The sequence below is a fragment of the Microcoleus sp. AT3-D2 genome (genome assembly GCF_036705715.1).
Classification (GTDB): Bacteria; Cyanobacteriota; Cyanobacteriia; order Cyanobacteriales; family Microcoleaceae; genus Microcoleus.
Genome location: NZ_JAUBVE010000047.1, coordinates 1 through 51416, shown reverse-complemented (window position 1 = coordinate 51416; position 51416 = coordinate 1). Strand labels below are relative to the sequence as shown.

23 protein-coding genes and 2 pseudogenes are annotated in these 51416 nt (G+C 45.9%); 16 read left to right on the top strand and 9 right to left on the bottom strand.

Translation table 11 applies throughout. The features are described 5' to 3' along the window. Positions 1–172 precede the first annotated feature (172 nt). The 5 genes from QUB44_RS19190 to QUB44_RS19170 form a co-directional block, all read right to left on the bottom strand. Positions 173–1507, bottom strand: a complete 1335-nt coding sequence (locus tag QUB44_RS19190; RefSeq protein ID WP_333369875.1) for an MFS transporter — start codon at positions 1505–1507, stop codon at positions 173–175. A gap of 282 nt (positions 1508–1789) precedes the next feature. Then, positions 1790–2950, bottom strand: a complete 1161-nt coding sequence (locus QUB44_RS19185) for a PepSY-associated TM helix domain-containing protein (RefSeq protein ID WP_333369874.1) — start codon at positions 2948–2950, stop codon at positions 1790–1792. A gap of 7 nt (positions 2951–2957) precedes the next feature. Further along, positions 2958–5159 carry an acylase gene (locus QUB44_RS19180; protein WP_333369873.1) on the bottom strand — a complete coding sequence of 734 codons (2202 nt, stop codon included), beginning with the start codon at positions 5157–5159 and terminating at the stop codon, positions 2958–2960. 119 nt (positions 5160–5278) lie between these two features. Next, positions 5279–6136, bottom strand: a complete 858-nt coding sequence (locus QUB44_RS19175; protein ID WP_333369872.1) for a TauD/TfdA family dioxygenase — start codon at positions 6134–6136, stop codon at positions 5279–5281. 196 nt (positions 6137–6332) lie between these two features. Beyond that, complete coding sequence (locus QUB44_RS19170) at positions 6333–9293, bottom strand: TonB-dependent receptor domain-containing protein (protein ID WP_333369871.1); 2961 nt, start codon at positions 9291–9293, stop codon at positions 6333–6335. Positions 9294–9889: 596 nt separating this feature from the next. Between QUB44_RS19170 and QUB44_RS19165 the strand changes: the two genes are divergently transcribed. The 16 genes from QUB44_RS19165 to QUB44_RS19090 all read left to right on the top strand — a co-directional run bounded on the left by QUB44_RS19165 (position 9890) and on the right by QUB44_RS19090 (position 48772). Further along, entirely contained in the window at positions 9890–13486 is a 3597-nt protein-coding gene (locus QUB44_RS19165; protein ID WP_333369870.1) for a condensation domain-containing protein, read from the top strand. Beyond that, the gene (locus QUB44_RS19160; protein WP_333369869.1) at positions 13483–14565 is read left to right on the top strand and encodes a TauD/TfdA family dioxygenase; all 1083 of its coding nucleotides are present in this window, start codon (positions 13483–13485) and stop codon (positions 14563–14565) included. The genes QUB44_RS19165 and QUB44_RS19160 overlap by 4 nt, the downstream gene beginning before the upstream one ends. Positions 14566–14731: 166 nt before the next feature. Further along, positions 14732–17971 carry an amino acid adenylation domain-containing protein gene (locus QUB44_RS19155; RefSeq protein ID WP_333369868.1) on the top strand — a complete coding sequence of 1080 codons (3240 nt, stop codon included), beginning with the start codon at positions 14732–14734 and terminating at the stop codon, positions 17969–17971. 156 nt (positions 17972–18127) lie between these two features. Further along, entirely contained in the window at positions 18128–21289 is a 3162-nt protein-coding gene (locus QUB44_RS19150) for a beta-ketoacyl synthase N-terminal-like domain-containing protein (protein ID WP_333369867.1), read from the top strand. Between the two features lie 36 nt (positions 21290–21325). Continuing rightward, positions 21326–22180 carry a 3-hydroxyacyl-CoA dehydrogenase NAD-binding domain-containing protein gene (locus QUB44_RS19145; protein ID WP_333369866.1) on the top strand — a complete coding sequence of 285 codons (855 nt, stop codon included), beginning with the start codon at positions 21326–21328 and terminating at the stop codon, positions 22178–22180. Between the two features lie 10 nt (positions 22181–22190). Continuing rightward, positions 22191–22442 (top strand): acyl carrier protein, encoded by a 252-nt coding sequence (locus QUB44_RS19140; RefSeq protein WP_333235620.1) that lies wholly within the window; start codon positions 22191–22193, stop codon positions 22440–22442. Positions 22443–22455: 13 nt separating this feature from the next. Further along, entirely contained in the window at positions 22456–23640 is a 1185-nt protein-coding gene (locus QUB44_RS19135) for an acyl-CoA dehydrogenase family protein (protein WP_333369865.1), read from the top strand. Between the two features lie 4 nt (positions 23641–23644). After that, positions 23645–24715 (top strand): HAD-IIIC family phosphatase, encoded by a 1071-nt coding sequence (locus QUB44_RS19130; protein WP_333369864.1) that lies wholly within the window; start codon positions 23645–23647, stop codon positions 24713–24715. A gap of 58 nt (positions 24716–24773) precedes the next feature. Next, a complete protein-coding gene (locus QUB44_RS19125; protein ID WP_333369863.1) occupies positions 24774–26351 on the top strand; it encodes a condensation domain-containing protein in 1578 nt (525 codons plus the stop codon). Between the two features lie 11 nt (positions 26352–26362). Continuing rightward, positions 26363–27403, top strand: coding sequence for a TauD/TfdA family dioxygenase (locus tag QUB44_RS19120; protein WP_333369862.1), 1041 nt, complete (start codon positions 26363–26365; stop codon positions 27401–27403). Between the two features lie 32 nt (positions 27404–27435). Further along, positions 27436–30687 (top strand): amino acid adenylation domain-containing protein, encoded by a 3252-nt coding sequence (locus QUB44_RS19115; protein ID WP_333369861.1) that lies wholly within the window; start codon positions 27436–27438, stop codon positions 30685–30687. Between the two features lie 24 nt (positions 30688–30711). Further along, a complete protein-coding gene (locus QUB44_RS19110; protein WP_333369860.1) occupies positions 30712–36732 on the top strand; it encodes an SDR family oxidoreductase in 6021 nt (2006 codons plus the stop codon). Then, positions 36733–42360, top strand: coding sequence for an amino acid adenylation domain-containing protein (locus tag QUB44_RS19105; protein WP_333369859.1), 5628 nt, complete (start codon positions 36733–36735; stop codon positions 42358–42360). It abuts the gene before it with no gap. A 133-nt stretch (positions 42361–42493) separates the two neighbouring features. Beyond that, on the top strand, positions 42494–46900 hold the full coding sequence (locus QUB44_RS19100) for an amino acid adenylation domain-containing protein (protein ID WP_333369858.1): 4407 nt from the start codon (positions 42494–42496) through the stop codon (positions 46898–46900). Between the two features lie 73 nt (positions 46901–46973). After that, the gene (locus QUB44_RS19095) at positions 46974–48110 is read left to right on the top strand and encodes an aldo/keto reductase (protein ID WP_333369857.1); all 1137 of its coding nucleotides are present in this window, start codon (positions 46974–46976) and stop codon (positions 48108–48110) included. Positions 48111–48460: 350 nt separating this feature from the next. Then, positions 48461–48772 (top strand): hypothetical protein, encoded by a 312-nt coding sequence (locus QUB44_RS19090; RefSeq protein WP_333369856.1) that lies wholly within the window; start codon positions 48461–48463, stop codon positions 48770–48772. Between the two features lie 763 nt (positions 48773–49535). On the opposite strand, the gene QUB44_RS19085 is transcribed toward QUB44_RS19090, so the two are convergent. The 4 genes and pseudogenes from QUB44_RS19085 to QUB44_RS19070 form a co-directional block, all read right to left on the bottom strand. After that, positions 49536–49907: a hypothetical protein gene (locus tag QUB44_RS19085; RefSeq protein WP_333369855.1), complete on the bottom strand. Its 372-nt coding sequence runs from the start codon at positions 49905–49907 to the stop codon at positions 49536–49538. 228 nt (positions 49908–50135) lie between these two features. Next, positions 50136–50621: a transposase family protein gene (locus tag QUB44_RS19080; protein ID WP_333369876.1), complete on the bottom strand. Its 486-nt coding sequence runs from the start codon at positions 50619–50621 to the stop codon at positions 50136–50138. Between the two features lie 135 nt (positions 50622–50756). Then, positions 50757–50948, bottom strand: a pseudogene (locus tag QUB44_RS19075) (transposase family protein); the annotation flags it as partial. A gap of 18 nt (positions 50949–50966) precedes the next feature. Beyond that, positions 50967–51338, bottom strand: a pseudogene (locus tag QUB44_RS19070) (IS66 family transposase); the annotation flags it as partial. Positions 51339–51416: the final 78 nt, after the last annotated feature.

Below are 51416 nucleotides of genomic sequence, written 5' to 3'. Positions count from 1 at the left end.
TCTATCAAGACGACTAATTACCGAGAATTAGCAAAAGCGATAGAGTTTGCCTTCAATCAAGTTACATTATCCGATATGAGGAATTGGTTTACTCACTGCTGTTATTGTACCTCATCTTTATGAGAAACGCTATACCACCACGTTGTTATAGCGTGTGCCAGAGTAGCAGGGATCAATCAACCGAACTTGATAAAAAATCGCGATCGCAAACAAGATCCTCCACGTCGCGCAACACCCGGAAGGCATACCCGCCTAAGCCAAGTATGAACATACAGAGTCCGCAGCTAGCGTAAAGCAGCGCGATACCTGCCCCTGTCCCAGTCCCGAATAGCCAACCAAAAATAGGTGCAAGACTGCCTTTTGGCATCATCGCCGGCTCAAAAACACGATCGACCAATGGGCCTGCGATTAAGTAACCAAAAGTTGAAGCAACCAGTAAGCTTACAGAACGAGTGGCAAAAACCCGCCCTTGCACTTCCGGTTTAACCTTAACAAGCCAGATAACGTCAGCAGAACTGCCTAGCAGCGGGAAATTGAGAGACGAACAAAACTGAGCCCCTGTCCAAACTAAAGGCGTTACTCCTAAGCCAAACACCGTTTTGCTCAAGCCGGCACCTGCCATACCGAGCAAAAAGCCGTGTATCCGGCGCTTAGGGCCGCCCCAAGCACTCACAGCTAACGCCCCAACAATACCGCCCAAGCCGGCAGCCGAGATGGCCAGACCCAATATTCTGGCATCGTTACCAGTACGTGCCAAAATCATCGGCGATCGCAGTGTAGCGCTCAAATCGTGAACTAGCCAGAACAGCGATGTTAATATTAACAGCGCCAGCAGACTTGGGTGCGTGGCAATGTAGCGGAAGCCAAAACCGATTTCCTGTTGGATGTTTGTGAAACTAAAAGCCGGCGTTTCTGTGAGGGTGGGTTGCGGAATGTGTGCAAGCAGTAACGTGCCGATCGCGATCGCAAAAGTAGCGATATCGACAATCAAAATCCCTCTCAGACCCATTACATAGTAGAGAGTACCAGCCAGCGCCGGCGCCACAATTTTAGAGGTGTAAATTGCTAGAGAACCCATACTACTAGCGCGACTATACTGGGATTCTGGCACTATCATTGATATCGATGCTTTGTAGGCAAGCTCTTGGAGTTGCTGAAAAATACCGTTGACAGCTACAGCCAGATATAAATGCCATACTTGCAGATTGCTCCCTAGATAAAGCAGTAAGATAGTAATAGTTAATAAACCAGCCACCGTGTCACCAACTGCCATCAATAATTTACGATTCCAGCGATCTACAATTACCCCCATAAAGGGAGCAGTTAATAATTGTGGCATTTGTGCAAAGAAACCAAATAAGGCTAATGCTGTTGCCTGACCCGTGAGTTCCCATACCCAAATAGTGAAAGCGAAGCCGGTCATGCTAGAGCCAATTAGAGAAACTGTTTGACCGCTCCAGATCAGCAGGAAAGTTCGGAGGCTATTTGAAAGTTTTTTTAGGAACATTATTTTTTAGTTATATTGAGGCAAATAATTTTGGTGGTTGGTAATTGGTCATTAATGAAAAAAGTGTTTCTGTTCTGACGTTTTCTTTCACAGAGCCACTATTTATTCGGTATAAAAATAGTAACTGCGAACTGAAAATATGACTTACGCAAGTCTAGGCTAGAAACTGGGGTTTTTCATAGATTTTTAGTTGAGAGACTAACATTTTTTCTAAGAAACTCGGTTTCTTTGCGTAAGTCACGGTAAGATTATACTTTTCAATTTAATCCTCAGAAACTCTTCTCAAAACCAAGGCCATTCTGCAATCGGATAAAATTTTTGAGGTTCAGCTACGATCGCGGTAATTTGTCGGTTTGCTTCCCGCCGCTGAGCTAATCTCCACTGTCGCCTGCGCCAGAGTACGAGACCACTGATTGATAGCAATGTCGGCGTCAATCCGATGAAAACGTAGAGGATGCGTGTTGGCAACCCGCCGAAAGCACCGATATGTACCGGGAACAACAAATTTATAATCTGGGATGCCACAGGTGCTGTAAAACCATTTTCTACCCGTAAAACTTGACCGCTGTACCGATCGAGATAGACGTTGCTGCTACCGTTTGGGTGGATGTCTCCGACCAGTTTTTTACGCACTACGAATGTACCTTGCGGTTTGCTGGGAAAGGTAAGGTAAATGGTTTTTCCTGGTAAAGCCAAGTCCGCTTTTTGTAAAATGATATCTGCTGTAACTGGCGGCAAATTTGCCACCGTAGTTGATGTTAAGTCGGGGGTTTTTGGCGTGCCGGCGAGCGGGTAAATCACGCCCTTAAACTGGGCGGGAAAAATCATGGCTGTGCCGGTGGAGGCGATCGCAATCAGAAATACACAAGATAAAATCCCCCCGACTTTGTGAAGATCGTAGTTAATTAGCTGACGCGCAGAACGCCACCGGATTGCGAAGCCAGCTACCAACTTTTTCCAACCAGGCCACAAAATGATTCCAGTTACACTCAGCAGCAGCAACAGCAGTCCGCAAATACCAACAACTGTTTCGCCGACTTTGCCTCCCAAAAGGCTGACATGGAAGTTATAAATGAAACTCATAACAGTCCGTCCCCACTGCTGAAAACCCAGAACTTCTCCCGTGTAAGGGTTGAGATAGACGTAGGCAAAGTCGCCGCTGTTTAAGAGCATTCTCGCTGTATAGACACTATCTAACGCGCGAGGTAGCTCGAGGAAATTAAGCTGCCAATGGGGATAAGCTGAGCGGATTGTATCGATCGCAAACTGTACAGATACTCGATCGCCCTGTGGGATAACTTGGAACATCTGGGGATTGAGGAAAACGTTGATTTCTTTCCAGAAAACCAATGAACTGCCAGTTAAGCTGACGATCGCTAGCATAATTCCCACCATCGCACCTACATAGCGGTGCAAAACTAATGCGATCTGGCGCAATTTCATAAGTAGCTCACGGTGCATAATTGATACTTTGAACGGCTCGATCCGGCCCAGAAAACACCTCGCGTTTTGCTAAGTGAGATTCAATTTCTGTGCGCGATCGCCAAACCGGTCGCAAACGTTGACTCGCCAATAGCTGCAACTGATTGCCACCTTGCGGTGAACCAAGCATCGTCGAGTTGCCGTAGCTGGTGAGTACCATTGCCCGTACTGGATTGGAAAACTCCACCACCGCCACATAGCTATCCCCTTCAACAGCTCGAAACCGATTATCTTGGGTGGGAGCAAAACTGAGTACCCGAAAAATACCCAAGTTGTTAGGCCCTCCACTTGCCGGCAAATCCGTAGTGCTGTAGCGCAACCGGAAAACATCTCCCCAAGGCACGTCCAGCGCTCCATAAGCAGCTTCTACCTTGGTGGCAGCAGCACCAAGGGCAGTCACAGCAGCAGCGGGATCTGCCAAACCGTCGGGCGTAGTCATTGGCAAGTCTTCATTCCAAGGAACAGCAAACGAGATAGGGGAACCCATCTCTTGAACCCAAGCATAAAAAAGTACCGCGCCGCGACTATCTGCGTCCGCCTTGCGATCCCAGACAGCCAGCACGTCAGCGGCACGGCGGGCTAATTTATTGTCCTGCTGCTGGGTAGCCGCGATCAGATCGTCAAGCAAGCGATCGGCTAATTCCATGTGCGTTGAGTGCTTGTACTCAATCATTTCTTCAAAGGAGATTTTTTCATCTGCCATCAGCATCCTGGCAGAACTCTGAGCTCGAAAAGACATCGGACCGCGAGACGACATATAGGGTGGGTAATCATCGGGTTTGATCGCCTGCGGAAATGTTGTTGTCCAAGGTGGATCGTTCGCATTTTGCAACCAGCCGCTAGGGGGATCGATCGCGCGCGGCAAATCTTTATAGGGATGAATTTTCGTCCACAGCGTACTCGATGTGTCGCCAGGGATCGTGCCCTGCCAGTATTTAAAGTCTCCGCTGGACCGTTTTGGAACTTGACCGTTGAACAGGTGCATAATGTGTCCGTCTCGATCTGCGTACAGCACCGTGAACATGGGAATCTGCAAGGGTGCGATCGCCGCTTCAAATTGAGTTAAATTGTGCGATCGCCCCATATTCCACCACTGCTCAAGTGCTAAGGGTTGATCGAGGCCAACAACGCGCAGCGCCACAGCCTTACCCTCTTTCTGGCCAACAATCGGCCCGTAAATAGAACTTCGCACCGTCAAGGGTTCAGAGCGCCGAGAACCGTCATCCTGCTTGACTTCAACGATTTGTTCTTCTGTTTTAAAGGCTTGGATTTTACCGTCTAAGCGGTAGCCACCACCTGCCAGCGTCAGTTCGTAGGTATCCCAGCCATCATGTCGGTTCACCGTGTGAGTCCAGCCGAGGGAGTCATTGAAGGCAATTGCCAGTACCGGGATGCCAACCAGCGAAGCCCCATAAGCGTTGATGCCTGGTGCTGTTAGCTGTGATTCAAACCAAAGAAATAAGTCCGACCAGGGGAGGTGCGGGTTAGCCAGCAGCATCGCATTGCCAGTGGCAGAATGGGAAGGTGCGATCGCCCAGCCATTAGATCCGAGAACACTATCATTGATATCGTTTTCGGTTGCACCAGAATTATATAGAGGACACGGCAGTGCCGTGTCTCTACCGCGATTAATTGTAGGGATACCGCACTGCTCTGTCCTGGCTGTGGGTAATGTTAATTCCGATGCTAGCAGATTTGATATAACGCCCTTCACTTGCTGAGGATTAACCACAAACGTGAAGTTCAGCACGCGCTGAGTGTGAGCCAGCAAGTCTACCCCATTAATGGGCAGCACGGCTTTAACTTCATCGTCGATCGCATCGCCATGTTCTTCGGCATAACTATTAATTCCAGCAGCAAAAGCATCGAGATAGCTGCGAAAGGTTGGATTTTGTGCATCGTACCAAGAGCGAGCGCGAATAGGAATTCCCATAGTTCGTACCCACCGATCTGATTCTAAATATTTTTCTCCCCAGTATTCTGCTGCTCTTCCTCTCGCCTGTCCGTAGAGGCGCAAAATCAGGTTGCCGTGACTTTGCATCTGTGCCCAACCAAAGGCTCGGAAAAGGCTTTTAGTATCTTTGGCATAAACATGAGGAATTCCATAAGTGTCCCAGAGGATTTCAGCACGAGTCGGAGCCGTGGCAAAACTATATTGGCCTGCGAACAAGACAAGGATCAGGCTAAGAATAAACGGTAAAAGTAGAGACGACCTACTTTTAATAAAAAAAGCTGATTTTGAAACATTGAAAAACATTTTTACCTAGCCATTTTTGAAAAAAGTTAAACTCAAAAATTCAGCATACTGTTGGCAAATAAAATCTTGCGCCGACTGTCGGTAAAAGCCTGTCTGCCGTGCAAAAATCTTGAATTGTCAATCATTACTAAATCACCGGATTGCCACGAGATTGCAACCGTCAGTCTATCCATAACTTCCTTAATTTCATCAATGGCTGCATCGGGAATCGGGGAATCATCTTCAAAAATTACTTTTTTAGTTCTTTGTTCGTTGACAATACCGTTAGCAAAGGAGTCCTCATTCCCATACTTTGTTTTAACGACAGCAGAACAAACATAATCTAGAGTCACAGACTGGTCATCATTGATTGTGTATTTAACACCTTCAAAACTATTCAGCGCTTTTTCGACATCAGCTAGCGTAGCATTTTCTCCTAAAAAATGCTTCCAGTTAGCAACAGGTATATTGTGAATAAACTTGTTTTTTTTATTCAAAAATAGCTGCTTTGATTCTTCACTTAATTCTGACCAGACTTGTACGCCGTCCCAAAATAAAGTTTCACCACCATCGGCGGCCGGCACATCACAGCAAAACCAAACAGCATCGGGTCGTAAAGGAGTAGTAGCGCCTTCAGCATGAGGAGCGATATATCCCATTCCTTCGTCTACAAGATGGATGGCTCCGTCGCTCGAATCTGTCCGAATTTTGACATCATCGCGAACGAATTTAGAGCTAAATTGTTCGGCAAATTTTTTAAACTGTTGCTGGTGAACGGCAAACCCTCGAAAAAGAATTAGACCGCATGATTTAAACAGTTCCATAATTTCTGTTATTGAAAGTTGAAAAATATCTGAGCCTGTGCCGTCACTCTCTACAATTTTTCCTGTATTGCTTCCCAGTGAATCCATTTTAATTAAGCCCTTTTTTTTGAAATTTACTTTCAGTTACTTTAAAGTATTTTCGCAATACCAAAGCAACCTATTTTTTACTGAATCTGTGTGCAATCGTGCGTTTTTTGGCAATACCAAAGAAACCGGGTTTTTTACTAATTTTGCGGGTGGAAAAACGTATTTTGTTCCATTAAACCCGGTTTCTGGACTCCGATTACCAATTGAGAACGTAGCGAAGGCTAAGGCTGCGACCTCTAGCTGCAAATCTTTCGGAATTATCAAAACCGCCGGCACGTTGAAGCTGGACTGGAAAATATTGGGTGTCCAACAAGTTTTCGATGCCAATATTTAACGTCCCTGGTCCAACTTTAACACTGCTGATATAGTCCACCACTAAATAGTTATCGATGCCCACAGGGTCAACTCCTTTATCAAAAGCCCGATCGCGATTCCCGATATAAGCCAGTTGCAATCGGTTGCGCCATCCAGGCGTAGTTTGGTGTTGAATATAACTCGTCAGCTTCAGAGGTGAGATAATACTGCTATTGAGAGGCAAATAGTCTCCATCTTGATTGACATCATTTTCACCTTCTTGCCAAGTTGCAGTGCCGCCGAGTTGCCATCCCCCTCCCGGTCGCCAGTCGAGAGTTCCTTCAACCCCATAGATTCGTTGCGGAGCCCGATTAATTCCGATGGGAAAACCGCGATCGTCTAATTCAAAACTTTCACCCAATTCGGAGGTATTGTAAAAACCCGAAATAGACGCATTTACTTGTTCCCAGTTGCCGCGCACCCCAATTTCGTAGTTGTCAACTCTTACCGCTTCTAATTGTTGAAAATCGCCCCCAATTGAAAATCCTGCAGGCGGACGGCGCAGGAGATTTCCAAAATCTGGTATGCTAAAACCTTGGGCAAAGTTACCAAACACATTAAATGTGTCTGTGATTTTATAGACAGCACCGGCATTAAACACGGTGTTATTAAAGTCCAAATCTCCACCTTCAATTGCTGCATTGCCTGGGAAGGTAGTGTAGTCGTCAACACTGAAACCGACCCGCTGGTGGCGCAATCCGCCAGTGACTAAAAAGTTATCGCTAACATCCCATTGGAATTGAGCAAACAAACCTAGCTGGTTGAGATCGTAACGCGGTATTTCAACGCGCTCGTCAATTTTACGGTAAACTCTACCGCCGCTTTCGTCGAAAGTCGCAGGATCGAAAATATCCTGCACCACTGTGTTGTACTCGCTGTTGTAATCAACTCCCCACACTACTTTAGCTACTGTAAATAGAGGAGTTTCAATCTGCAAGCGACCGCCCCAATTTTGATTTTCTACTTGTCCAAACGTGATATTTTCAAAAAAAGCCTCTCGAAAATCTCCTGGGAAGAAATTTAGAGTGCTGTACCGATAGTAAGCTTGAGCCTGAAGCTGGCTGCCAAAAAGCTGATCGTTAGTGTAGGTGAAGTTAAGGAGAGTAGTTTGATCTCTTGGGGGGGTAGAGTCAATAAATTCCAGTTCTCCTACTCTCAAGGCGCGGGCTTTTTCTGTCCCGGCCGGGCGGGTATTGACGCTCAAATCGTTGATATATTCGTTATCAACTTGGGTAGAACTGTAGCGGTTGAAGGTTAGTTGCAAGCGCTGTTGAGAATCTAGGTTTACTCCTGCCTTAGCTAATATATTGTAGGTATTGCTTTGATCTAAGGGGCGATCGTTAAAAATGCGATCGCCTTCAGCATCATAAAAAGTGCCAGTGCTTTCTCGCGAGAAGGAAAAGACGTAGTTATAAGCGCCCAGTGTACCCGATAGGGCATGCGCGATGTAGTTGCCAACACTGTCGCTTTCTAGGAAGCGTTGGCCGCCGCCAGCAGCAGTCAGACCTACTTCTGACTGTTGAGACAGCGGATTTTCGCTCGGCCTGCGGGTAATAATGTTGATCGTCCCGCCTGTGGCCTGACTTCCGTAGATCGCATTGGGGCCGCGAATAACCTCAATTCGCTCGACCGCATTGGGAGCAATGGTTTGCAGCCCTCGAGGTTGAGTATTTGTGGTCAGGGGTACGCCGTCAATTAAGACGGAAACACTACGACCTCGCAAGTTTTGCCCAAATTGGTTTCTCGATTGAGTTGAAGCCCCTAAGCCTGGAACTTCCCTACCCACAATATCTTGCAGGCTTCGCGACACGGGAGTTTGCTGCTCAACCTCAGCACGGGTAACTACTGTCACCGATCGCGGTATATTTTGTATAACTTCTGCGGTGCGCGTGGCGGTAACGACAATTTCAAGTTGCTCAGAATTTACAGGAGGAGTCACGCTGAGAACTAAACCGCGATCGCTTTCTACTACTTGTGCGGGTGGTGCTGCTTGTTCTCCGGTGACGGTGACTCGGATGCGCGAACCTTCAAGCTGAGTTACTGTCACCTCAGCAATTCCTCGATCGGGATTTTGAACGCGAAATTCCTCACCCGACGGTAAAACTAATTGAGCATTTTCGATGTCAGCGATCGCACTGTTGCCTTCTGTTCTGGTAATAGCTTGCAGCAATTGCCCCGCTTCTGTTTCTAAGATGACTTCCAAACCAGCCGCAGTAGGGTTAAGCTTTACACCTGTTACTTGTACGACTGATTGAGAGATTCGCACCGCATCAGAAATAATAAAACTTTGCCGCGATTGCTCAAGCAATCCCTCAACACTCGTGCTAGGACGATCGATGTCGTTGAGTTTTGGTATGTCTGTTATTGGTTCAATATTAGGATTAGGAAAAGCGCGATCGCTATTACTAGATATCTTCAATACACCTTGTGGAGCAGGCATCCTGCCTGCTTCTGAGGGAGTTTTTTTGATATTTCTTTTGTATTCTGAAGCCACGATCAAGTCAGAATTGAGTTTTTGGACTTGATTTTCTACAGATACCTTGGCTTCTAACTCCTCGCTTTGGGATGAGGGCTTTTCTGCGATCGGTTTTTGGGACGGGATGACAGAAGGGATCGCCCACCATTGAGTACGATCGTTCTCTTTTGAGGGATTTACTGAACTCGGATCGGGCGCGATCGCGGGTGCACCTTCAGCAGAATCGGACTTAGCGTCCTCAGAGAAACTCCTTGGCCCTGCTGCTGCTACTGGCATGATACCAACGCTCAGCAGTGCAACACATAAAAAAGGTACACGCAGTTTCATTTTCATTCACACCACACACTTAAAAACTTGAGCTGCTACACCATCTGTAAGAGTGAATGCACCGATTGAGCTGCACTCCCGACTTGTGCTCTGCTGAAAACCTACCCAAGCAAACACGAAAAAAACTAAGCCTGTCAGTAACAGGCGCAGCTATCTGTGGTCGCAGTTTGAATCCAGTTTTTTGACACGAGCGACGATACACTCGGATCGCGGTCAACAACCCAACGATTTATCACTAATTATTTGCAGTAGCCTCATCAAAATAAAATAAGGGTGTGGCTAATGTCAAGCAATAAGTCAAATTTTTTTATTGCTAAGTTTTATCAATTTTTATCAAGCTGCACGCTGGTCTGTGCTGGCGATTTTGGGCGCACTGCGGTCTGCGTGCCCGACTCCAAGCTGCGAACACCCTACAATTGGTCGATTGACGGCATGGTTCCGCTTTGGGTACTGCCTGGCAACTTATGACAGTTGAGAGATTACTTTAAAAATAATTATCAATTACTACTTGCAAAATCGATATTTTAGACTTACAGTGTGGAAGCTAATCAAGAACTAATGTCAATAAGTTCTAGCAGTAGCTAAAGAATAACCTTTTGAGAGAAGATCGCGGTCATCGGCTTTGCGATCGCAAAACTCAAGATTTTCGGGTTGCAATGGGTGCAAAAAGTAGAATGGCTCAACTTTTCAAGGACTTTCGAGAAATCTCTAGTAACAGTTCGACAGGTGTAGACTTGTTGCGCTACAGGTGTCTGCACCAGCCTGACCAACTAGCTTTTACCTTTCTCGAAGACGGAGAAACAGAAAGCGATCGCCTGACTTACAGCGAATTAGATCGCCGCAGCCGAGCGATCTCCGCTCAACTTCAAGCTTTAGGTGCCAGCGGCGAACGCGCCTTATTGCTTTATCCGCCAGGACTAGACTATATTGCGGCTTTTTTCGGATGCTTGTACGCTGGGGCGATCGCAGTCCCAGCTTACCCGCCCCGCAATCAGCGCCACGCAGCCCGACTTCAGACGGCCGTATCAGTTGCAACCGATTCCCAAGCCGCGATCGCCCTCACCACAACAGCAATTTTGCCCCAAGTGCAATCCTTGCTGGCAGACAAAATAGGAACTATACACTGGCTCACTACCGATACAATCCCCCCCGGAATCGAAGACACTTGGCAAAAACCCTCAATTAACGCAGAAACCTTAGCATTTCTGCAATATACATCGGGTTCCACAGGGACACCCAAAGGCGTAATGCTCAGCCACCGCAACTTGCTGCACAACGCGGTCATGACCCAACGCCTGATGGGACATTCCCACACCAGCAAATTTGTCTCCTGGCTGCCGATTTACCACGACATGGGACTGATTGGCGGCGTACTCCAACCCCTGTACGGCGGCTTCCCTTGTATCATGATGCCCCCCGCATCTTTTCTACAAAGTCCCTACCGCTGGCTGAAAGCTATTTCTCACTACCAAGGTACTACCAGCGGCGGCCCTAACTTTGCTTACGAATTTTGCGTTCAGAAAATTAGCCAGCAGCAGCGAGAAACTCTTGACTTAAGCAGTTGGAAGGTTGCATTTAACGGTGCTGAACCGATTCGGCGCGATACCTTAGAGCGCTTTGCCGCAGCCTTTGCACCCTGTGGCTTCCGCTGGGAGGCATTCTATCCCTGTTACGGGATGGCAGAATCAGCTTTGATGATTTCTGGGGGTCTGCACACAGCACCGCCGGTCATCAAAACAGTTCAGGCGGAAGCACTTGAGAGCGATCGGGCGATCGTCGCGAGTACACAAAGTGAGAACAATCGCACATTAGTAGGTTGCGGTCAAACTTTGCCAGACCAAAAAATTGCGATCGCGAACCCTGAAACCTTAACCCGCTGTCAACCTGACGAAGTTGGCGAAATTTGGGTATCAGGGCCGAGTGTGGGTGTCGGTTACTGGAATCGCACCGAGGAAACAGAACGGACATTTCGCGCCTATCTGTCAGACACAGGTGAAGGGCCGTTTTTGCGAACAGGCGATTTAGGCTTCTTGCAAGATGGAGAAATCTTTATCACGGGTAGGGCTAAGGATTTAATTATCATTAGAGGTCGAAATCTTTACCCTCAAGACATTGAACTAACGGCAGAACGCAGCCATCCGGCACTGCGATCCGGTGGCGGTGCAGCATTTTCGGTGGATGTAGAGGATGAGGAACAGTTAGTAGTCGTTCAAGAGGTGGAATTTCGGCAGAAACCGAATGTGGAGGAAGTCACCGCAGCCATCAGAAGTGCGATCGCGCAAATCCACGGTATTCAAGTTTATGCTGTCGTGACGATCGCCGCCGGCACCATTCCCAAAACTTCCAGCGGTAAGATTCAGCGCCGCGCTTGCCGTGCAGATTTTCTCTCAGGCAATCTGAAAGTCATTGGCAGCAGCATTTTAGAGGATTTTCAGACAGTTGAAAACGAGGTGTGTCTAACTCGCGAACAGGCGATCGCCACACCGCTAACTGACAGAGTACCGCTGCTAACATCTTACCTCCAGCAGCAGATCGCTCAGGTGCTGAGAGTTCCCCGATCGCAGGTAAATCCCCAGCAGTCGGCGATCGCACTAGGACTCGATTCCTTAAAAGTCTTTGAATTGCAAAACCGAATTGAAACCGATCTCGCTACAACAGTGTCCGCAGCCGAACTCTTCGAGAGTTCCAGCCTGTCTCGCTTAGCAGCGGAATTGTGCGATCGTCTCGCTACCGTTACCCCTAGCGTGCCGCCACTGCTGCCCGCACCCACACAATCAGAATTGCCCCTATCCTTTGCCCAGCAAAGGCTGTGGTTTCTCGATAGCTTGCAGCCTGGAAACCCTTTTTACAATATTGCTGTCGCTGTAAAGCTCAAAGGACCGCTAAATGTAACTGCACTCAACCAAAGCTTTAACGAAATCTTGCAGCGACAGGCCGCTTTGCGAACAACCTTTACCGCTGTGTCGGGTCAACCGAGGCAAGCGATCGCCCCAACTTTAACTTTAGCGCTGCCAGTCATAGATTTGCGATCTTTCCCAGAAACCAGCCGGGAAGCGGAAGCGCAACGCCTAGCCACTCAAGAAGCTCAGCAACCTTTTGACTTGACAGCAGGGCCGCTGCTGCGAGTCACGCTGCTACAGCTAGCGGAAGCTGAATACACTATGCTGCTGACAGTACACCACATTGTCGCTGATGGCTGGTCGATGGGAGTCTTCATTCAAGAACTGACAGCACTCTACAGGGCTTTTTCCACTGGTCAGCCTTCCCCGTTAACCCCTTTGCCGATTCAGTATGCTGACTTTGGGATCTGGCAGCGCCAATGGTTGCAGCCAGAAGTGCTAGAGTCTCAACTCGCCTACTGGAAACAAGAATTAAGCAACCTGCCTGTACTGCAACTGCCGACAGACAATGCGATCCCAGCTATTCAGACGTTCCAAGGTTTGCGGCTGCCGTTCTCACTGTCGAAATCTTTGACGGATGCGCTGAAAGTGCGATCGCAGCAGCAGGAAGTATCGCTGTTTATGACACTGCTAGCAAGTTTTACAACTCTGCTGCACTGGTATAGCGCTCAAGACGACATTACTGTCGGCACGGATATCGCTAACCGCAACCAAGGCGAGACTCGGCAACTGATTGGATTTTTTGTCAACCAATTGGTATTGCGGACTAATTTATCTGGGAATCCCACATTTGATGAGTTACTGCACCGCGTGCGCGATCGCACCTTGGCAGCTTACGCACATCAGGATCTGCCTTTCGACAAGTTGGTCGAGGTTTTGAACCCTGAACGGACTTTAAGCCGTACACCCTTATTTCAGGTCAAGCTGGTGCTGCAAGCACCGCTACCGCCTTTGGCGCTTTCGGGTGTGAGTGCGATCGTCTGCGAGGTGGATAGCCAAACCGCCAAGTATGACTTGCTGCTAAATCTGACGGATAGCGAGATCGGTTTGACTGGGTGGATGGAGTACAGCACGGATTTGTTCGCAACTGCTAGCATCGCGCGGATGCTGTCGCTTTTTGAAACGCTTCTAAATGCGATCGCGGTTCAATCTGAGGTGAAGCTGAGCGTTTTCAAAGAAATACTAAATACTGCTGACGAACAGTGGCAACTCGCTAAAGAACAAGAACTTAAAGAAGCTCGCCTTCTCAAGTTTAAAAATGTTAAGCGCAAAGCAATTGAACAATTGGTATGATGAAAACTTTTGACTCTCATAGCTTTAAGAGCAAACTGCCACCGCTGCGATCGCGCCGAACTATTAGCACGTCTTCCGAAGAGTTGGTAGAGGCTAAGTTTCTGCAGTCACACCAATTTTTACCTCTAGTAGTCAGCCCGACTTTAGAAGAAGTAAATCTTGTAGTTTGGGCGACGCAAAACCGAGATTTTATAGAAACAGAGTTAGGGAAATGGGGATGTCTACTTTTTCGCAATTTTAAAGTCAGTGATGCAACCCAGTTTGAAGAATTTATTACGGCTGTTTCCGGAGAATTGTTGGAGTATCGAGAACGTTCCTCGCCGCGCAGTCGCGTCAGGGGCAATATTTATACTTCTACTGATTTTCCGGCAGAGCAAAGTATTTTCTTGCACAATGAGAATTCTTACCAACACGCATGGCCGATGAAAATTTTCTTTTTTTGCCTGAAAAGTGCGACGGCAGGAGGAGAAACGCCACTGGCTGATGTCAGGAAAGTATTACAGCGCATTGACCCTAAAATTGTCGATATCTTCGCACAAAAACAGGTGATGTATGTCCGCAATTTTGGCAGTGGCTTGGGGCTGCATTGGCATGATGTTTTTCAAACAACTGATAAATTAAAGGTAGAAGAGTATTGTCAAAATCGTGACATTGAGGTAGAATGGAAAGATGGTAATTGCTTGAGGACTAGACAAGTTCGCCACGCTATTCTCAAGCACCCTAAAACGGGTGAAAAAGTTTGGTTTAATCACGCTGCTTTTTTTCACATATCAACTTTAGAGCCGGGACTCCGAGAGTCATTGCTGGCAGACTTTAAAGAATCCGATCTTCCTAACAATACTTATTACGGAGATGGTACTCCTATTGAGCCTTCTGTTTTAGACGAAGTGCGCGAAGCATATCGGCAGGAAACTGTAACTTTTCCCTGGCAGGAAGGGGATATTTTAATGCTGGATAATATGTTAGTAGCTCACGGGCGATCGCCTTTTGTTGGTTCTCGCAAAATTGCGGTAGGAATGTCTGAAACTTACAGCTATAGTCCGACAGCGGTTGAAACCTTACCTCCTAGCGAAAGCTAAAGCTATTCCATATTTTTCGGCGGTTGAAACCGCAACTACACAAACAAAGTCAGTCTACGCTGACGAAAGAATATGCCAATTGGGTATTGAAGCCTGATTTAGTATATGTCTTAACGTTTAGCGCCGATAATCCTTGATTGAAATAATTAGATACAGAGGTAGAGATATGCAAAAAGAAATTATTACAGGGTTTCGACTTTCACCGCAACAAAAACATTTATGGTTGTTGCAACAAATTGAGTCTAAGTTACCTTATCGCGCTCAGTGTGCTGTAGAAATTCAGGGAAATCTTAACAGGGAACTTTTTGAGGCAGCTTTGGAGAATGTGTGGCATAGCCATGAGATATTGCGGACTACTTTTCGCTGTTTACCGGGAATGGATATTCCTTTGCAAGTAATAAGCGATCGCAGCATTCCATCAATTTCTCAATATTCTTTAACTGAGCTAAGTCCGCCAGAACAAGAGGCTAAAATTGAGGAGATTTGTGAGGATATAAATCAACAGCTTTTTGATGCAAAAGAACCGCTTTTACAGGTAGTTTTAATAGAACTTTCCTTGAAAAAATACCAGCTATTTGTTAGTTTGTCGGCTCTTGGGGCGGATACATTAACGCTAGATAACTTGGTGCGTAAAATTAGCGAAGCCTACGCTGCTATTGGGGAGAAAAATAGCTTATTTGAGGGCGAGATTCAATATGCTGATATCTCGGAAATTTTTAATGACTTAATTGAGTCTGAGGATACAAAAGCTGGAAAAGATTATTGGCATAAGTTTGAGATTGCTGACTTGTTTGTGGGCCAGCTAGTAGGGGGAAAAGAGTTAGATAGAAAAAGCGGGTTTACGCCCAAAAAACTTACGGTTAAAATTCCGCAGGACTTGGCGACAAAAATTGAAGCGATCGCTCACAACTCTGACACTTCTGTTCCTACATTCTTACTAACTTGTTGGCAGATTCTCCTCAGTCGGCTGACTGGATTATCAAAGGCGATCGTCGGCACTTATTGCGATGGTCGGACTTATGAAGGATTAGAGTCATCTTTGGGGCTATTCGCCAAATATTTACCCCTAACTTGCCAGTCGTCAGATAGCTTAGAATTTAGCGAATCTTTACAGCAGGTTAGCAAATTAATTGGCAATAATTATGAATGGCAGGAGTATTTTACTCCCGAACAAATTACAGCGGCAACTGGCAAGGACGCGACTGATTCTTTCATTCCGTTTTGTTTCGAGCTTGAGCCACCGCTGCCCAAGTATTCGGCTGGTGGTTTATCCTGGTCAATTGCTAAGCGTTCCGCCTATATTAGTAGATTCAAAGTAAAACTCTCTTGCCTTTGTCAAGATGATGCTTGGATTTGCGAGTTTCACTATGATGCTAACTTATTCCAAGTAGCTGATATCGGCAACTTGGCGGAGCAATTTCAAACTTTGTTAGCAAGCGCTGCCAATAATCCGAAAGCGACAATTAGCGAGTTAGCAATTTTGAGCGATCGCGATCGCCAACAACTGCTAGTTGAGTTTAACAATACAAAAACGGCTGGCACAATTGATAAATGCGTTCACCAGTTATTTGAAGAACAAGTAAAACGCACACCCGATCGCACCGCCGCTGTGTTTGAAAGTCAGCAGCTAACTTATGCTGAACTCAACGCCCAGGCAAATCAACTCGCCCGTTACCTACAGCAACAGGGAGTAGGGCCAGAGGTGCTGGTGGGGATTTGCGTAGCGCGATCGCTTTCCATGCTTGTCGGAGTTTTGGGCATTCTCAAAGCCGGCGGCGCTTACGTTCCCATTGATTCAACCATACCCCGCGATCGCCAAGCCTTCATTCTCGCCGACTCTCAGGTGTCGATACTGTTGACTCAGCAGCACTTAGTTACCGACTTGCCAACCAGCGGAATTCAAGTAATTTGCCTGGATGCGGATTGGGAAATCATCGCCTCTGAACCTACAGAAAATCCAACCTGTGAAGCCAATTCTCACAATCTAGCCTACGCTATCTATACTTCCGGCTCAACTGGAAAGCCCAAAGGAACGTTAATTCTGCACCAAGGACTCACAAGTTATCTCACTTGGTGTACGCAAGCCTATGCAGTCGAGGCAGGAACGGGGACGCTAGTTCACTCGCCGCTGGGATTTGACCTAACTGTTACCAGTTTGTTTTCACCGTTGCTAGTGGGAAGTCGAGTAGAACTGCTATCGGAAAACCAAGGCATAGAGACGCTTTGCACTGCCTTGCGCCGCAGTTCTAACTTAAGTTTAGTCAAAATTACCCCCGCGCACTTGGAGTTGCTGGCCCAGCAAATACCACCCCAAGCCGCCGCCGGTTTGACCCGCGCTTTCATTATCGGTGGCGAAAATCTGCTGGCTAGCAGCGTCGCTTTTTGGCAGGAAAATGCTCCCGATACTTTGCTGGTGAACGAATACGGGCCAACGGAAACGGTAGTTGGCTGCTGCGTTTATCAGGTTCCAGGGGGCGAACAGTTGTCAGGGTCAATTCCGATCGGTCGCCCGATCGCGAATACTCAGCTTTACGTGCTCGATCGGCACGTGCAACCGGTACCCATCGGTGTCGCGGGCGAACTGCATATCGGCGGTTTAGGAGTCGCAAGAGGCTATCTGAACAGACCGGATCTCACTGCTGAAAAGTTTATCGCGAATCCGTTCAGCGATGAGCCTGGAAGCCGACTGTACAAAACGGGCGATCGCGCACGCTACCGGCCAGATGGGACTCTGGAATTCCTCGGCCGCCTAGACGATCAGGTGAAAATTCGCGGCTACCGGATCGAACTAGGGGAAATTGAAGCGGTTCTCCTAGAGCACTCAGGGGTGCAGGAGGCTGTAGTTTTGGTTCAAGAAGATGGTAGCGATCGCCGTTTAGTTGCGTACATCGTTTTAAGCCAGGAGTCACTGGCTGCGATCGGCGAACTAAGTGAGTTTTTGAAAGAAAAATTGCCGGAATACATGATCCCGTCAGTTGTCCTGACAGTACCCCTGCTACCGCTGACTGCTAACGGCAAGGTCGATCGGCGATCGCTTTTAGCAATGGAAGCCGTCTCGCTGCGATCGGAAGTTGCGCCGGTTTTGCCTAGTAACTCTGTCGAAAGCGCGATCGCCAATGTTTGGCAAGAGGTGCTGCAATTAGAAACGGTAAGCATTCACGACAATTTCTTCGATATTGGCGGTCATTCATTACTGCTTGCCGAAGTTCACCGTCAACTCCGGAAAATTTTGAATAAGGTAGATTTATCGCTGATTGAACTATTGGAATATCCAACCATCTACTCCCTAGCAAAACATTTAACTGAGGAGCAAAAGCCAGAACTTGAATTTCAGTCTGTTCGCGATCGAGTTAACAAGCAAAAATCGGTTGCCAATCGGCAAAAACAACTCCGAATGCAGAGGTGACGCAAAGAAACCGGGTTTCTTAGAAAAAATCCTGACTCTCAACTAGATATCTACACACAAACCCGGTTTCCCCAGTTAATAAAATTCGGCTTAAACTTACTACGTCAGCCTTCCCTTATTTGAAGGCAATTCATGCAGTATAAAATGGGAAAATTAATGAGTAATTCAGAATCAGAAACAGACAACTCTATAGAAGGAATTGCGATTATCGGCCTGACCGGTCGCTTTCCTCAAGCAAAAAATCTCGATGAATATTGGCAAAATCTGCGAGAGGGAGTGGAATCAATCTCTGTTCTTAGTGAAGCACAATTGCTTTCTTCAGGGATTGACCCTACTATGTTTCATAGTGCCAATCACGTCAAAGCTGGCGCTATATTAGAAGACATAGATTTATTCGATGCTTCATTTTTCGGCTTTAATCCCAGAGAAGCAGCTATTACAGATCCCCAACAGCGTTTATTTTTGGAGGAGGCGTGGTCAGCCCTGGAAAATGCTGGCTATGATTCTGAAAGATACCGAGGTCAGATAGGGGTTTACGCGGGTGTAGGTTGGAATAGCTATCTGTTATTCAATTTAGCTTCAAACCGGGGTTTTCTAGGCACTGTTATTGATTTCCAAACTCTGATTGGGAACGAGAAAGATCACGTAGCTCCGCGCACTTCTTATAAATTAAATTTAAGAGGTCCGAGCATTAGCGTGCAAACGAATTGTTCCACATCATTAGTTGCCGTTCACTTAGCTTGCCAAAGTTTGTTAAGTTACCAATGCGATATGGCTTTAGCCGGAGGCGTAGCGGTAAATTCCTTGCAAAAAGCTGGCTATTTGTATCAAGAAGGAGGGGTTTTATCTCCTAACGGTCAATGCCGTGCTTTTGATGCTGGTGCGAAAGGCACTGTACCGGGGGGCGGCTTAGGAATTGTAGTTTTGAAGCGGTTAGAAGAGGCGATCGCCGATGGTGATTGCATTCACGCTGTTATCAAAAGCTCGGCTATAAATAATGACGGTTCTGGGAAAGTTGGTTACACAGCGCCCAGCTTGGAAGGGCAAGCAAAGGCGATCGCGGAAGCCTTTGCCATAGCCGACATCGAGCCGGAAACAGTGACTTATGTAGAAACTCACGGAACTGCAACGGCTTTGGGCGACCCGATCGAATTTAAGGCCTTGACAAAAGCGTTTCGCGCTAGCACTCAGACAAAAACTGCGATCGCGCCACCTGCACATTGTGCGATCGGTTCAGTCAAGACCAATATCGGCCATCTGGATGTCGCTTCTGGGATCGCAGGCTTGCTCAAAACTGTTCTGGCTCTCAAACACAAGCTGATACCGCCCAGCTTGCACTTCCAGCAGCCCAACCCGGAAATTGATTTGGCCAACAGCCCTTTCTACGTCAATACCGCTTTGTCGGAATGGCCCGCAAACGGCACGCCGCGCCGCGCTGGAGTCAGTTCTTTTGGCCTTGGCGGTACTAACGCCCACGCGATTTTGGAAGAAGCGCCAACAGTCGAAATTTCAGGGCCTTCTCGCCCTTGGCAGTTGTTGGTACTGTCTGCCAAAACGGCATCGGCGCTGGATGCGGCTACAGTAAATTTGAGCGATCGCCTCAAGCAAAATCCCGATCTCAATCTCGCGGATGTTGCTTACACCCTGCAAGTTGGCCGGCGAGTTTTTGACCACCGGCGGGCGGTTGTTTGCAAAGACATTCAAGATGCTGCGATCGCGCTTTCCGATCCGAAACGAGTTCTCACTTTGTACCGCGAGGCCGGCGATCGCACTGTCGCCTTTATGTTTCCGGGCCTGGGAACTCATTACCCCAACATGGCTCGCGAACTTTACCAAGTGGAGCCGGTATTTCGAGAACAACTCGATCGCTGCTGCCAACTTTTCCAGCCTTACCTCGATCTAGATTTGCGATCGGTGCTGTATCCCAGTCAGCCTGAGACAAATGCAGCGCCCAAATCCGGCCTCGACCTGCGAAAAATGCTCGGTCGCAGCCAAGAACAGCCCGATCCTGCTGCTGAAAAACTGAATCAAACCTTTCTCACTCAGCCGGCTATTTTCGCGATCGAGTACGCTTTGGCTCAATTGTTGATATCCTGGGGAATTCGCCCTGGGGCGGCGATCGGCTACAGCATCGGCGAATATGTGGCGGCCTGTCTGGCGGGGGTGTTTTCTCTGGAAAATGCGATCGCTCTCGTTGCCAAAAGAGCGTTGATGATTCAAAGTTTGCCGGCTGGGAAAATGCTTGCTGTTCCGCTTTCAGAAGCGGAAGTGCGACCGCTTTTAGGAAAAGGCCTTTCTTTGTCAGCAGTTAACGGGCCGTACCTGTGCGCGATCGCTGGTCTTCCTGATGCTGTGGATGAATTGGAACGCCAGTTAACTGAAAGCGGTTTGGCTTGCCGGCCGATTCCAACTTCTCACGCCTTTCATTCTCAGATGATGGATGCGATCGCCCTACCATTTATCGAATTAGTTAAAACCTTCAATCTTCAGCCGCCCAAAATTCCCTATTTATCGAACGTTACGGGAACTTGGATTACCGCTAGTCAAGCCACGGATCCGAATTATTGGGCTAAGCATTTATGCCAGCCGGTGCTATTTGCAAATGGCGTACAAGAGTTGTGGAAAAAACAGAATTTAATTCTGTTAGAAGTTGGTCCCGGACAAACATTGAGCAGCTTGGCTGTGCAATGTAAGCCGAGCGATTTAACTGTAGATTGGACTGTGCTGCCAACGCTGCGAAATTCCTGCGATCGGCAATCCGATGTAGCCTTCTTGCTCAATACACTAGGTCAACTTTGGCTAGCGGGAGTACAGATAAATTGGCAAGGTTTTTATGCTGATGAACGTCGGCACCGCGTCCCTTTACCCACCTATCCATTTGAGCGGCAGCGTTACTGGATTGAGCCACAAAAACAAGTATTAACTTCTTCGGAAAAAGGAACCGAACAGCAGCAGGAAAATTCCAAAATTGTCGAGTCAAATATTCAGAAATTTACTCGACCCAACCTGCGAAATGCCTATATTGCTCCCAGTAATGAAATCGAGCGGACAATTGCCGATATCTACCAAGAACTGTTAGGAATTGGGCAAGTCGGCATCCATGACAACTTTTTTGAAATGGGAGGAAATTCTCTAATCGGTATTCAGTTACTTTCCCAGATTCGCAAATTATTTCAAATTGAACTCTCTCTCCGCTACCTATTTGCAGCACCCACTGTTGCTGAATTCGCCTTAGCGATCGAAGAAGCAATTGTAGCAGAGTTAGAAGAATTAACCGAAGAGGAAGCTAAAAAGCTTGTATTAGTTGGAGAAAGGTAAACTTCATCGGAAATTGCAAAGGATAAAGCATCAATTATGAACATTCAAGTAGTCGGTGTTGTGGGAGCAGGCGTTATGGGAATTGGGGTTGCGCAAAACCTCGCCCAAACTGGTTATCAGGTAATTCTTGTAGATATTTCGGAAGAGATTCTAGAAAATGCCAAACAGGAAATCAAAAAAAACATCCGTTTCCAAACTCTTTTCAACAAAGAAAAAAAAGTTGGCAGCCCTGACGATATCTTAAAAAAAATTACATTTTCCACTAATTACAAATTGCTAGATAGTGCAGACTTTGTGGTTGAAAATGTTACCGAAAAATGGGATATTAAAAAGGAGGTGTACGCGCAGTTAGATGCCATTTGTCCAGAGAGAACAGTATTTGCAGCTAATACATCTGCCATTCCCATTACCCGCATTGCTTCAGCGACCAAGCGAGCTAAAAATGTGATTGGGATGCACTTTATGAACCCAGTACCCATGAAGTCAATGGTAGAAGTGATTCGCGGGTATCACACCTCTGACGCAACAATTGAGATAGCCAAAAGTTTTTTAGCCCAAATGGGCAAAGAATGTATTCTTGTCAACGATTCACCTGGATTTGTTTCTAACCGCGTGTTGATGTTGACAATTAATGAAGCGATTTTCTTGTTGCAAGAGCGAGTAGCTTCAGCGTCAGACGTGGATAAAATTTTCAAAACCTGCTTTGGTCACAAAATGGGGCCGCTAGAAACGGCAGATTTGATCGGACTAGATACGATTCTACTGTCTATCGAAGTTTTGTATGAAAGCTTCAAAGATAGCAAGTATAGGCCGTGTCCTCTGTTAAAGCAGATGGTAGAGGCGGGGTTATACGGTCAGAAAAGCAAACAAGGTTTCTACGTTTATCAGTGAGTTATTTAAGATGAAAGAAAATCGAGAAAAAATCAAAGCATTCTTGGCGCGCGTTGTCGGCGATTACGATTTGCAGGACAATGAAGATATTTTTGGTCTGGGCTTTGTCAATTCAATGTTTGCAATGCAACTGGTTTTATTTGTGGAGCAAGAGTTTAAAGTTTCCATTGAAAATGAAGATTTGGAAATTGATAATTTCAATACCATAAATGCTCTGGTTAATCTAGTCGAGCGCAAAACAGCTGTACTTACAAGCAATTGATTTAGGAAATGCAATGAAACTCGAATTAACCGCCAAACAAAAAGACGCTCAATCAGAATTTAGAGCTTTTGTAAATGAGGAAATAATACCTTATGCTAGCCAGTGCGATCGCGAACAGCATACCCCCCCACAGCTCATTAAAAAGCTAGCTCTGCGAGGCTTTTTGGGTGCTGCAATACCCGAAAAGAACGGCGGTAGCGGTATGGATGCGATCGCCTATGGCCTGCTTAACGAAGAAATTGGGCGGGGGTGTTCTTCATTGCGGAGTTTGCTAACAGTTCACAGTATGGTTGCTCACGTTCTTTGCAAGTGGGGAAGTCAATATCAAAAAGAACATTGGATTCCCAAGCTAGCATCAGGTGAAGCGATCGCAGCTTTTGCACTGAGCGAACCTAACGCCGGTAGCGATGCTAAAAGTGTAGAAACAACTGCAACTCCGGCAGGCAATTTCTACATATTAAATGGGAAAAAAAAATGGATTACTTACGGACAAATTGCGGATTTATTCTTAGTTTTCACCCAGTATGAAGGGAAATCTACTGCTTTTTTGGTTGAAAAAAATAGACCGGGACTCTCAATAAAACCCATTGTGGGAATCTTGGGAACGAGAGCTTCCATGCTAGCAGAACTTCACCTAGATGACTGCCAAATTCCCCAGGAAAATCTCGTTTGCCGGCAGGGTTTTGGCTTCTCTCATGTCGCTTCCTCGGCCCTAGATCGCGGCAGGTACAGCGTAGCGTGGGGCTGTGTAGGTATCGGTCAAGCTTGCTTAGAAGCTTGCCTTCAGTACACCAGCCAACGCCAGCAATTTGGCGTTTATCTGAAAGAACACCAGATAATTAGACAAATGATTTCCGAAGCGATCGCTAACGTGAAAGCAGCCAGATTGCTATGCTATCAAGCCGGCTATCTCCAAGAAATTGGCGATCCGCGATCGATTTCAGAAACCTCAATTGCTAAATACTTTGCATCCACAATGGCAGTTAAAGTAGCAAGCGATGCCGTACAGATTCACGGGGGGAACGGTTGCAGTAGCGACTACCCTGTGGAACGGTATTTCCGAGACGCAAAAATTATGGAAATTATCGAAGGCAGTACCCAAATTCAACAAATTACGATCGCTGAATCTGGTTATCAAGAGTACGGAGTATTACCAGAACGCAACGTTACGCAGCAAAACTTAGCGGTAAGAACATAAAGCCATGATTAACCTAACATCCGAACGAATAGAGAGCCAAGAACAAGAGCAAAAAACTATCAAATGTGTAGTTTGGGATCTGGATAATACTCTGTGGAATGGCATACTCTTAGAAAATGACAAAATTTCCCTGCACAGCCATGCAGCCCGCATTATCACCACCTTAGACAGTCGAGGCATTTTACAATCTATTGCTAGCAAGAACGAACGCAGTCTAGCAATGGCAAAACTGCGAGAGATGGGATTGGACGAGTATTTTTTGTATCCCCAAATCAACTGGAACTCCAAGGCTGCTTCAATTAAAGAAATCGCTAAATCGCTCAATATCAGTCTCGACGCGATCGCCTTTATTGACGATCAGCAATTTGAGCTAGAAGAAGTCAACTTTTCACTGCCAGAAGTGTTATGTATTGATGCAGCAAAACTAGACGACTTGCTAGATATGCCGGAAATGAATCCCCGTTTTATTACAGAAGATTCACAACTGAGAAGGCTAATGTATATTAACGATATAGAACGCCAAAATGCCGAGAAAGAATTTGTCGGAACTCAAGAAGATTTTTTGGCTACACTCAACATGACTTTGACTATTTCCTATGCAAAAGAAGAGGATTTGCAGCGAGCCGAAGAATTAACAGTACGGACAAATCAACTGAATGCAACTGGCTACACCTACTCTTACAGCGAACTCAATCAATTTCGGCTCTCCAACCAGCACAAACTGCTAATTGCAGGTTTGGATGACAAGTATGGAAGTTATGGAAAAATCGGGTTGGCACTTGTGGAATGCGATGAGACTCTGTGGACGCTAAAACTATTGCTAATGTCTTGTCGCGTGATGTCCAGAGGTGTAGGTGCAGTCTTGCTTAATTATATTACGAGCCTTGCTAAAGATCGAAACGTGCGCTTGTTGGCCGACTTTGTTTCAACTGAGAGAAATCGCATGATGTATATCACTTATAAATTTGCGGGTTTTAAGGAAATTGAAAAGAGAGGCGATTTGGTGATTCTGGAAAATAATCTTATGCGGATTCAACCCCCGCCTGACTATATGAAAGTACAGGTAATTGACTGAAGAACAACATTTTTGATCGAAACTTTTTTTCATATAACCATCACTAGAAAACGGCATCATGAATAGTAAAAAAGACGAAATTTTGCAGCGACAGTCTCAGCTTTCACCCGCAAAACAAGCCCTTCTCCAACAGCGGTTGAGCGGTAAATTTAAAATAGAAACCCACTCATTGCAAAGTATTCCTCGCCGTTCCAACGCCGGCCCAGCACCAGTGTCCTTTGCCCAGCAGCGACTGTGGTTTCTTCACCAGTTAGAGCCCGAGAGCGTTTGTTACAACATACCCGTATCTGTGCGCCTCACAGGTGCGATCGACGCAGCAGCGCTCGAGCAAACATTTAACGAGATCGTGCGCCGTCACGAAATCCTGCGTACCACTTTCAAAATAGTGGACGGGAAACCAGTTCAAGACATCGCCCCAGCGCTAGCAATGAAGCTACCTGTAGTGAACCTGCGACAGTTGCCAGAAACTGCGCGCGATCGCGAAGTTCAGCGCTTAGTAACTGAGGACTGCCAACAGCTTTTCGACTTAGCTGCTGGCCCCTTAATGCGATCGAAGTTATTACAATTAGGCGACCAAGAACACCTGCTGCTGTTCGTCATTCATCACATTATTTCTGATGGTTGGTCTGCCGGAGTATTGATCCGAGAAATTGCCACACTTTACAATGCTTTTTCTCAAAATCAACCGTCCCCCCTGCCAGAACTTCCCATCCAATATGCCGATTTTGCAATTTGGCAAAGGCAGTGGTTGCAAGGAGAAATTTTAGAAACACAACTAGCTTACTGGAAGCAGCAATTAGGCAGCACTCCCCCCATCCTAGAATTACCGACAGATCGACCGCGCTCTGCTACCCAAACAACACGCAGTGCCAAACAATTATTAGCACTATCTCCAGCTTTGACTGAGGCACTTAACACACTATCCCAGCAAGAAGGTGTCACACTGTTTATGACTTTATTAGCGGCTTTTAAAGCCCTGCTTTTCCGCTATAAAGGTCAAGAAGATATTGTAGTCGGTTCGCCCATTGCCAATCGGAATCGAGCTGAAACAGAAGGGTTAATTGGATTTTTAGTTAATACGCTGGTTTTGCGGACTAACTTATCAGGTAATCCGACTTTTCGGGAAATTTTGCAGCGGGTGCGAGAGTTATGTTTAGGCGCTTACGCTCACCAAGATTTACCCTTTGAAAAGCTAGTGCAAGAAATGCAGCCAGAGCGAAATCTCGGTCATCCTCTCTTATTTCCAGTTTGGTTTGTTCTTCAAAATTCACCCGTCCCAGCCCTCAAACTTCCGGGCGTGACTTTGACTCTCTCAGAACTCGATATTGGGGAAGCCCGCAACGATTTAAAGCTGGATTTAACGGAAACGCCGGAGGGAATTAAAGGATTTTTTGAATACAAAATAGACTTGTTTGAAGCAGCGACGATCGCCCGCATGGCAGAGATGTTTGAACTTCTGCTCAATCGAGTTGTTGAACAGCCAGGAATTCAGTTAAATGTACTAGCAGAAACATTGGCGGTCGCAGAAAAACAACAGCAGTTGTCTAAAGAAAAAGAGTTTCAGGAAGCACGCCGCCAAAAGCTCGGCAATATCCAGCGCAAGGTAGTTACAAACACTATTCAAGAAATCAGTTAAACAGCAAACATATGAGCAATGTAGAGTCAAAACTAACAAATAGCAACCAGCTAACAACTATTAGAAGGAAAGCAGTCAAGCTATCGGATGCCAAGCTAGTCAAAACTGATTTACTTCAGGCACAACAGCCACTGCCTTTAGTAGTTAAACCCGCCGTAGAAGGTATAAAATTAGTCGATTGGACTGCCAATAATCGAGAACAAATCGAGAAATGGCTGTGTCAAAACGGCGGTATTTTGTTTCGTAATTTCGACATCAGAGAAATAACTGAATTTGAGCAGTTAGTCAGGGCAATTTCTGGCGACTTACTAGACTATTCATATCGTTCAACGCCACGCAGTCAAGTGAGTGGCAAAATCTATACCTCAACTGAATATCCAGCAGATCAATCTATTCCTTTGCACAACGAAATGGCCTACTCTCGTAGTTGGCCGATGAAGATAGGATTTTTCAGCGTTAAGTCAGCAGAAACAGGTGGAGAAACGCCTATTGCCGACAGCAGGAAAATTTTTCAGCGCCTCAATCCAAAAATCAAAGAGAAGTTCATACAAAAGCAGGTTATGTATGTCCGAAACTATGACACTCAACTCGACTTAACATGGCAAAATGTTTTTCAGACAGACAATAAATTAGAAGTAGAAAATTATTGCCGAAAAGCTGGCATTGAATTTGAGTGGAAAGATAACAATTATTTAAGAACTCGCCAAGTCTGTCAAGCTGTTGCTACACATCCTAAAACAGGTGAACAAGTGTGGTTCAATCAAGCTCATTTATTCCACGTATCGAGTTTAGAACAGGAGACAAGTCAAATACTGCTTTCAGCCCTTCCAGAGGAATATTTGCCGCGCAATGCGTATTACGGTGATGGGTCTGAGATTGAAAAGTCTGTGTTAGATGAAATTCGGGAATTGTATCAGCAGGAAGCAGTTATCTTTCCTTGGCAAGAGGGAGATGTATTAATGCTAGATAATATGCTAACTGCCCACGGGCGGATGCCCTTTTCCGGCTTGCGGAAGGTTGTAGTTGGCATGGCAGAACCTTTTATAGCTTAATAAAGTAAAACCTAATTGATGGAGTAAAAAATATGCAAGAACAGTATTTAGAAGGATTTCGGATTTCACCTCAGCAGAAGCGCCTTTGGATGTTGCAACAATCTGCATCCAATCAACCTTATCGCGCTACTTTCGCTGTTAAAATTGCAGGCAATCTCAATCTAAAAGTCTTAGAAGCAGCTTTGCAAAACCTGGTCAGCAACTATGAAATTCTTCGCACGAATTTTCAATGTTTGCAGGGAATGGCGCTGCCGCTGCAAATTATTAACGATCGCAGTGTGCCGGCGATTGTTTACCACGACTTAAGCGGTAGAGATTCTGAATCACAAACAGCTCAAATTGAGACACTTTTTGCTGAAGTAAGTAGTCGGGTTTTTGACTTACAATACGGTCATGTTTTAGATATGTGTCTGGTTATTCTTTCCCAAGATTTGCACCTCTTGCTGGTGGGGATGCCTGCTTTGGTTGCAGATAGGGTTACTGTCAAGAATTTTGTGCATGAAATCAGCCGTTTTTATGCCACCAATTTGCAGGGCAAGGAATTATCTGACCAACCCTTGCAGTATGCAGATATTGCCGAATGGCAAAATGAACTTTTTGAAGGAGCAGATGCAGAAATAGGTAAAGAGTATTGGCGCAAAAATAACATTTTAAATTTTGTAGATGTATCATTGCCAAGTGAGAAAAAAAACGAGGTAAAGGGAGAATTTAAACCAGAAGTTGTTGCAGTCCAACTCGACAGTCAAGTTGTAGCTAAAATTGAAAATATCGCTCAAAAATATAACTGTTTAACTTCTGTATTTTTTCTGAATTGTTGGCTAGTTCTACTGTGGCGGCTCACTGGCAACTCAGATATTGTTGTTGGCACATATTGCGAGGGCCGGAGTTATGAACAGTTGGAGTCGGCTTTAGGACTATTTGCCAAATACTTACCTGTTTACTGTCATTTTGAGGAAAAAGTTAAATTCTCTGAGAACCTGAAGCAGGTTAGCGAGTCGGTACGCGAAGCTTTCAAATGGCAAGAGTCTTTTACTTGGGAACAAGTAACAGAATTAACTGAGAAAAATCGGGGATTATTTTTTCCCATTTGTTTTGAATTTGAGGAACAGCAGGCAAAGTCTTCAGATGCAAACTTATCTTTTTCTATTGAGCGGCAATACATTTGTTTGGAACCATTCAAAGTTAAACTTTCTTGCATTCAGCAAGATGACTCCCTAAGCGCAGAGTTCCACTACGATTCAAACTTATTTCAGAGCGAGGATATCTCCCGCTTGGCAGGACAATTTCAGACTTTATTAGAAAGCACGGTTAGCGAATCAGAAACTGCCATTAGTGAGTTAGAAATTTTGAGTGATCGCGATCGCCACCAACTTCTAGTCGAGTTTAACCAATCCCCAATCTCCAATCCTAAATTCCCGCAGGACTCGTGCATCCACCAACTATTTGAAAAACAAGCAGAACAAACACCCGATCGCATTGCGATTGTCTTTGAAAATCAGCAACTAACTTACCAGGAGTTAAACAAAAAAGCTAATTGTCTGGCTCATCACTTGCAAAAGCTGGGCGTAGGGCCAGAAGTTGTGGTAGCACTTTACACCGATCGCTCTCTGGATGCGATCGTCGGCTTGCTGGCCATCCTCAAAGCCGGCGGTGCATACTTACCTCTAGACACGGCATTACCAGCCGCCAGCTTAGCTTTCCGGTGGCAGGATGCGCGATCGCCAGTGTTGCTTACCCAAACGCACCTAGCGGCCAACTTGAGCGATCGCCCGCCACAAGTAATCTGTCTCGATGCAGACTGGGATGCGATCGCAAAGCTTTCCGATCGCAATCCCAACAGCGAGGTAACAACCAAAAACTTAGTATATGTGCTGTTCACCTCCGGTTCCACGGGCAAACCCAAAGGCGTAGCCGTCGAACACCGGCAACTCCTCAACTACCTCAACGGCATTTGGGAAAAACTAGAACTGCCAACAGGCGCTAGTTTCGCCACTGTTTCCACCTTCGCCGCCGACTTGGGCAACACAGCGATCTTTCCCTCCCTATGTACCGGAGGATGCTTGCACGTAATATCCTCCGATCGCACAACTGACCCCGCCGCCCTCGCAGAATACTTTAACCGCCATGCGATCGACTGCCTCAAAATTGTGCCTTCCCACCTCGCCGCCCTTCTCGCCGCTGCCCCTCCCGAGCAAATTCTGCCCCGCCAGTGCTTAGTTCTCGGCGGTGAGGCAGCCAGTTGGGAATTGATTTCGCAGATCCAGCAGCACGCGCCCAACTGTCGCATCCTCAACCACTACGGGCCGACAGAAGCCACCGTGGGCACGACAACCTTTACAGTCCAGAATCGATCGACTTCGCAGACGGTTCCCCTGGGACGCGCCCTGCCCAACTGCTACACCTACGTGCTAGATCGGCAGCACCAACCCGTACCGATCGGTATACCAGGTGAGTTATATATCGGCGGGGCGGGGTTAGCGCGGGGCTATCTGAACCGACCAGCAGAACAAGCAGAGCGGTTCATTGCCAACCCCTTTGTCAGCGGAGAGCGGTTGTATAAAACCGGCGACTTAGCCTGCTACTTACCCGACGGCAATCTAGAATTCTTGGGGCGAGTTGACCACCAAGTCAAAATTCGCGGCTTCCGCATCGAATTAGGAGAAATTGAGACAGTGCTGAGCCAACACCCACAAGTGAGACAGGCGATCGTCTCACTTAGAGAGGATGAACCGGGCAACCAGCGCCTAGTCGCTTACGCCGTCCCCGATAGCGATCGCTCTGCATCCCTAGCTGCAAATGACCTGCAAAGCTTTCTGCGACAGCGGTTGCCCGAATATATGATGCCATCAGCCTTCGTGCTGTTGAAAAGTTTACCGCTAACAGCTAACGGCAAAATCGATCGGCGATCGCTCCCGGTTCCCGATTGTCTGCGCCCGGAACTAGCAGCCACTTACGTCGCACCCCAGACAGAAATAGAACGCGCGATCGCGACGATCTGGCAAGAAATGCTTCACCTCGATCGCGTTGGCATCCACGACAACTTCTTCGATCTCGGCGGTCATTCATTACTCATCGTCCAACTTTACAGCAAATTGCAAGGAGTCTTTAACCGCACTATTTCAATCACCGATATTTTCAAATATCCCACCATCAACTCTCTAGCTAAATATCTCAATCAAGACCAAAATTTACAGCCTGCTTTCGACGAGCAAAGCCAAGACAGAGCCGATTTGCGAAGGCAATTAATCAAACAACAAATGCAATCTAGAAAACACCTGCGTTAATAATCTGCGATTAAAACAAAAATAATGACTAACCTAGAAGCAATTGACAATATTAATGAAATAGCCATTGTTGGCATGGCAGGCCGTTTCCCCCAAGCCAAAAATCTCGATGAATATTGGCAAAATCTGCAAAACGGCGTTGAGTCGATCTCATTTTTTTCAGATGCAGAACTGCAAAATATAGACAAAAATCTGCTGAACAATCCCAATTACGTTAAAGCAACAGCCGTACTAGAAGACATTGAATCATTTGATGCTTCATTCTTCGGGTACTCTCCCAGAGAAGCCGAAATTATGGAGCCACAATCCCGCATTTTCCTAGAGTCTGCTTGGGAAGCTCTGGAAAATGCCGGCTACAATAGTGACACTTATCAAGGTCGGATTGGTATTTACGCCGGTGCAAGTATCAACACCTACTTATTATTCAATCTTTTGGCTAACCCTGACTTGTTAGCAACAGTCGGACTCGAGCAAATTAAATTCGGCAACCATCAAGATTTGCTGACTACGCGAGCCGCCTATAAACTTAACCTCCAAGGCTCCGGCATCACCATTCAAACCGCTTGTTCCACTTCATTAGTTGCAGTTCACTTAGCTTGCCAAAGCTTGCTGTTTGGCGAATGCGATATGGTATTGGCTGGCGGTGTTTCCGTTTCTGTGCCGCACAAAGCAGGGTATTTATATCAAGAAGGGGGGATTTTATCTCCCGACGGACATTGCCGAGCTTTTGATGATCGAGCTAGGGGAACTGTTGGCGGTAGCGGTGTGGGAATTGTAGTGTTAAAGCGATTAAAAGATGCCTTAGAAGATGGCGATCGCATTCATGCAACCATCCTCGGTTCTGCCATCAATAATGACGGATCCTTAAAAATTGGTTACACGGCCCCTAGCGTTGAGGGTCAAGCGAAAGCGATCGCAGAAGCCCAAGCCATAGCAGGCATCGATCCTGAAACAATCAGTTACATCGAAGCTCACGGCACCGGCACTGCTTTAGGCGATCCAGTGGAAATTGCCGCTCTCACGCAAGCGTTCTCACTTCGTACCAACAAAAAAGGCTTTTGCGCGATCGGTTCAGTCAAAACCAATATCGGGCATCTAGGCGCAGCAGCAGGCGTTGCCGGCTTAATTAAGACGGTTTTAGCTCTCAAACACAAGCTGATACCACCCAGCTTGCATTTCGAGCAGCCCAATCCCAAAATTGATTTCGCCAACAGCCCCTTCTACGTCAACAGTTCCCTGTCCGAGTGGAAAGCAGATCGATCGCGCCTTGCGGGTGTCAGTTCCTTCGGCATTGGTGGCACAAATGCTCACGTTATTCTCAAAGAAGCGCCAACAGTCGAAGTATCGGAAGTTTCCCGCCCTTGGCAGTTATTGGTATTGTCCGCCAAAACGGAATCGGCACTGGATGCGGCTACAGCCAATCTCACTTTGTACCTCAAACAAAAGTCCGATCGCACTCTGGCTGATGTTGCTTACACCCTACAAATTGGCAGGCGAACTTTTAACCACCGCCGAATCGCTATTTGCCAGAACCTCAGCGGTGCAGTGAAAACGCTGGAAACCCTGGAACCGCAACAAGTTTTGACGCACTGCCAAGAACCGTGCAACCCCGCGATCGCGTTTATGTTTCCCGGTCAAGGCTCTCAGTATATCAACATGGGTCGGGAACTTTATCAAACCGAACCGATATTTCGCGAGCAAGTCGATCGGTGTTCGGAATTCCTCAAACCTCACCTCAATTTCGATTTGCGATCGCTGCTGTATCCCAGTGAAGCAGAAGCGGAAACGGCTGCCGAACAGCTTAAACAAACTTATCTTGCTCAGCCGGCTTTGTTTGTCATTGAATACGCCTTGGCTCAATTGTGGATGGCGTGGGGCGTGCGGCCAGCGGCTGCGATCGGTCACAGCATCGGCGAGTATGTAGCGGCCTGTCTTGCCGGTGTCTTTTCCCTAGAAGCAGCATTGGAACTGGTAGCAATTCGAGGCCGGCTGATGCAGCAACTACCTGCTGGTGCGATGATCTCCGTTTCGCTTCCAGAAGCCGAAGTGCGATCGCTACTCAATGCAGAACTATCTCTGGCTGCAAGCAATGCACCGTCTTCCTGCGTGGTGTCAGGTTCGTTGAGCGCTGTAAATGCTCTAGAAAATCGTTTAGCAGAGCGAGGTTTAGACTATAAGCGCTTGCATACCTCTCACGCCTTTCATTCCCAGATGACCGATTCCATTTTGGAATTGTTTGCAGAGGAAGTAAAAAAAGTCAAACTGACACCGCCCCAGATTCCTTTTATTTCCAACGTCACCGGCACTTGGATGGCAGACGCAGATGCCACCGATCCGAATTATTGGGTGAAACATCTGCGGCAAACAGTGCGCTTTAGTGATGGCATTGCCGAACTGCTGCAAGAGTCAGAGCGAATTCTGCTGGAAGTCGGGCCGGGGCGGGTTTTGAGTACCTTTGCTAAACGGCATCAGGTTCGCGATCGCGATCGCGCGATCGTAACTTCTATGCGCCACCCAAACGAGCAACAATCAGATATCGCATTCTTGCTGAAGGCGCTTGGGCGGATGTGGCTAGCAGGAGTTGAGATCGACTGGCCGAGTTTTTATACCCACGAACAGCGCTTCCGCATCCCCCTACCGACTTATCCGTTTGAGCGTCAGCGTTACTGGATCGAACCTCATTTGAAAGGCGGAAATGTCAGCGATATTCAAACTAAGTTAGAGAAAAAACCGGATGTTGCAGATTGGTTTTATCTGCCTTCTTGGAAGCGTTCTCCTCTCCCTGAAAAGGGGCTATCTATTGCGCCGGAAGCAGAACAAGAGTCATGCTGGCTAGTTTTTATTGATGCTTGGGCGATCGCAGCCGAAGTGGTGAAACGCTTGCAACTTCAGGGCAAAAATGTCATTACTGTAACTGCTGGCAAAGAGTTTGCTATTGTGGGCGATCGGGCCTACGCAATTAATCCCCAACAGCGGGAGGACTACGACACTTTAGTTGCAGAAATCCAGGCGCAGCATCAGATCCCAAATGCGATCGCCAAACACTCTTGGCATATTGCCCATTTTTGGAGCCTCGCGGCTTCCGAACAAACGCGAACGGAAGCCAATCAAAATATAGGTTTTTACAGCCTGCTATTCCTAGCACAAGCTTTAGAAAAACACGAGATTAGCAATCCTGTCGATCTCTTCGTCGTCACAAGTAACATACACGACGTGACCGGAGATGAGGAATTATTTCCTGAACAAGTCACTGTTTTAGGGCCGTGCAAAGTTATTCCCCAAGAATATCCTAATATCACTTGCCGCACCGTTGATATTGTTATTCCTCCTACTCCCAAAACTGCGCCCGAAGAGAAACTAATCGACCAAATTTTCGCGGAATTTATTGCAAAAACACCTGATTTATGTATTGCTTACCGGGGCAAACATCGCTGGCTGCAGACATTTGAAGCAGTCCGCTTAGAGGAAGCAACTGTTGGGAAAACGCGGTTGAGGGAAGGAGGAGTTTATCTAATATTGGGCGGACTTGGAGGGATTGGCGGAGCGCTGGCAGAATATCTCGCTGAGGGGGTACGGGCAAAACTAATTTTGATAGGGCGTTCTACTATTCCCGATCGAGAAGAGTGGGAGCAATGGCTGATTACTCACAGCGATGAGGATAAGATTAGCTGCAAAATCCGCAAAGTTCAGGCGTTAGAAGAGTTAGGTGCAGAAGTTTTTGTTGGCAGCGCCGATATAGCTAATGAAGGAGAAATGCGGGCGGCGATCGCACAAGCGGTCGAGCATTTTGGCAATATTCACGGTGTAATTCATGCAGCAGGAATTGCCGGCGGCGGATTAATTCAACGCCAAACACCAGAAATGGTAGCAAACAGTTTTGCATCCAAAATCAAAGGAACCCAAGTGCTAGAGGCAGTCTTCAAAGAGAGCCAGCTAGATTTTTTTGTGCTCTGTTCGTCATGCCGATCGCTTTTAGGCGGCCCGGGACGGGTAGACTATTGCGCGGCCAATGCTTTTCTGGATGCTGTCGCTCACAAAAATAATTCCAGAAACGGTACGTTTACCGTTTCGATTAACTGGGGGACTTGGCGAGAAGTGGGGATGTCAGTAGACACATTGCGCCGACTTAATCTTCAACCAGAAACAGCCTTAAAAGAAGGAATGTTATCGACAGAAGGTGTTGATGCCTTCAGTCGCATACTTGGAAACTCTCTGCCTCAAGTAATAGTATCGCCGGAAGACTTTCACGCACGAATTGAGTACGAAAATGCTGCATCTACAGTATCTAGTTTCCTAGAAAAAGTAGAGAATTCTCGCCGCTCTCAACCAACGCACCCGCGACCTCAACTGAGCAATAGTTATGTTGCGCCCAGAAATCAAATTGAGCAAACACTTGCCGAAATCTGGCAACAATTGCTCGGGATTGAAGAAGTGGGCATCGACGATAACTTTTTTGAGTTGGGCGGGGATTCAGTTCTCAGCATTCAGTTGATTGCTAGAGCGAGTAAAGCTGGTATTCAACTGAGCAGCAAACTAATTTTTGAGCGCCAAACGATCGCGGAGTTAGCAGCAGTCGCCGGCACAAATATCAGTCAAGCCGAACAAGGTTTAGTGACTGGAGCGCTGCCTCTGACACCGATTCAGCACTGGTTCTTTGCACAAAATCAGCCCGATCCGCATCACTGGAATCAGTCAGTTTTGTTGGAGGTGATGCAACCTCTCGATCCCAGCTTGTTAGAGCAGACTTTCCAGCAATTGGCGATGCACCACGATGCCCTGCGCCTGAGATTTACGCGCTCTGAGTCAGGTTGGCAACAAATCAGTGGCGCTGATGATTTAGTTGTGAAATTGACGCGGCGGGATCTGTCGGCGCTATCAGAAATTGACCAAAAATTAGCTGTGGAGGCAGCAGCAGCAGAACTGCAAGCCAGCTTAAATTTGACAACCGGGCCGCTGGTGCAGGTTGGTTTGTTCGATCGAGGTATGAATCGGCCTCATCTCCTGCTAATTGTTATCCACCATCTAGCCGTGGATGCTGCATCTTGGCGGATTTTGCTCGAAGACTTCCAGACGGCTTATCACCAACTCGCGCAGGGTAAAGCGATTCAGCTTCCACTCAAGACAACTGCCTTCAAACAATGGGCAGAACAATTAAAAAACTGGGTTCAGTCAGAAAAATTACAAGGAGAGTTGGATTACTGGCTGGCAGACCGCTCTCAGGTATTACCTTTGCCGGTGGACTGTGTCGGTGGCGCGAATACTGTAGCGTCGGCTCAAACCGTGTCGGCTGTACTCAGCGCCGCAGAGACTCAGGCACTTTTGCAGGAGGTGCCGACAGTTTACCGCGCTCAGGTTCAAGACGTGCTGCTTGCTGCTGTGGTAAAGGCTTTTGCCCGATGGACAGGCGTACCGTCGCTGCTGCTCGATTTGGAAGGGCGCGGGCGAGAGGTAATTTTTGAAGGCGTTGATTTATCGCGGACTGTGGGTTGGTTTACTACTATTTCTCCGGTAGTTTTGGAGTTACGGGAATCTGACAGTCCGGGAGAGACGCTGAAGGCGGTTAAGGAGGAACTGCGGCGGATTCCCAATGAGGGCATTGGCTGCGGGGCGCTGCGCTACTTGAGCTGCGATTCGGCGATCGCCTCGAAATTGGCAGCGCTTCCCCAAGCGGAAGTAGTTTTCCTTTATCTCGGTCAATTTGAAGATAGTTTGCCTACCTCTTCTCTGTTTAAGCTAAACCGCGAGTTTAAGGTTGGCGATCGCAGTCCGCGCGGTACTCGCCCCCACCTAATACAGATATCCGCCTTTGTTACTGGCGGTCAAATGCGCTTGGAGTGGACGTACAGCGAGAACGTACATCAGCGCGATACAGTCCTGAACTTGGCTGAGGCTTTTCTGGAAGCTGCACGGGAACTCATCGCCGGCTGCCAGTCAAAAGATGTCAGCGGCTACACTCCTTCCGATTTTCCCGCCGCCAAAATCAGCCAAAAAGATTTTAGTAAGTTACTCGCTCAAGTTAGTAAATTCGATCGGAGGAATTCTTAAATGAACGGCGAAAACATTGAAGATATTTACGAACTTTCACCGATGCAGCACGGCCTGCTTTTCCACACGCTTGCTGCCCCAAATTCGGGGGTGTATTTCGAGCAGCTAAGCTGCACTTTGCAAGGCAATCTTGATGTCGCAGCCTTTAAGAGGGCTTGGCAGAAAGTTGTAGAAAGGCATCCGATTTTGCGGACTGCTTTTTATTGGCAGGATCTCGATCGCCCGTATCAAGTAGTGTACCGACAAGTTGATTTGCCGATCGCCCAGCAAGACTGGCGGGAACTATCGGCGATCGAGCAACAACAGCGGCTAGAAGTTTTCTTGCAAAGCGATCGCGATCGGGGTTTTGAACTTTCCCAAGCACCGCTAATGCGTTTAGCTTTAATCCGGCTGACTGACGATACCTATCAATTTGTCCGCAGCCACCATCACATCCTACTTGATGGCTGGTCTTGGTCTTTGCTTTGGAAAGAAGTTCACGCTTTCTATCAGGCTTTCTCCCAAAATCGGGATTTAAACTTGGAACAACCCCGACCTTATAGAGAGTATATTGCTTGGTTACAGGAGCAAGACTCCTCTAAAACTGAGATATTTTGGCGGCAAAAGCTCAAAGGATTTGCTGCACCAACGCCGCTGATAGCCGATCGAGCTTCTGGCAGCTTGCCAAATGTGGGCGAAGATGATGATAAACAGCGGATCTCCCTGTCGGCAACTGCGACAGCAGCCTTACAATCCCTAGCGCGACAGCATCAACTTACCTTAAATGCCGTCGTCCAGGGTGCTTGGGCGCTGCTTTTGAGTCGCTACAGCGGTGAGGAAGATGTTGTTTTTGGAGTGGCTACCTCTGGCCGGCCGGCGGAATTGGCGGGGGTAGAATCTATGGTGGGGTTATTTCTGAATGCGCTACCGCTGCGAGTGCAAGTGCTTCCCGATCTTTCTGTTGTGCCTTGGCTGAAGCAACTTCAATCTCAACAAGTGGAGGCGCGACAGTACGAATACAGTACGCTGGTACAAATCCATCAAGTGAGTGAGATTCCTAGCGGTCAGCCTTTATTTGAGAGCATTCTGGTTTTTAATAACTATCCGATGGATGCTTCAAAATGGCAATTGAGCGCAAGCATTGGGGCTAGTAATTATCGGACTTATGAAAAAACGAACTATCCGCTGACGGTTTTGGTAGAGCCAGGTTCGGAGTTAAAGCTGGAGATTGCCTACGATACCCGCCGTTTTGATGCTGCTGCGATCGCTCGGATGATAGGGCATTTTAAGACTTTGCTCGAAGGTATGGCGGCTAATCAAAATCAGCGCTTAGCAGAGATTCCGTTGTTGACAGCAGCAGAATTGCATCAACAGTTGGTGGAATGGAATAACACTCACAAAGATTACCCGAAAGATAAGTGCATCCACCAACTGTTTGAGGAACAGGTGGAGAAATCGCCCGATGCAACTGCGGTAATCTTTGAGGATACGCACCTCAGCTACCAAGAGCTTAATCGGCGATCGAATCAGTTAGCACACCGCTTGCGAAAATTGGGTGTTGGCCCTGATGTACTTGTCGGCATCTGCGTGGAGCGATCGCTCTCAATGTTAGTAGCAGTGCTGGGCGTTCTCAAAGCCGGCGGTGCTTACGTTCCCTTAGATCCCGCCTATCCCCAAGAGCGCCTAGCTTTCATGCTAGAAGACGCTCAAGTTAAGGTGTTGCTGACTCAGAAGCAGTTAGCCGAATTTACTAATTTGAGTGAAATCTCACATTTGGCGATCGTCTATCTGGACGCTGACTGGGAAACTATCGCTTGTGAGAACGATTTTAACTTGTTTAGTGAGACAAATTCTTCTCACTTGGCTTACACAATCTACACTTCCGGCTCGACTGGGAAGCCCAAAGGCGTTCAAATTCCGCACCGCGCTGTCGTCAACTTTCTCACTTCGATGCGCCGTTCTTTGGAAGTGAGAAAGCGAGATATTTTTCTATCCGTCACTACTTTGTCTTTTGACATTGCAGCCTTAGAACTTTTCTTACCAATTATTACAGGCGCTTGCACCGTTGTAGCCAGCCGGGAAGTCGCTGCTTCAGGAACTCTTTTAGCAGAACAACTGGTTAAATCTGGCGCTACATTTATGCAAGCAACACCCGCGACTTGGCAGATGTTGCATGACGCTGGATGGCAAGGTAACAAACAATTAAAAATCCTCTGTGGCGGTGAAGCTCTCTCTCAGAAATTGGCCGGTCAATTGTACCAAAAAGGCTCTGCTGTGTGGAATTTGTACGGCCCTACAGAAACCACAATTTGGTCGATGATTCAACCGATTGACTCTGAGGATAAACCGATTTCTATTGGGCGGGCGATCGCCAATACCCAAGTTTACATTCTCGATCGCCATCTCCAACCCGTCCCCATCGGTGTTGGAGGCGAACTGCACATCGGTGGTGACGGACTAGCGCGCGGCTACCTCAACCGTCCCGATCTAACTGCTGAAAAATTCATTCCTCACCCTTTTACTGAAAGTTATGAGTTTTCAGTTTTAAGTTCTGAATTAAAAGAAGCTGCAACTCAAAAATTTCTCTACAAAACCGGCGATCTCGTTCGCTACAGACCCGACGGTAACATTGAATATCTCGGTCGGCTTGACCATCAGGTGAAAATCCGAGGCTTCCGCATTGAGTTGGCAGAAATTGAAGCAGTTTTGAACCAACATCCGGGAGTAAGTGCGATCGCAGTTTTAGCGAGAGAAGATGAAGCCGGCAACAAGCGCTTAGTTGCTTACATTGTCCCTGACTACAAACGTCCACCTACTGTTACCGAACTGCGGAACTTTCTCAAACAGAAACTGCCAGAATACACGATACCCTCGGCTTTCGTAATGCTGTCAACCTTACCCCTGACACCCAACGGTAAAGTTGACCGCCGTGCTCTACCAGCGCCCGATACAGCTAGACCTGAATTAGAAAAAGCTTTTGTTGCGCCTCGTACCCCTGTAGAAGAAGTGTTAGCTGCTATCTGGCTGGACATTTTAGGGTTAGACCAACTTGGCATATACGATAGCTTTTTCGAGTTGGGCGGTCATTCACTGTTGGCTACCCAAGTCATCTCTCGCCTGCGATCGGCTTTTCAGGTGGATGTGGCGATGCGGTGGCTGTTTGAGTCGCCCACCGTTGCTTCCTTGAGCGATCGGATTGAGGCCGCACTGAAAGCAAAAGCAGGCTTGGAAATCCTGCCGATTGAGCCGGTTTCGCGCGATCGAAATCTACCCCTCTCCTTTGCTCAACAACGGCTGTGGTTCTTGGATCAATTGGAACCAAACAGCGCCGCTTACAACATTCCTGCGGCGGTACGGATCGCCGGCAACCTCAGCGTGGCGGTACTCTTACAATCTCTCAACGAAATCGTGCAGCGTCACGAAATCTTGCGAACTACCTTTACAGCCATAGATGGCAAACCCATCGCAATTATTGCCCCAACTTTGACCTTAAAGTTACCTGTACTCGACTTGCAACATCTCCCGGAAACACAGCGAAACGCTGAAGTTTTGCGACTAGCAGAAGTTGAAGCTCAGCAGCCTTTTGACTTAGCCCAAGGCCCACTATTGCGAGCAACCTTGCTGAAATTAAGCGCAGCCGAATATGTGGTACTGTTCGCAATGCACCACATTATTTCCGATGGTTGGTCTGCTGGCGTACTCCTCCGAGAAATAGCGACGCTTTATGAAGCCTTTTCTAACAATAAACCTTCGCCGTTACCGGAACTTCCGATCCAGTACGCCGACTTTGCGGACTGGCAGCACCGATGGCTACAGGGAGAAGTATTGCAAACTCAGTTATCTTATTGGCAGCAACAGTTAGTCGGCGCTCCTCCTGTTTTGGATCTCAAAAAGATAGCTATAAAATTGCCTATTTTACCACAAAAAAATACAGGCGATTCCTTTGTACTTCCCGCCAACTTATCTGAAAAACTCAAGACCTTGAGCAGACAAGAGGAAGTCACTTTATTTATGACGCTGTTGGCTGCTTTTCAGACGTTATTGTACCGCTACACAAATCAAGATGATATTGTAGTTGGCACGGATGTTGCTAATCGCAACCGAGCTGAAACTGAACCGCTAATCGGTTTTTTTGTCAACCTCTTAGTTTTGCGTACCAGCTTGTCTGGCAACCCTAGTTTTCGGGAATTGTTGCGACGGGTGCGCCAAGTTGCGTTAGATGCTTATGCTCATCAAGACTTACCCTTCGCCAAGTTAGTAGAAGCTTTGCGACCCGATCGCACTGCGAGCACAACGCCGCTATTTCAAGTATTATTCGTCCTTCAAAATACCCCGATGCCGGCTTGGGAATTTTCAGACCTAACCTTGACTCCCTTAGAGTTTGACACCGGAAAAGCAAAGTTTGATTTGGTTTTATTTATGGAGGAAACAAAGCAAGGAGTAGTCGCTAAATGGAAGTATAATTCCGATATTTTCCAGCCTCAAGCGATCGCTCACTTGTCAAATAATTTAGAAGCACTGCTTAATAGCATTGTCAGGCAGCCTGACGCCGGAATCGATACGCTGGAAATACCTATGAACACTGAAAAGGAAAAACAACTTGCGGAAACAGTTAAACGCGAGGAGAGTAAGTTCAAAAAATTTCTTCAGGCTAAACCCAAGGCTACAACTTTGCCCCAAGGACAATTAATCAAAACAGATTACCTCAATCCTGGGCAAACATTCCCCTTAGTCATTCAACCCGATGTCCCTGAACTGGACTTAGCTGATTGGGCAAAAAATGAGCGGGAACTTATCGAAAAAAACTTGTTAAAACACGGAGCAATTCTATTTCGAGGCTTTCATATTAACTCAGTAGTGGACTTTGAAAACCTTGCTTTAGCGATTTGCCCAGAATTGTTTAGCGAGTATGGCGATTTACCTCGGCAAGTTGCTAGTGGTAAAGTTTACGGTTCTACTCCTTATCCGTCCGATCGCGCAATTTTGTTTCATAATGAAAGTTCCCACTTACACCGATGGCCGCTAAAAATTTGGTTTTTCTGCGTACAACCCGCTCAAGAAGGCGGAGAAACACCAATTGTTGACTGTCGGCAAATGTACCAACTTCTCGATCCGAAGTTGCGAGAAAGATTTGAGCAAAAGCAATTAATGTATGTCCGCAACTACACTGAAGGTTTAGATGTCAGTTGGCAAGAGTTCTTCCGTACCAATGATAAAAAAGAGGTTGAAGATTATTGTCGGCAAGCAGACATTGACTTTGAGTGGCGGGAAGATAATAGCTTAAAAACTCGCAAATTGCGAGCAGCGATCGCTAAGCATCCTAAAACCGGAGAGTGGGTATTTTTTAATCAGCTTCAGTTACACCACATCTCTTGTTTAGACTTAGATATCCGCCAATCAATGCTATCAGTATTTGGCGAGCAAAATCTACCACGCAATGTTTATTACGGAGACGGTTCTCCCATTGAAGATTCTGTCATGGAAGAAGTTGGAGCCGTTTATGAGAAAGCTAAAATCAGTTTTCCTTGGCAGCAAGGAGATGTGCTGATGCTAGACAATATGCTAGCAGCACACGGTCGGAATCCTTACGCGGGCGATCGTAAAATTTTAGTAGCAATGGGAGAAATGATTAGCAGCCAAAACATCTAATATCACATGGAAAAAACTAGAAACTCTATAAGTCCTTTTTTTAAGGAAAATTTAGGGATATCGCTAACCTATAACCTAGTTTTTTCTCTTTATCCAATAATCAAGTCCATTCTATAAAATTAAACCAACAACAATGCAAAACACAATTGTCGAAGGATTTCGGATTTCACCCCAACAAAAACGTCTTTGGCAATGGCAGAAAGAAAGTTGTGCTTATCGCGCCCAGTCTGCTATCCTACTTGAAGGTTCACTGAATATCGCAATCCTAAAAACAGCTTTAGAAAGAGTTGTTAGTTTGCATGAAATATTCCGCACGATTTTTTACAGACGACCGGGAATCAAAATTCCTCTTCAAGTAGTAACCGAGCGCAGTAACCTTTCCTGGCATGAGGTTAATCTAACCCATTTATCCCAAAATGAACAATCAATCAGAATTGAAGAATTGTTTCAGGAAGAAAGGCATTTTATTTTCAAGTTTGATACGGGGCCGCTGTTACGTTTAACCCTAACTTATTTGTCAGCTAACAAGCACATTTTGCTAGTGACTGTGCCATCACTCTGTGCAGATAGTTGGACGCTCAAGAATTTATTTTACAAAATAGGTAAAACCTATGCTGCTTGCTTGGAAGGCAAAGAGTTAGCTGAGGAACCGATACAATATGTCCAATTTTCAGAATGGCAGAATGAATTGCTAGAGGGAGAGGATACAGAGCATGGAAAAGCTTATTGGAGTCAGCAAGCTGTCGGCAATTTTCCACCGCTGACCCTTCCTTTTGAGGCCCAACTAAACGATCAAAGCATCTTTGAGCCTAATGTTTTTGCTTTGAATATTGAACCAGATTTAGTGGCAAATATAAAAGCGATCGCAACTTTACATAATACCACAATTGCTGAATTTTTGTTCGCTAGTTGGCAGACTTTAATGTGGCGACTCACAAAACAGTCAGACATTATCGTTGGTACTGTCTGTAATGGCAGAAAATATGAAGAGCTGCATGAGATGCTGGGATTGCTTGCTAAATTATTGCCTGTGCATTGTTCTTTTGAGCGAGACTTTAAATTTACTAAAATTTTGGGGCAAATTACCGAAACTATCGCCAATAACCGCAAATGGGAAGAATATTTTGTAGGGGAAGAAGAGCGAGCAACAACTGTCAGCGGTGTTAACTTTCCGATTAGTTTTGAATTTGAAGAATGCCCAAATAAATATGAGGCTGGCGGTATTGTGTTTTCAATTGATAAACAATATGCCTGCTTTGAGCCATTCAAAGTTAAGCTAACCTGCTTGCAAAGAGAACAATTTACAATCGCAGAGTTTCACTACGATGCCAACTTGTTCTCGATAGCAGATATCAAACGTTTAGCCGGACACTTTCAGACTTTGGTAGAAAGTGCTGTGAGTAACCCAGAAGCTAAAGTCAGCGAATTAGAGATTTTGAGCGATCGCGATCGCCATCAACTGCTTGTCGAGTTTAACAATACTCAGACTGATTACCCGCAAGATAAGTGCATCCACCAGCTTTTTGAGGAACAAGTACAACAAACACCAGACAAGATTGCTGTCGTGTTTGAAGACAAACAATTGACTTATGCTGAACTCAATGCACGCGCCAATCAATTAGCTCATTACCTACAAAAATTAGGTGTTGTCCCAGATATGCCAGTGGGGATATATGCAGAGCGATCGCTCGATACGATCGTCGCCTTACTCGGTATTCTAAAATCAGGTGGATCTTATCTGCCTCTAGATCCAGCATTACCAGCAGAAAGTTTAGCAAACCGATTGCAAGATGCCCAGGCTTCGATACTTTTAACACAGCATTCGCTTGTTCAGACGCTACCAAATTGCCCCGCCCAAGTAGTCTGCTTAGATGCAGATTGGGAAATAATTAATCGAGAAAGCAACGCCACTCCAGCTAGCGAGGTAAAATGCGAAAACTTAGTCTATTTACTGTTCACCTCTGGTTCTACAGGCCAACCCAAAGGTGTAGCGGTCGAACACCGACAACTCCTCAATTATTTGTACGGTATTTTAGACAGATTAGACTTGCGTATTGCTAACAGTTTCGCTACCGTTTCTACCTTCGCTGCTGACTTGGGCAACACGGTAATTTTCCCAGCTTTATGTACTGGGGGATGCTTGCATATAATATCTCAGGAGCGGGCATCCGATCCAGTGGCACTAGCAAACTACTTTAACCGCCATCCTATTGACTGTCTCAAGATTGTTCCCTCTCACCTCGCGGCTCTTTTAGCATCTTCCCCAACTCAGTTTATCTTGCCCCAGACTCACCTCATCCTTGGTGGTGAAGCTGCTACCTGGGACTTAATTGAAACTATCCATCAGCAAGCACCTAACTGCCAAATTTTCAATCACTATGGCCCTACAGAAACAACTGTAGGTGTACTCACTTATCCAATTAAAAAGTTAGCCTCTGTTTCCAAAACAGTACCCCTCGGACGCCCGATCGCCAATACGCAAATCTACGTGCTAGATGAACAACTGCAACCCGTACCAATAAATCTACCAGGGGAATTATATATCGGCGGAGCAGGGTTAACCAGAGGCTATTTAAACCGACCCGAAGAACAAAGAGAGCGTTTTATTAACAACCCTTTTATTCCGGGAACAATGCTGTACAAAACCGGGGATTTAGCCTGCTATTTACCGGATGGAAACATTGAGTTTTTAGGACGCACAGACAATCAGGTAAAAATTAGAGGTTTTCGTATTGAATTAGGAGAAATTGAAGCATTACTAAATCAACATCCGGGAGTGTGGCATTCTGCGGTTTTAGCTTGGGAAAATGAGCCAGGAAACAAACGCTTAGTCGCCTACGTTGTCCCCAATAATAAACTAGCACTCAACTCCAATGAACTCAGAATTTTCTTGAAAGAAAAGCTACCTGAATATATGCTTCCTTCAGCTTTTATGATATTGAAATCTCTGCCTCTAACTCCCAATGGAAAGGTGGATCGCCAGTCACTACCAGCCCCCGATCAATCTCGCCCGGAACTCGAAGCAGTCTATGTAGCAGCGCGTACCCCAATAGAGGAAAAACTGGTTGAGATTTGGAGAAAAGTCCTTGATATTGAACAGGTAGGAATTCATGACAACTTCTTTGAGTTGGGTGGTCATTCTTTGCTCATAACTCAGCTTCTTGCCTTAGTGCGAAGTGCTTTTGAGGTGGATTTACCTTTGCGGAGCTTATTTAAAATGCCCACTGTCGCCGGCTTAGCTGAAACCATTGAGGCTACTTTGGGAACAAAAATTTCTTCTGTAAAAACTGGCGTAGAAACTTTCGATCTAAATGCTGAAGCTGTCTTAGATCCAGAAATTAACCCTAATGCTGCTACTTGTAATTCCCCGGTGTCAGAAAATGCTATTTTGTTAACGGGAGCAACAGGATTTTTAGGAGCTTTTTTACTTGATGAACTCTTGCAAAAAACTGCTGCTGATATTTACTGCTTAGTGCGATCGCCAAATATTGAACTAGGCAAAAAGAAGCTGCAAAATAGTCTTGAAGCTTATTTACTGTGGAATGAATCTTTTACCACTAGGATTATTCCGGTTTTAGGAGATTTGTCAATGCCTCTTTTAGGGCTTTCCGAGGAAGAGTTTGGATTGCTTGCTAGTAAGATTGACACTATTTATCACAATGGTGCACTGGTTAACTTTACTTATCCATACGCTGCCCTCAAGGCAGCTAATGTTTTGGGCACTCAAGAAGTCTTGAGGTTGGCCAGTCAAATTAAACTAAAGCCGGTACATTTCATTTCCACAATTGGTGTTGTTGGATCGACGACTGGCGTTATCGCATCTGTGGATGGTTCTGAGGTTAAAATCATTAAAGAACAGGATAGCCTGCCTCGCGCCGACGAACTCTCAAGTGGCTATACTCAGAGTAAATGGGTTGCCGAAAAGCTAGTAACAATTGCTCGCGATCGCGGTTTTCCTATCACTATTTATAGACCGGGACGGATATCAGGAGACAGTAAGATGGGAGTTTGCAACCCAGACGATCATACATTCAGAACGATTCGAGGCTGTATCCAACTCAAAAGCGTTCCCGATCGCAACTCGATGGTGAATCTAATCCCTGTGGACTATACTAGCCAAGCGATCGTTCATTTATCAAGACAAAAAGAATCTCTAGGAAAGGTGTTTCACTTAGTTAATTCGCACCCGGCTCATTGGAGTGAAATTATCACCTGGATTCACTCATTTGGCTACCCGCTAGAACCAGTTCCCTATAATATTTGGCGAGCAAAACTCCTTGATGCTGCTGGGCGATCGCAAGAAAACGCATTGACTCCACTTGTGCCAATTTTTACTCAACAGGCATCTACTAGCGCCAATCAAACTGAAGCGCCAAAACCAATATCTAACTTAGCAGCGCAACATTTTGACTGCCAAAACACGCTGACTGGACTCGCAGGAACTTCGATTGCTTGTCCGCCTGTAGATAGGCAATTGTTTAGTACCTATTTCTCGTATTTGATTCGGAGTGGTTTTCTAGATGCTTTGGAATCGAGTTAGATCGATCGTTAGTCGGTGAAACAAAAAATTGAATTTAGAAGAAACTAGCATATTCTGATAGAGGTAAAGTACGATGATCGCGATCGCAGGTAGAGCTACCGCAGAAGGAACGCAGCGTTACAAGCAAAGGCACAATCAAAACTGTGCAGCTGATTATTTTCGAGAAGCAAATTCACTTGTAGCGAGTTCTATTGGAATTGGCACTTATCTTGGCGAACCGGATGAGTGTACTGACACCCTTGTCACGGCAGCGGTAATTGAATCCGTCCTGCAGGGTGCAAACCTAATCGACTCAGCAATCAATTATCGGTATCAGCATGGAGAGCTAAGTGTAGGAAAAGCTATTCGGCAACTCGTGGCATCGGGAGATGTTTCAAGAGATGAATTAATTATCTGTACAAAAGGAGGGGTTCTGCCTTGCCCAAATCCAAACCATGCAGATTGGTTCTATCGGCATTATGTCGAGCCAAATAACTCTACTGTCAGCATGGCTGATTTGGCCCAAGAGCGTTACTGCATCCACCCAGATTACATTCAAGACCAGCTTAACAAAAGCCTCGTTAATCTCGGTATTCAGACCATCGATGTTTACTATATTCACAATCCAGAAAAGCAACTTGCCAAAGTCGAGCCTGATATTTTTTACAATCAGTTGCGAACAATTTTTGAGGTAATGGAAGACGCCGTTTTAGTTGGAAAAATTGCCAATTACGGTTTAGCAACTTGGAATGCTTTTCGCGTACCTTCGACTCAAAGTGACCATATCGATCTGTCGCGGGCGAAATCGATTGCCCGTGAAGTGGCTGGCAATAGAGACGATCGCTTCCGGTTCATTCAGTTTCCTTTGAATATGGCGATGCCAGAAGCGCTACTGTCTCCAACTCAGATGCTTGAAGGAGAACAAATTTCGACGATGGAAGCAGCTGATCGCTTAGGCATTGCTGCGATCGCCAGCAAGTCGATCTGCCAAGCACAGGTTGTCGGTCAGATTCCAGAAAACATTGCTTTTGCCTTTGGCGATCGCCTGCGGACGGATTGCCAACGGGCACTCCAGTATACCCGCAGCGCTCCTGGTCTTCTGAGTGCTCTAGTCGGGATGAAAACACCAAAACATATTAGAGAAAATCTAGCCATTGCTGCTATCCCGCAGCTTGAGAGGGAAAACTTTCAGAAACTTACTCATTTAATTGCCCAAGTGTTAAACCGATAGTGCTTTATGGATTGCTGAGGACTCTACTTTAGCTGATGTTTTAACCCACTACAAGAGGAAGAGGCGATCGAGCGAGCTATAGTTACTCAATATTTTTTAGGCGTTGCTGGGCGTTGCTGATTTACGGTATGAAAGGCTAAATATGCAAGTCATAGAAACCAGTATCCACAAAACTTCTGGGTTTTCAACTTATATTTTTCATACCCTGATTAAGCAACGCCAAAATTTTTTACAGCGCGAATCCTCTAGGGCGTCGGTACAGTATTAGACATTGACAAAACCGGGCAGATATGATATGTCAATTGAGGAGCCTGTTAAATTCTCACCATCAGGAAGAAAGAAAAAACCCTATGCGTCCTCCCTTATGGCATCCTCCAATTGAACTTTCAAACCATGAAGAGTTGATTATCAAACGCATCAAAAGAGCCAAGCTATTCACGTTTCTTCGACTAAACCGTTCATTCATATTTAATGATGAGTTTCAAGACGAACTCGCTACAATTTTTAAAGACAGCACAGTGGGTCACAGCCCAGTTCCTCCTGCACAACTTGCCCTGACAATTATTCTACAAGCATATTTGGGGATTTCTGATGATGAAGTGATTGAAGAAATGGTGATGGATCAACGTGGGTGCATCTCACTTTTGCAAATCTCTCAATAGTTCGGACAGTTTTTAAGCAGCCATAGTACCATAAGACAGGACTGAGGGAAGGTTAGGGTGATTTAAAATCAAGTTAGGGTCTAAATCTAACTTATTAATAAAGGTTAAAAGTAGATGTCTGTTGAATTGCCTGCGTTTATAAGAGGCCATTGAAAACACGAATGGATCGGAGAAGAGTGATGACTATAGGCTGAATATTTGGCCAGATTTAAGGCGCTCAGACTGGCATTAAAATGAAAATCAAGTCGTTGACTATTACAAGATTGACAATCGGCTAAACCCGTAAATTGTTTGGTATCCCTGAAAATAAACTTAATCTGAAAACGAGCCTGATCTGACGGGGTAACAACCCCGTCAAAACATTGATATAATGAAGGACATAGCCCTTACACCCCTCTGAAAGAATGGTAGTTTATTACGCCTGATTCTCATTAATTCACTAATAATATCTTGACAAAATTCCATGCCAATTACCCAACATTGACCATATAATCCTATCCAAAAACTACTATGGCGACGTATTGAGCGCCCATATTCAGTTAACCTACCCACATATTTTTGGATTCCCATTGTCTTGATTTTTTGACCTTGAATCACTGCACAACTTTAGGCAATTGCTATTAATAATATCAAACTGCTTAAACGCTGATTATTAGCAGGGCTTTTTTCTAAATTATAACCACCTGTTTTACAGTCTTTAAACATCGCCTCAATCCCACTCCGACTTTGAAAAACATTGATTGATTGCTTTAAATTGCCGACATTAGTCAAAAGATACCAACGCAACATCTTCCTGTTTTCCCAGATATTTACGTCGCCAATAGCCGGCAATATCAAAAGTCCCAAATCCTTTTTGTTTGGTGAATTTTACATCTGATAAATAAAAGCTGGTTCCCGGTACTAAACCCATTTCAGCCAAGCGGATGTAATCCGAGTTCTCCTCTTGGATATAGCGCCCTTGTTTAACTCTAAAAATAAACTTTACTTGTCTTTGACAGAGCCAAGATGCGAGGTTGACGCTACCAAATTCCCGTGAAGCGAAGCTATCCCGAAGGGAATCGCCCAACACGATAACTTTATAATCTGAGGTAGTAATAAATATGTAGTGAAGTTTAATTACAGCAATTGAATACATAAGATTATTTTATAAATAACACAATCAAAATTTGTGATTTTAATATTTAGACATCTCCAAAAACAATTAAAGCCTTTGTGTAACTAGGTTGTATGACGTAAATGCAATCATCCTAAATTAGCGACTCTGTACGCTCTAATAAGGCTTTGAGATATTTATTGTTGATAATTAAGCCAAAATATCTAGTTATGTGCGTTGATTTTAACCTGATGATGTAGCAGATATTTCTCATGGTAATATTAGCGCTCTAATTCGTAACCTTACTATTCCACAAATCGTCAACACTACTTGCTCATTTTTTTGGGGATTCAACCTAAATCTTTCTTGGACAACTCGAAATATTTTGAGCGAGCGAATTCGATGTTCAACAAAGATTATTTTAGCCGAAAATGCTTTGTTTTGTTCTTTTTGTTCAGTTGTTAATTCTCGATTTCTGGGTTTTTTAATCGGAGTTGTAATTAAAGCTTCTCCAACGTAAGCTTTATCTCCCTTAAATCTTTGTTGAGGGTCAAACTGTGAGCGTTCTTCTCGGAATAAAGTTATATCGCTTTTAGGTCCAGGTTCCCCTGCCACAACATCAACGATATCTCTACCATCTGGCATAATAATTATTTGACTTTTGAATGTATGATTACTCTTCTTGCCTGAAAAGTATTTTTCTTGTTCATCCTTATCTCCAGGTCTCTCTCTGACTTGTTCGTAGGTATCTACTATTAATTCATATTCTGTGAGTATTTCCTTGACTATTTCATAGTCAGCAGCGTTTTTTTTACTTGTTCAAGTAAGCTACATGGTAGCAATTCTCGCAATTTATGCAACCAATAGTTAAATAGACCTCCTGCGAAAGTATCAAGCGATTGCCTGTTGTGATGATAAATACAGCTCATAATTGTAAATTCCTGCAATTAAATTAATCCTTAACCCAAATCTCCGTCTTCGATTTCTATATCTCGACGAGAGAAGCCTGAATATCTTTAATCTTCTCTGAACATGCTCAACAACAATTCTTTCTTTTGCTAATCTCTTATTGAATTGCTTTTGCTCTTTACTTGTAAGGATTCAGGTCTGAAAAAGGGGAATGAGTTCAGGCCGAGCCAAGTCACAAGAATGGGTAGAAATAGCCTCACGGAAAAAAGCCATTACTGAACGAGCTTGAAAACGACAAGTTTGAATTACACTCAGTAGGTCAGCGGTTTCCTCAAATCGTTTCATCGAACGAGAGCCACCAGAAACTTTCCGCTTAGTTACAGCTAGCCGTAGGGAACGTTCTGCTAAATTATTATCTGGAGGAACCGAGGGGTCATTCAGAAAATACCACCACTGTTCTGCCTTATCTCGTAAGGATTTGAGTAACAAGCCTGCGGTATAACCAACTTGGTTATACCAAGTCGCCAAAGCAAGATTCAATCGTATTTTGAAATCAGTTGCCCACGCAGGGCTATTTCGTTCTAGACAGTAGGCAGGGTTTAGGTTTAGAGTTTAGAAGTCGGATTCACCCTAACTTATGAT

Bases quoted from the DNA above. Each gene is read 5' to 3' on its own strand.
- QUB44_RS19190 (WP_333369875.1), bottom strand. From the start codon at position 1,507: ATGTTCCTAAAAAAACTTTCAAATAGCCTCCGAACTTTCCTGCTGATC.
- QUB44_RS19185 (WP_333369874.1), bottom strand. From the start codon at position 2,950: ATGAAATTGCGCCAGATCGCATTAGTTTTGCACCGCTATGTAGGTGCG.
- QUB44_RS19175 (WP_333369872.1), bottom strand. From the start codon at position 6,136: ATGGATTCACTGGGAAGCAATACAGGAAAAATTGTAGAGAGTGACGGC.
- QUB44_RS19170 (WP_333369871.1), bottom strand. From the start codon at position 9,293: ATGAAACTGCGTGTACCTTTTTTATGTGTTGCACTGCTGAGCGTTGGT.
- QUB44_RS19160 (WP_333369869.1), top strand. From the start codon at position 13,483: ATGATGAAAACTTTTGACTCTCATAGCTTTAAGAGCAAACTGCCACCG.
- QUB44_RS19155 (WP_333369868.1), top strand. From the start codon at position 14,732: ATGCAAAAAGAAATTATTACAGGGTTTCGACTTTCACCGCAACAAAAA.
- QUB44_RS19150 (WP_333369867.1), top strand. From the start codon at position 18,128: ATGAGTAATTCAGAATCAGAAACAGACAACTCTATAGAAGGAATTGCG.
- QUB44_RS19145 (WP_333369866.1), top strand. From the start codon at position 21,326: ATGAACATTCAAGTAGTCGGTGTTGTGGGAGCAGGCGTTATGGGAATT.
- QUB44_RS19140 (WP_333235620.1), top strand. From the start codon at position 22,191: ATGAAAGAAAATCGAGAAAAAATCAAAGCATTCTTGGCGCGCGTTGTC.
- QUB44_RS19135 (WP_333369865.1), top strand. From the start codon at position 22,456: ATGAAACTCGAATTAACCGCCAAACAAAAAGACGCTCAATCAGAATTT.
- QUB44_RS19130 (WP_333369864.1), top strand. From the start codon at position 23,645: ATGATTAACCTAACATCCGAACGAATAGAGAGCCAAGAACAAGAGCAA.
- QUB44_RS19125 (WP_333369863.1), top strand. From the start codon at position 24,774: ATGAATAGTAAAAAAGACGAAATTTTGCAGCGACAGTCTCAGCTTTCA.
- QUB44_RS19120 (WP_333369862.1), top strand. From the start codon at position 26,363: ATGAGCAATGTAGAGTCAAAACTAACAAATAGCAACCAGCTAACAACT.
- QUB44_RS19115 (WP_333369861.1), top strand. From the start codon at position 27,436: ATGCAAGAACAGTATTTAGAAGGATTTCGGATTTCACCTCAGCAGAAG.
- QUB44_RS19110 (WP_333369860.1), top strand. From the start codon at position 30,712: ATGACTAACCTAGAAGCAATTGACAATATTAATGAAATAGCCATTGTT.
- QUB44_RS19105 (WP_333369859.1), top strand. From the start codon at position 36,733: ATGAACGGCGAAAACATTGAAGATATTTACGAACTTTCACCGATGCAG.
- QUB44_RS19100 (WP_333369858.1), top strand. From the start codon at position 42,494: ATGCAAAACACAATTGTCGAAGGATTTCGGATTTCACCCCAACAAAAA.
- QUB44_RS19095 (WP_333369857.1), top strand. From the start codon at position 46,974: ATGATCGCGATCGCAGGTAGAGCTACCGCAGAAGGAACGCAGCGTTAC.
- QUB44_RS19090 (WP_333369856.1), top strand. From the start codon at position 48,461: ATGCGTCCTCCCTTATGGCATCCTCCAATTGAACTTTCAAACCATGAA.
- QUB44_RS19085 (WP_333369855.1), bottom strand. From the start codon at position 49,907: ATGTATTCAATTGCTGTAATTAAACTTCACTACATATTTATTACTACC.